Consider the following 44261-nt stretch of genomic DNA (forward strand, 5'->3'; position numbering starts at 1 on the left):
AGGCATTTGAATATCCATTAAGATTACATCTATATTATGGTTTTCTTCTAGTTTTCCTATTAGTTCTGCACCATTTTTTGCAAGAAATTTTACAGAAATATCATCAAAAAAAGAAATTTTTTCTTTGATAGTTTTTACTAAAAAGTAATTGTCTTCTGCTATGCAAATTTTCAAAGTCATTTTGGTTAGTTTTTTCACTAAATTAAGAATTTAGCAGTTTTTATGTTATACGTCATTTGTCGTATTTTTTAATGATATAGAAATTGAAATTTTGGTTCCTTTTTCTAATTGAGAATTAATATTTACGCTTCCATTAATTTCACTCATTCTTTTTTCCATATTACTTAAACCGTTTCCTAAATCTACAGTTTTTATATTAAAACCAGTACCATTATCTTTAACAATAGCATCAAAATTATTGTCTTTTTTAATTAGGTTGATTTCAATTTTAGATGCATTTGCATATTTTATAGCATTGTTAATAGCTTCTTGAATTACTCTAAAAATATTCATACCAACTAAGGATGAAAAATTAGCATTCTTATCTATATTTTCAGTTATTTTAAACGTTGTTTTTTCTGTAGCTATTTTTGCTTTTTCAATAAAAGACAAAATTCTTGCATGCAGATCTTCAACCGAAATTTCGGTTTTATTCATTGCCCAAATTGTATCTCTTAATTCGTCAATAGTTTGTGATGTGAAAGAGCTAATATTAGATAGTTTGTCTTTTAATTTTTGATTAGCATCTTTAGAAATGTATTTTAAATTATCTACAGATGAAATTATAAAAGTTAACTGAGAGCCAATATTATCGTGTAAATCTCTAGAAATTCTTAAGCGTTGTTCTTGTAATCTATTTTGAGTTTTTATTGTTGATAAAGCATCTTTTAAATCGATTTCTTTTTGTAATTGTTTTCTTTTAAATTGATTTTTTCTAAAAACACCAACAGAAATAATTGCTAGTATAATAAAACTTGCCCCAAATAAAAGAGCATATAAACTTTTGTTTTTAATAGATAATTCTTGAGATAACAATTGCTCTTTTTGTATAGAAATTTCTTTTTCTTTTTCTGCAGTTTTATATTTAGTGTCTATATCTGCAATCTGCTCTACAATTTGTTTGTTATATAAAGAATCGTTAATTTGTTCGTACTTTTTAAAATAGAAGTCTAAACTGTCTGGTTCATTTAAGTTTCCTTTTACAGAAATTAGCCCTTTGTAGATGTAAATAAGTTGTTCTGTGGTATTAATTTTTTTTGTTTTAGAGAGTGCATCTAAAAGTTGTTTTTCTGCAATTTTAAATTTCTTTTTTTCAATATTAATTAAAGAAAGATTAATGTAAGAAGATATAATACCATAATTGTCATTTATTTCTTTTCTTAGTTTTAGAGATTTGTTAAAAAGATTTAGAGCACTATTTTGTTTTCCTTGATTTTTATATAAAGTACCTAAATTGTTGTAAATAACAGATAATTCATTTCTTAGATTTAATTTTTTTGCTATGGGTAATGCTTTTTTATAATAGATTTCTGAACTGTCTTTTTTTTCTAAAATACCATATAAATCTGCTATACCATTAAAACTATAAACATAACCTATAGAGTCTTTTAATTGCATTCTTATTTTTAAACATTCTTTATGAGTTTTAAATGCTTTTAAATACTGTTTAGAATCTTTATATAAATTAGCAACATTATTTAAGTTCATTGCAACCAATTTTTGTCTACCAAATTTTTTGTAAATTTTAATAGATTCTAGTGCGCAATATATTGCTGAATCTAAATGAAATAGTTGGTTATGAGCAATACCTAACTTATTGTAAATACTTGCAATACCTAAACTATCTTTTATTCTTTTTCTAATTTTTAAAGATTTTTTATAAAATACTAAAGAAGAATCAAATTGCGAAATTCTGTAGTAAATAATACCAATATCATTAAAACCTTGTGCAATACCATTTAAGTTATTTGTTTTTATAGAGAGGTTTAAACCAAGTTTACTATACTTAAAAGCAGAATCTGCTGCAAAACCAGAATAATACCAGCCTAAATCTCCTAAATATTTTATTCTAATAGAATCATTAATATTTTTGCCTTTTAACTTTTCTTTTAAAGCGTCTATTTGTTTTTGTTGCGAGAATAATGAGATAGTTGTACTTATAATTATGATTGAAAAAAAAAGTTTTTTTAAAACGAAATTAAGCATAAAGTATGTGTAGTTGTTATTAAAAGACTAATTTACAAATTATTATATAATTATTTAATTGTCTATTCGGTATAAAAATTACTAAAAAAATAATTTTTATGGTTAGGTTAAAAGTTCATTTAATGTAAAGTTTATATTTAAAATATCAACTTTAATTTTTTGCAGTTTTTGCTGCATCCCTTTTTTTATAAAATAAATTTCCTTTGGAACCTTTTCTAATTGTTTTGCAATCAGTTTTTCGTATTCAATTTCAGAAAACAGATTATCTAATTTATTTAATTCTAAGACTTTCATCCGTTTATAATCTATTGTAAAATAAATTAAAATTACTGTTATAAATAATAAAATAGATAGTAATAAAATTTTTGTGTTTTCTGGTAAAGAATCCATTAATATAAGTTCTTAGTTTTGTAAATAGAAACTAATTTTGTTTTCATCTTTTCCAATCATTAAAAGACCAATAATATCTACATTTCTTAAGAGCTGAGCTTCTTTAAAAACACACAACGTACCTTTAGAATCATTTGTTTTAGATTTTAAAGTCCAAAAATGTCTTTTAGTTTTTGTGTCATAATAATAAGAGCTTACAGTGTAGTTTAGGTATTTTGTATCTGTCCCATTTATTTCTACTTTAAATTTAACACTTGCACCATTAGATAATTTTGAATTATCAGGAATTGAAAGATTTACTTTACCAGATACATCTGTTACTTTATCTTTCATATTCACAAAAGTATAGTTCCAGTTCTTATAATTAAAAGTAGGCATACCAGAATCGTAACTTGGAGTGTTTTTTTTCTTTAAATCTTTTTTTATTAAGGGCACAACTGCAACATTATCAAAATTTCCATGTCTATTTATAAAGGTTCTGTCAAAATCACTGCTTCCTGTAATGTCGCCATTTTTAAAGTAAATTTCTCTAAAATAAAAGTATTGATACTTGCTAGATTTGTAATGTTTTTTTATCCAGTTATCTTTTTTGTCATACACATAATCATAAGTAGTTGAAGAGTTTGTTTTTCCAGTAGATTCAGATTTTTTTAAGCTTCCTTTTTTATTGTATACATATGTTGTGGTATAGTCGCTATATTTACTATTGGACTTATAAGATACTTTTATACCATCCTTAAAAATTGTAATGTAATTTCCAGAAATACTACCATCTTTACTACTAAAGCTCGTTCTATTTTCTGTTCTTTTATTGCCTTTGTAGGTGTAATTAGTTTCTGCAGTAAGTTTGTTTTCTTTATTATATTCTTTTTTATTTGTAACCCTTGCTTTTCTATCATTTTTATAAATAGTAATATACTTACTACCATCTTTAGAAATTGATTCTCTTTTTATGAGATTTCTTTTTTTATCATATGTAAAAACGTAATGAGAAGCGTATTTATCTATTATATCGCTAATGTTTTTTGTACTAGTTAATAACCCCTTGTTGTTGTAATTGTAAACCTTCTTTGTAGGATTAGATTCAGAAAAAGTACTGTTGTACAAGTAGTAAGTTTCTGCTAAATTACCATTATCATTATATCTTTTAATACTTACAGATTTTTTTACAAAACCGCCACTATTTTTATCATAAGTATAATAATGTTCTATTGTTTTCTGAACGTTTTTGTGTAAGTTTTGTGATGTTAAATTGTAAATTTCTGTCTGACTAAATTCTTGAAAATGAATCGCTAAACATAATGTTAATAAAATTGGTAGTTTTTTCATGTTGTTTGTTTTTAAGGTTTTGAAAATTATTTTTTTAAAGGAGATGATTGGCGTATGTTCTAGAAAACACCAACCATCTGTAACCCTAAAAAACAATCTTAATTTCTTGAGATACTATGTATTATTTTTTTCAAATTTCAGATAATATTAAAGTTTAAAAAATACGTCATTTGCCTTATTTTTACTTCTGCTAATTAAAAAAAAAGTTTTATTTTTTAATCTTTTTGTATAGTAGTATTAAAAGTGAAATGACAATTAGTATTGTAAAAAATGGAATTCCATACACAGATAAATAAAAGAGAAAACCAATCGTTTTGTTAGAGATTACGCCAACTTTATATGCATTTGGAAGTGAAATTTCTTTAAAGTTTACAATCTTAAAATTTTCTTTAGAAAAAGTATCTATTTCATTAAAATAGGCAGAACTATTTTTTGTGATATTTTCAAAATTAAAATTAGAGAGTTTTTTTCCGTATGTAATAACAAAATTTGGATCTGGTTTTTTTCCGTAATTTGATAGTGTAAAATTTAAAGTAGCACTTTTTTTATCAAAATAAAGTACTGTAGGAGTACTGGTTTTTACATTTTTTATTGAAATTTTATCTTTAAATTGAGTATAGAAATTACCTTTTTCAATTGGTGATTTCCAGATAGACCCTGTTTCTATTAAATAAATAAATGCATTTTTTTTGTCAGACTCATACCCTTCAGTAGTTTTTGCATTGTTGGTGTTTACTAAAAAATAAACAGTAAATTCTGTAATTTTATTTGGAGGAAAGGCAACTTGCCATACATACCAATTATCTTTTTTATGGTTAGGTTTTTTGTATAACTTGGCTTCAATTTTGTTTACGAGCCCTTTAATTTTGTATAAACCATCTACTCTAACTTCATTTACTTGGTGATGAAACTCTATGTTTTCGAACACATTATTTATTGGGTAACCAACCTTTATTTTTAAAGTGTCTTTAGAGGTGTTTTTAAAATAATAGTTTCCTTTTACAGTTGCAAACCCTTTATAAAGTTGCATATAAATATTTTCAGATTTCATCTGAATTTTCTTATAGGCAATAGTGTCTTCTGGATATAAAAGAGTAAAGCTGCCACTACCACCAGCATTCCAAACTCCAGGTTGTGCAGAGTTAGAAATTAAGAAACAAGAAATTAATAGGGTTAATAAAACATACAGTTTACTTTTCATATTTATGATTTAAAAAAAGCTATTAAGCTTTTCAAAAATCAATAAATCAAACCTTAAAATCAATACGGCATTTGACGTATTTTAAAAATTTATAAAAGAAAATTGTTCTTCAATTCTTTTTTTCTTTAATTCTAAGTTTTGTAAAAATTTCTGATGACTTTCTGAGGTCTCATTAAAAGGTCTGTGCAACATTCCTTTTTGAATTACATCAATTTCTTTCATTATTGGCATCGATTTTTCTGAAAACCAAGTAGCCACAAAACGTTCCCATATATAGTTTATAGCTGTTTTATTTGGATGTACCATGTCTTCTGCATAAAAGCGATAATCTCGTAATTCATCCATCATAATTTCATAACTATAAAAATAAAAAGTATTTTTCCTTTTATCGATTACATTATGAATACTCGAAATTAAGTGAGATTTACTTTGTGTGTTTTCTAAAACCCCATCTTTTAAATGACGGACAGGTGAAACTGTAAAAAGTATTTTTACATCTTTATTTAAGGTTTTTAAAAGCAATATAATTGCTTCTAAACTTTCTGTAATTTCATCTATAGTGAGTAATTCTTTTAAAAATTTTTTCTGCGGAATTTTATGGCAGTTTGCAACTATAGTGTCTGTTTCAATAAACCTATAAACCCAAGAAGTACCTAGTGTAATTATTATGTGTGATGCTTCTTGTAATTGTTTTTTTGTAGATAAAATAGTTGAGTTTAAATTGTTTAAAATCTTATTTTTATTTGATAAACTTAAGCTAGAATGTGCATCAAAAGCATGCCAACGTTCATTTTGAAAAATTAAATCTTCTTCAGTATAAATTTTCTCATTAATAGCATTCGTAATTAAGGTTTCTATAGCTTTTGGTTGAAAAAGAATTCCAAACGGATTTTGATTTGTTTGAAATTTGTAATAATTAAGTTGATTGCCAATGTTTTCAGAAAAACAAGAACCTAATAGAAATACTTTTGAATTGTAATCTATAAGATTTTTTGTTTCTTTTTTTAAAGGAATTGTAGTTTGAAGCTGCATAGTATAAAGGTAAAATAAAAAAGGTTCAAAATAAAATTTTGAACCTTTCTTGCAGAGTTTATCTTTTGTGTTTTAAACTAAATAATCTTTTGCTTTCTCAAGTACTTTAGGAATTCCACCTGGGTTTTTACCACCTGCAGTAGCATAGAAATTTTGTCCACCACCACCACCGTGAATTAATTTTCCTAATTCTCTAACAACAGTTCCAGCATTATAGCCACGTTCTTTTGCTAATTCTTTAGAAATATAACATGTTAACATTGCTTTTTCTTTTGTTGGAGCAGTAGCAAATAAAAGGAATAAGTTTTTATGCTCTTTTCCAATATCAAAAGCAAGATTTTTAATTCCGTTTGCATCTAAATCAATTTTTGTTGCTAAAAACTGTACACCATTAATTTCTTGTAATTGATTTTTAATTTCACCCGATAAATTTTGAGCTTTATCTTTTAATAACTGTTCAATCTGTTTTTGCAAAGAAGCATTTTCTTCTTGTAATTTTTTAACAGCCTTAACAGGTTCTTTGGTGTTGTTTAGTATATCTTTAATTTCAAACAAAGCTCTATTGTTTTCGAAATAAAAATCTTTTACAGCATCATTAGTAATGGCTTCAATTCTTCTAATACCAGCAGCAACAGCTCCTTCAGATTTTATTTTAAAATGCCATATATCACTGGTGTTTTTTACATGTGTTCCTCCACAAAGTTCTACAGATTTTCCAAATTTTATAGCTCTTACTGTATCGCCATATTTTTCGCCAAACAAGGCCATTGCTCCATCAGCAATTGCTTGTTCCATAGTAATATTTCTACTTTCTTCTAACGGAAGTTTACCTTCAATTCTTCTGTTTACAAAGTTTTCTACTTCACGTAATTCATCAACCGTCAGTTTAGAAAAATGAGAAAAATCGAAACGTAAATACTTAGAATGAACAGCAGAACCTTTTTGCTCAACATGAGTTCCTAAAACTTCTCTTAATGCTTGGTGCAGCAAGTGTGTTGCTGTATGATTGCATTCTGTTCTATAACGCTGTTTTTTGTCTACAACAGCTTTAAAAATTGCATTTAAATCTTTAGGGATATTTTTAGTGAAATGTATAATAACGTTATTTTCTTTTTTTGTATTTACAATATAAACTACGTCTCCACGTGAATCTTCTAAATACCCTTTGTCTCCAACTTGCCCTCCTCCTTCAGGATAAAATGGAGTTAAATTAAAGACTAATTGATACATTTCACCATCTTTCTTAGAAGTAACTTTTCTGTATCTTGTAATTTTTACATTTGCTTCTAGAGCATCATAACCAATAAATTCTTCTTGGTTATCATCAGCTAAAACTGTCCAATCATCTGTAGACATTTCACTAGCAGCTCTAGATCTGTTTTTTTGTTTTTGTAATTCAGTTTCAAATCCTTTTTCATCTAAAGTTAACCCTTTTTCAGAAAGAATTAAAGAGGTTAAATCTATAGGAAATCCATAAGTATCATACAATTCAAAAGCTTTATTTCCAGAAATTTCTTTACCAGAAGTGTTTTCAATAATTTTATCTAGTAATAATAAACCTTGATCTAGAGTTCTTAAAAACGAAGTTTCTTCTTCTTTAATTACATTTTCTATTAATTGTTTTTGTGCATTTAGTTCAGGGAAAGCATCTCCCATTTTTTTGCTTAAAACATCTACTAATCTGTAAATAAAAGGTTCTTTTTTGTTTAAGAAAGTAAACCCATAACGTACTGCTCTTCTTAAAATTCGTCTAATTACATACCCTGCACCAGTATTGCTTGGTAATTGACCATCTGCAATAGAAAATGCTACTGCTCTAACATGATCTGAAATTACACGAATTGCAATATCTTGCTTTTCGTTTTTACCATATTTTACGTGAGTAATAGTTTCAATTTCTCTAATTATTGGTGTAAAAACATCAGTATCATAATTAGATTTTACGTTTTGCATAACCATACACAAACGTTCAAAACCCATTCCTGTATCTATATGTTTGTTTGGTAAGTCTTCTAAAGTTCCGTTTGCTTTTCTATTGAATTGCATAAAAACTAAATTCCAAATTTCTACTACCTGAGGATGGTCTTCGTTTACTAAAGTTTTTCCATCTACTTTTGCTTTTTCTTCATCAGAACGAATATCTACATGAATTTCAGAACATGGTCCACAAGGTCCTTGTTCACCCATTTCCCAGAAATTATCCTTTTTATTTCCTTTTAAAATTCGGTCTTCAGAAATATATTGTTTCCAAATATCGAACGCTTCAGTATCCATTTTTAAATTATCTGCATCATTAGAACCTTCAAAAACGGTTACATATAAAATGTTTTTATCAATTTTATAAACTTCGGTTAATAATTCCCAAGCCCAAGCAATAGCTTCTTTCTTAAAATAATCGCCAAAAGACCAATTGCCTAACATCTCGAATAAGGTATGATGGTAAGTGTCATAACCAACTTCTTCTAAGTCATTATGCTTACCAGAGACACGTAAACATTTTTGTGAGTCTGATATTCTATTTTTTTTTGGCATTCCATTTCCTAAGAAATATTCTTTAAAAGGAGCCATTCCAGAATTTACAAACATTAAAGTAGGATCATCCTTTGTTACCATAGGCGCAGAAGGAACAATTAAATGTTCTTTTTCTTTATAAAAATTTAAAAAAGTAGCACGAATATCTTGTGATTTCATAAGAAAAGAAGTTTCCAACAAGTTGGATTTTTGTTAATTTATTTTTAAAATAATCACTTTAAAAAAGCAATTGTAAAACATTTTGTAAATTTGTGTGTTATTAAAAAGAGTTTTAAATTTAAAACTCTTTTTAATTGTACAAAAATAGTATAAATCATCTTATGGCAAAAGTAAAATATTATTACGATGCAGACACACTTTCTTACAGGAAAATTACTGTAAAGAAAGGAGATGTATATAAGAAAACTGTTTTTGGTGTTTTGGCTGTTTTTTTAACAACCTTCATTGGTTTTATTGTGTTTAGCCAGTTTATAATGTCTCCTAATGAGCGTGCTCAAAAAAGAGAATTAGAAAATTTAAAATTGCATTATGAGTTACTTTCTAAAAGAATGCAAGAAAGTTCTGCTATATTAGCTCAATTGCAAGAAAGAGATAATAATATTTATAGAACTTATTTTGAAGCAAACCCAATACCAGAAGAGCAAAGAACTGCTGGTTTTGGTGGTGTTAACAGGTATAAATATTTAGATGGTTTCGATAATTCTACAATGATTACAAAACTAACTAAAGATATAGATGTGCTTTCTAAACAGTTGGTTGTTCAGTCTAAATCATTAGATGAAATAGTGGTTTTAGCCAAAGAAAAAGAAAAAATGTTGGCATCTATACCAGCAATTTTACCTGTTAAATTAGAACATTTAACAAGAATGGCATCTGGTTATAAATGGAGAATGCATCCAATTTTAAAGATTAGAAAGTTTCATAAAGGAATGGATTTTACAGCGCCTGTAGGAACACCTATTTATGCATCTGGTAACGGAAAAATAATTAGAGCAGAAAGAAGCGCTACTTTTGGTAAAGTTATATACATAGATCATGGTTATGGGTATAAAACTATTTATGCACATATGAGTAAAATGAAAGCTAGAAAAGGACAAAAAGTTAAAAGAGGAGACTTAATTGGTTATGTAGGTAATACAGGGCGTTCTGTTTCTGCTCACTTACATTATGAAGTTCATAAAAATGATAGAGCTTTAAATCCTATTAATTTTTATTACGGAGATTTAACTCCAGATGAATTTGCAGCAATGCAAAAAGCAGCAGAAGAAGAAGGGCAATCTTATGATTAAATTTTAGGTTTTATGTATGTAGATTTACCTGAAAAAAGATATTACAAAATAGGAGAAGTTGCAAAAGCTTTTCATGTAAATACATCTTTAATTCGTTTTTGGGAAAAGGAGTTTGATATTATTAAACCTAAAAAAAATGCCAAAGGAAATCGTTTATTTACGCAAGAAGATATTGTAAACTTTAAGCTCATTTTTAATTTGGTAAAAGAGAGAGGTTTTACTTTAGAAGGAGCAAAACAAAAGTTGAAAAAAAACCCAGAATCTACTTTTGAGAAGCATGAAATTATTAGCAGATTAGAGGCTGTAAAAGCAGAATTGGTAAAAATTAAAAATCAATTGTAACATTTCTTTTATTAAGGTGTCTAATTTACTAGATAGCGTTTGATATTCTTTATAATTACAAGAATATTAGGTAATATTGTATTACAAAAATCAACAAAAATTAAAATTTAGAAATTATGAAAAAATGGTTAATTCCAGTAATAGTTATTGCTGTTATTGTATATGGAATCTATAATTGGGCAGTTGGATTTCAAAACACAGCTGTAGAAACTCAAGAAAATGCAAAAGCTAAATGGTCTAACGTAGAAAGTGCTTATCAAAGAAGGAATGATTTGATAGGAAATTTGGTAAGTACAGTAAAAAATGCAGCAGAATATGAAAAAGGAACTTTAACTGCTGTTATTGAAGCTAGAGCCAAAGCTACATCTACAAAAATTGACGCTAACAATTTATCAGCTGAAAACATGGCTCAATTCCAAAAAGCACAGTCTGGTTTGTCAGGAGCTCTTGGAAAGTTGATGGTTGTTGTTGAAAAATATCCTGAATTACAGGCTAATAAGAATTTTTTGGCTTTACAAAGTCAAATTGAAAGTACAGAAAATAGAATTAAAATGGAGAGAGACCGTTTTAATGAAAGTGTAAATATTTATAATAAGTTGATAAAAAAATTCCCAGGTTCTTTCTTAGCAGGAGTAATGAATTTTGATGAAATGGATCTTTACAAATCTAATCCAGGATCTGAAAATGCTATTGATGTTGGTGAAAAATTTAAAGAGTAAAAAATGTCAAATGTAGAAGCATTTCTTACTCCAGATGACGAACAAGAAATTATTTCTGCTATTAGAATTGCAGAGAAAAATACTTCTGGTGAAATTCGTGTTCATATTGAAGCATCTTCAGATAAAAATCATGATGAACGTTCATTAGAAGTATTCCATCTATTAAAAATGAATAATACCAAAGATGAAAATGCGGTATTAATTTATGTTGCTGTAAATGATAAAAAGTTTGTTGTTTATGGAGATAAAGGAATTAACAATGTTGTTCCTGATGATTTTTGGAACTCAACCAAAAATATTATGCAATCTCATTTTAAACAAGGAAACTTTAAACAAGGTTTGGTTGAAGGTATCTTAAAAGCTGGCGAAGAATTAAAAGAGCATTTTCCTTGGCAAATTGGTGATGAAAATGAACTGTCTAATGAAATTTCTAAAGGATGAAAAAGATAGTTATTAGTTCTCATTTTTTAGTTTTTAGTAAAAAATTGTTAGTAACACTTAGTTTTATATTATCTCTAAGTCTTTTTTCTCAAGGATATGTAATACCAGAAAAATCTAAATTTCAAACAAGTGTATACGATTATATAAATTTGTTAACACCAACTCAAAAAACAAATTTAGAAACTAAGTTAGTTCGTTATTCAGATACAACATCTACTCAAATTGTGATTGTTATAATTGATTCTACAAAAGGAGAAGATGTCAATTATTTAGCTGCTAATTGGGGAGAAAAATGGGGGATAGGAGATGATGAAAAAGATAATGGTGTTTTAGTTTTGTTAGCTAAAAATGACAGAAAAATAGCTATACAAAATGGTAGAGGTATTGAGTATTTGCTTACCGATTTTCAATCTAAAAGAATTATTGAGAGAGTTATAATTCCAGAATTTAAAAAAGGAGATTTTTACAGTGGATTAGATTATGGGTCTGATTATATTTTTATGACTTTAAATGGCCAGTTTACAGGAACTCGTCAAAATGAATCAGAAGGTTTTGATCCAGGTATAATATTTTTTATCATTATAATTATTGTAATTTTTATTTTAATTTCTAGAGGTAACAAAAATAATAGAGGAGGAGGAAGACGTTATAGAAAACGTGATGTAGCAGGAAGTATTTTAGAAACCATTATTTTAAGTAACGCTGGTAGAGGAGGAGGAAGTTTTGGTGGAGGATTTGGTTCTTCTAGTGGAGGAAGCTTTGGTGGTTCTTCTGGTGGGTTTGGTGGTGGATTTGGAGGAGGAAGCTTTGGTGGAGGTGGTGCCTCTGGAGGATGGTAATAAGCACGAAAAATAAATATATAATTCTTAAACATTAAATTTTCTTGAAAAAAATCATGTTTTTATTCAGTTTATTGCTTCTAGTTGCTTGTAATAACTTTGGTGAATTAGAATTGCTTGGTACATTGTCTAAAAACCTCGAAGAAGTTTCTGGAAATGAAGTTGTTACTGGTTCTAGTTTAATTTGGATGTTGAATGATGGAGGAAATAAATCTAAAATTTACGGGGTATCAAAGAAAGGGAAAATAGTTAAAGACATTACAATAAAGTCTAAAAATAACGATTGGGAAGATTTAACTTCTGATGATAAAGGGAATCTTTATGTAGGAGATTTCGGAAACAATTTTAGCAAACGTAAAAATTTAGCAATTTTAAAAATAAAGCATAAAGATTTATTTAGTTCTAAAAAAATTGAGGTAGAAAAAATTAAGTTTTATTACCCAAATCAAACAAAATTTCCTCCAAAGAAAAAGAAATTATATTTTGATTCTGAAGCCTTTTTCTACTATAAAAACTCATTTTATATTTTTACAAAAAGTAGAGTTAAAGATAAATTTGGTAAAACTACTTTGTATAAAATTCCTGCTAAAAAAGGAAACCATAAAGCAGAATATATTTCTGAATTTAATAATGGTAAAGAAATGGTTTCTTGGATTACTTCTGCAGATATTTCTAAAGATGGAAGTAAGGTTGCATTACTATCACCTTCATCAATATTAATTTTTTCTGATTTTAAAAAGGACAATTTTTTATCAGGAAAAGTAAAAAGAATCACTTTTAATAATCAATCTCAAAAAGAAGGTATTTGTTTTAAAGATACAAACACTCTTTTAATTACTGATGAAAAAGCACACGGACTTGGTGGTAATTTATATCAATTAAAAATTGATTAAGCTATAAATTTATAGATTAACAATCCCCAACCTAAAATTAAAAATAAACCACCTAAAGGTGTAATTGGGCCTAGAAACTTTAGTTTCTTATTGTTTGCTGAAGAAATTACCAACCCATAAATAGAAAAAGAAAATAGAATTATACCTATTATAAAAGCATAAATAATATAATTATCTATTGTTATTTTATTGTTTAAATAAAACCCTAAAACCAGTAAAACAATTGCATGATACATTTGGTATTTTACACCTGTTTCAAAACTGTTTAATTGTTCTGTTGTTAGTTTTTTCTTTAATAAATGAGCTCCAAAAGCACCAAAAATTACAGCTGTTAAACCAAAAATCGCTCCAAATACCAATGCTATTTTATCCATTTTTTTTAAAATTTAAAACCAATTCCTGCAGCAATTCTAATTCCATCATCACTACCAAAAGCGGCAATATTTGCACTTAACATTTCTGCAGCATTTATAAATAATCCACCTCCATAAGAAGTGTTCCAGGTTTTTATTTTGCCTGGGTTAATTGTTAAACTTTGTTCTCCCCATACTTTACCATAATCAAAACCACTATAAATACCAATATTTAAGGGCACTAAGCTTGTTTTAACTTTTCTTAAGAGTAAACGTATGTCAGAAGAATGATAAAAAGAGTTTTTACCTGTAAATCGTTGGTTTCTATAGCCTCTTAAACCATTTTGGTTACCACCAATACTCGCTTTCTGATAAAATTCTAAATTATCACCAAAAGTAAAATGAGCTTTTAATTTAGTAGCAAATACTAATTTACCATTAGAGTTTAGCCTTTGGTCAAAAGAAATAGAAGGTATAATATAACTAAAACTATTACTATTATTTAGGTTGTTGGTATAACCAATTTTTAATACTGTTTTCATGCCATTAGTAGTAAAAGCAGTATTGTCTTTGTTTTCAAACTCATAACTTGCTTCTGTATTAAAGAATTTTTGAGCATTAAAAACAGCTGCATTTGGATGTAGTTGTGAGTTGATATATCTACCAGGAGTATTTTCTACTTTATAATTTTGAAAATTAGCACCAATTTTAACTTTTGCACCCAAATTTCCTTTCCAATGAATAAAAGAACCTGCATTTAGTTGTTTTATTTTTACTCTATTGTATTCTTCTTCTTCTACTTCATTTGCAGCCGGATTTAAAGAGTTGTTTCCTAATCCGAAGTAATTGATTGCAAAGTTTGGACTTGTAATTCTTGCTTGAATTCCTAAATTCCACTTAGAAAAAACATTTGCAAATTCACTAGAATATTCAAACTCAAAACCTTTGGTTGCAAAATAAAAAGCTCCGTAAATATTATGTTGTGAAGAAAAAGGATTTCTTTCAAAGCCATAAGTAATATATGTATTAGATACACCAATTTTAACGCCATCATCTGGATTAAAACCTAGAGTTGGTGTAAGCATGTATTGATTTTTTTTAAGTTTTTTATAATCATAAACATTTGTATCATAATTATCTGTTAGTTTTTTACTTCCTTTCTTAGTGATAAAAGTATTTTTCTTTGATTTATAGTCGTAAATTTTTACTTTTTTGCCATTTATAATGTTATAGCTATCGTTATTTTGACCGCCAATAATTCTAACAATAATTTCGCAATTTCCATTACCTTTTACAACAAACGTATCTTTATCATCTAAACCGTAAATCCAAATTTCTTTAGTGTATTTCTTATTGTATTTTTTCTGATGAAAAATGGTGCTTTTTTCGCCTTTTTTTAAACGATATCCAGTAATTTTTGTTTCACCATTTTTTAATCTTTCAATTTCAAACCAATCATCTTTTTGTGTTCCTCTAATTACTTGAAATTTATTGATGTCTTTAAAATATTCGTTAGATATTTCTTGAAGATTACGGACTCTTCCTAAAAGTTTACGTTTAATATCTTCTATAGTTTTGTCTTTAACTTCTTTCGGAAAATTATTAAAAGCATCATCAATTATAGGTTCTGTAATATTGCTCGTTATAATTTTTACTTGTGCATCCCAATCTTCTTTTTTAGCATTAATAATTAATACCATATCTAAAGGATAAGGTTCTAGGTTAAAAGCCTTCGGGTTTTTAAGTTCTTCTTTGTAAGATTGCATTAGTTTTAAGGCAGGAATTGTTTTTGTAACAAAATTTAACAAAAAACCATCTCCCATAATAGAAAAAGCTTGATCTCTATCTCTAGGTATTGGTCTGTAAATAGTTTGTTTCTCTTCTTTAAATACTGCCCATCTCCATTGATCTTCATGTCTATCCCAATCTCCAATTAACATATCAAATAAACGTGCTTTTATATATGCTTTTTCATCTAGAATATGATTTTCGTTTTTGTTTAAAACATGTAATAAATCGTCTGTGCTAATTATTTTATTAGCAAAACCAAAACTAGCTTTATCTCCATGACCGGAAGCTGCACGTTCTTCAATCATATACAACTCATCACCAAATTCATTATTAAAATGCTCTAAACTATTTTGTTTAGGAATGTAATATAAAATAGGATTTGTATGATAAACACCAATAGCATCAGACAATTTACCAATTGTAAATGGTGCATAAGGGTGAGATCCTGTAAAGACGTCGTTTAATAAATTTTCTGTTGCAGTGTCATCAAATTGCCCTTCTATATATTGATCTTTAAAGGCTACAGCTTGTAAATACTGTACAGCATTTTTACGCAAAGCACGCATTACATATTCACGTCCTTTTTTGTCTTTTAATCTTAAAGATTTTGATTGGTGTCCTCCTCCTTTTCTAACAGGTTTTAACCCACCAAAAAGTGTGTCTAAATTAACTGTTAGAGCATTTACTTCTGTTCCAAAATATTTACGATAACGTTCTCCCCATAAAAAACGATAAAATTTACTTTTAGTTATTTCTTTTTTAGTGTAAATAGAAGCTTTTTTTTCTTTGATTTTACTTGCAGGAAATGTGTTAAAAGTATTCTTTGTATTTGCGGATAAAACCTCTGTTTGATATACTATTTTATTGTCTTTTACGGCATAAAAACTAACGGTTGATGAACCATTTTTATAAACCACTAATTTAGCAAAACCTTGCTCTCCATATGTAAATTTTGCTCCCTCAGATAATTTAGTTGGTGTAGTTTTAGAACCAGAACCACTTATTATTTGAGGTAAATTATCTTTAACTAAATACTGTAAATTATGATCATGACCAGAAACAAAAATGGTTTTATCATTTTCTTGAGAAATTGTAACTAAATGTTTTTTTAGTTGATTGTACTTTTTATTCTGAATATCTGTATTTGTAAGTCCAGATGTTTTTCTGATTAAATTTTTTGCAGACCCTAAAATTGGTAAAGGTTTTAAATAACTTTTAAATGAATATTTTCCTCCATGAGAACCGTTTGTAAACATTGGGTGATGCAACGCAATAATTGTTGTTTTACCTCGCGATTTTTTAATTAAACCTTCATATTCGTCTAAGAATTTTGTTCTAGTTTTAATTACGCAATTGTCATTAATAGTAGGGTGCTTGTCCCAATTTGTTAAATACCAATGTGTGTCTACAATAATTAAAACAATATCTTTTGTAATATCTACTTTTTCTAAAGGACAACCATTTTCTGGTAAAAAAGAGCTTTTTCCAAGCGCTTTTTTTACTAATTTTTCTTCTCTTTTTAATCCCTCTAAACCATTATACCAATCATGATTTCCTGGAATAAATATAGAGTTTCCTTTAAAAGTTTTAGCAACATCTGTTTGGGCTTCAATTCTTCTTTTTGCTAAAGGATATTTTTTAGATTTCTTTTTCGGAATTCCTGTTTCATACACATTGTCTCCTAAAAATAATAATGTCGATTTTTTTGAAGCTTTGCTAATATGTTTTTCTAGATATTTTAAAGCAGGAGAGTTTTCTTTAAAAGTTGAGTTTCCTGCGTCACCAATTAAATAAAAAGTATGTTCTATTTTAGAAGAAGTTTCTGTTTTTGTTGGTTTTTCATTAGAAAATTGCGCTTTGTAAGTAGCACAACTTGTAAATAAAATAATAGCAATAAAATATAAAAACGACTTATAGGTATTCATGCAGCAAAAGTATTAATTTATATTTGTTTTATTATAAACTTAGATTCCTCAAAATAATATTATCAAATCACTAGTGTTCGATAAAAAAAGCCTGAATAATAGAGGTTTTTTCGTATAGTTGATTAAATTTATAACCAACTGTGAGTTAAGAAAGTATTTTTTACGATAGTCTATTTTCAGCCAGTTTATAAATTTGCTTTCTAAGCAGAAAGTTAAACAACATGTTGAATCTCATAAATCTGACCATTATTGTAAGCGTTTTAACTCTTTTCAGCACTAGATCACCTTACTTCTATAGAATTCCCTCTGGTTGTAGTTATTTATGTGAATTGTGTTTATAAACAGTGAGTTATGAAAATAAAATAAGTCATTGTAAATTTAACTATACCTCCTAATAAAAGTGCCTTGTCAGACGCTAATAAAAGAAGAGATTGCAAAGTTTTTGGGGCTATCTATTATAATTTGGTTAAAGAATATTACCCAGATTTAGCGGACAGCAAAAATTAATTAACCATAGATAAGAAAGTTCTTAGTATATATTCTACAATCATAAGTCTACTCTAGCTTATTTTTTAATGTGTTGGATGTAACTCTAGTAATGGAAAATGCAAAGGAGGTGCTAAAGAAACTATAAATTCAACTATTTTAGAAACTGCTAACTTTGGTAATTAAGAAAAAGATATTTTAGGTAAGATTGATAATCAAAATTGGTCTACAACTTTGCGTTTAAACTATAGTATCAATCCAAATATAACTATTCAATTTTATGGGAAAGAGGTGTTGCAGGTTATGATAATTCTAAAAATTATTTATTTAGAAGTGTACGTAATCAAATTGTAGATAAATCTTTAGAAGATACTTTTTTGATATAAGAAACCTACAGATTTGTGAGGTAGAAAATAAATCTATTTTTTAGAATTTAAGTTTACCTGATTTTAATCCTTTACCGGTAACAGATAATTCTATGTTTCCTTCTTCTTTTGAAGCTTGAATAATTACTACTAGTTTACCACTAAAAAGTTTCATTGTTGGTAAGTGAAATAACTCTAATGAAGTTACATCTCCATTGCAAGCAGCTCTATAGCTTGCATTCCCTTTTACTTTAAATTGAAGTTGATTCGTTGCTGTTGGACATTCAATTCCGTTTTTGTCAACTACAGAAACAGTAACATAAGATAAATCTTTTCCATCTGCTTTTATGATTTTTCTGTCTGGACTTAGCACTATTTTTGAAGGTTTACCAGCCGTATGTATTTCTTTTTTGGAAACAGGAATTCCTTTTTCATCAAAAGCAACAACTTTTAAAGTTCCTGGTTCATACTTTACATTCATCCACATTAAACGATATCTAGAATTATTTTTCTTCTGGATTCCCATACTTTTTCCATTTACAAAAAGCTCTGCACTATTGTAATTTGTGTACACAAAAACAGGTGTTTTTTTACATTCTCTTCCTTTCCAGTTCCAATGAGGTAAAATGTGTAAGGTTTCTTCTTTGGTATTCCATCTACTTCTGTATAAATAATATCTGTCTTTTGGCAAGCCCGCTAAATCGTTAATTCCAAAATAAGAACTTCTAGAAGGCCAACTTTTATCATAAGGAGTAGGTTCTCCTAAATAATCAAAACCTGTCCATACAAACTCTCCAATAACCCAAGGTTTATCATCCTGTAAAATAAAATCATCTTCAGGTAAGTTAGACCAACTACAATATTCTAAATCATAAGAAGAACTTTGAAAATCATCATATTTTTTCATAGATGCTTTTTCTACAGGAAATTTGTAAATTCCTCTAGAACTAACTGTTGATGCCGTTTCAGAACCTAATAAAAAACCTTGAGGAAATCTTTTAAAGGCTTCATCGTATAAATGGACTCTGTAATTTAAACCAGGAATATCCATAATTGCTCCAAAACCAGAAGCCATAACTGCTTTTACTTGATCCATTCCAACAGTAACAGGTCTTGTTGGGTCTTCTCTATGAAAAATATCTTGCAACCATTTTGCACGTTTTACCCCTTCTTCTCCCCATTGATCTGGTACTTCATTTCCAGAACTCCACATGATAATTGATGGATGATTTCTTGTAGCTCTAACTAAATTCACTATATCTTTTTCTGCATATTCATCAAAAAAACGATTGTAACCATTTTTTACTTTTGGTTTTGCCCATTCATCAAAAGCTTCTGCTAAAAATAGAAAGCCCATTTTATCACATAGTTGAAGCTGCTCAAAAGAAGGCATATTGTGCGAACTTCTAATTGCATTTACGCCCATGTCTTTTAGAATTCTTAATTGTCTGCGTATTGCAGCAACATTTACTACTGCTCCTTTCTTTTTCTCCGTTTTGAGTGATTGCAACAACTTGTTTATCGATTTCTTTATCAAAAGGGCCATAAATTGCCCAATCATGAGGCACCGTTACTGTTTGCCAATTTTTATCATTAAAATTTATTTTTTCTGCGTTTTTACTTTCACCTTTTTTAAAAGTCCAGTTTTCTGAAAGTTCTATTTTTTTTCTAGTTTGACTAAACATGATAGAAGAAAGTAATAATGTAATTATAAAAATAGAGAGGTAGTGTCTAGATTTCATTTTGGTGTTTTATCAGGGTAAACAATAATAAAAACTTATTGCAAGTTATAAAATTTCCTCATTATGATTTAAGTTTTTTAACCTTAATAAGAAAATAAGAAAATTACCTATTGAATAGACTTTACTTCTGAAATATATTTGTAAAGAATAAATTAATACCTAACTTATTAAATATTTTATTATGAAAAAAGCCACTCTATTTTTAACGTTTATCATTATAGCTTTTACAATTAAAGCTCAAGATGTAGCAATGAATACTACAAAAACTTATAATAATTTAAATTATGAGGAGGAACCTCTGTTGAATGAAAGCAATATGGTGGTTGCACCTCTATTAAATGAAACTAATTATACTTATAGGTATAAAGGAGATGATGTTTTAGTTGTTTATAAAAATGACGAGCATATAGAATATTTTAATAACAAAAAATATTTTATTAGATCTAAGATAAAATGGACAGCTAAAGATAAATGTTATATGACTATTCAGGAATCTAATTTACCAAATTTTCCTTTTGCTAAGGGTACTAAATTACATATGAAAATTATTAAAATTAAGCGAGGAAAAGTTTTTTATGAGTCTACCTTGGGAGGTAGAAGTTGGACAGGTAAAATGAAAGTAAAATAAATTAATAATTAAACATCCTGTTTTTTGTGAACAAATTCAAAAAAACAGGATGTTTTGTTTGAATACAAATTCTTTATTTAGTGACTTTTGTAATGTCTTGTTTACAATTTTGAACTATAAAACTAATTTTTCAAGCTAAGTAATTATCAAAATGTAAATTAAGAAATATACTTATTGAATAACTTAGTATCCATTAATATATTTGAAGGATGAAATTAGTATAAAAGAATTCTAATTATGTAATTTTTATAAAAATATGCTATTATGAAAAAAATATTATTTGTTTGTAGTTTATTACTTACCGTTAATTTTTATGGACAAAAAAAAGTTGAAATTTCTCTACAGCAAGATGCGAGACTTTTAATACTTGGAGATGATAAAGGAAACGATCCTTTAACTGTTAACCTTATGTCTAAATTAGAAGTTCCTATTCATAATTTTAAAAAGAGCCATATATCAACTTATCTTTCTGTAGAATATGCTGATTTAGCTGGAAAAAACTATAAGAGATATGCTTTAGGAATAGGGTATGTTTTAGATAGTGTTTATAAAAAAATTGGAGCAGGAGCATATGTGGATTTTGGAAAAATTTACAGGAAAGCAGAAGGATTTAATAGTTATAGTCTTAGCGGAGAGTTAAGTTTTAAACTAAATAATTGTTTAAGGTTTATTTGTACGCAACAATTAACTCATAGAAAAGATTTAAAAATACTTTATAACTCAAAAAAAGAATTTATAATTAGCGGATTTGTTGGAATAAAATACAGTATATAAATTTTATATAAGCATTAACTAAAAAAAGCTCTAAATTATTATTAAAGCTTTTTTAGTTTATTTAATCTATATGTGCTAGTTAAGCATATTTAATATTTTCAATTAAATCATCAAAATCATTTGCTTTATCAAAAAAGGCCAAAGCACCATATTTTAAACACATTTGTTTTAGTTCTGTACTTGTAGAAAAAACAAAAACTTTCTTATCTGTTTTTTTTTCTTTAAGCCATTTTAATACTTCAATGCCATTTCCATCTGGTAAACTTAAATCAAGTGTAATAATTTCGAAATTAGATTTGTTTAAGAAAGAAAATGCTTCTTTTAAAGATTCTGATAAATATATGTTTTTTATGCCATTAATTTTTTTAGCTGCATTTACTATTTTTTGACCTATATAAGGATTGTCTTCTATTACCAATAAATTATTGAGGTTTGTTTTCAAAGTATAAATTTTATAGGACTAATAATACATTTCACACAAAAATAAGTATTTTTTATTTTTATCTAAATAAGCAAATTGCCTATTTAACAATATTTTTTAGACATTGAGCACTAAGTGTCTAAAAAAGTTAATCCTTTTTTTATAGCATATTTAGTTAATTCCGGAATGGTATGAATATCTATTTTTTTCATGATGTTATTTCTATGCACATCTATTGTTTTAGAGCTTAAGAATAATGTTTCACCAATTTCTTTAGATGAATTACCCTCAGCAATTAATTGTAAAACTTCTTTTTCTCTACTGCTTAACTGCCCTTCTTCTAAATTTTCACCTCTTTTAAGCATTAATAGAAACTCTTGATTAATATTTTTAGAAAGGTATTTTTTGTTTTGTATTACTATAGTAATTGCTGTAATTAATTCATCAGAATCTCCATCTTTCAATAAGTAAGCATAAGCCCCAGCTTTAAACATGCCTTGTATAAATTGCTTAGAAGAATGCATAGAAAGACCTATTATTTTCACTTTCGGATTTGCTTTTAAAATTTGTTTTGTAGCTTCCAAGCCATTTAAATCTGGCATTGCAACATCAATAATAACAACATCTGGCAGTAATTTAGAGCATATTTTTACAGCTTCTCGACCATTAAATGCTTCTCCAATAACGCTCATATTTGATTTTTGTTCTATAATATTTCTTAAACCATCTCTGAGTAGTTTATGATCATCAACTAATATAATTTTTATTTCTTTTATTTGTGTCATTCAGATAAAGGTATTAAAATCTTAACTATAGTTCCTGTATTTATTTCTGATGTTACAGAAAATTCTCCTTGAATATTTCGAACACGTTCTTGAGCAGTGAATAAACCAAATCCTGAACCTGAATGATTTTTAAGATTATTTAAAATAGAGGTGTTAAATCCAACTCCATCATCAACAATATCTATTATAACATCTTCTTTACTTTTATAAAGATTTAATATTATTTTAGAAGCTTTAGCATATTTAATAGCGTTGGTTAATACTTCTTGTATACTTCTATAAAGTATAATAGATTTTAACTCGCTAAGTTTTATACTAGTTATTTTTGTGTTAAATTTAAACTTAATTTTATGGGTAGTTTCTAAGTTTTCGAGCAACCAATTTAAAGCTTCAATAATGCCAAGTTGATATAAAATAGGAGGAGAAAGTTCTTGTGTAATTTTACGGCTGTTTTCTAAGGCTTCAGAAATGTGTGATTCAATAAACTCTAAATCATTATTAATTATATTTAATTTTGATTTTTTTTTCAACTGATTAATTTTCATTTTTGAAATCACTAAAGATTGACTTAAATGGTCGTGTATATTTGAAGCGATTTCCTTCTTCTGTTTTTCTTCTATACTCGTAATTTCATTCGTTAATTTTTGAATTCTTTTTTTTGATAATACAGATTCTGTAATATCTCTAGCAGAAGTAACAAAATAATTTTTTTCCTTACTTTTAAATACTGGTGATGATGAAGACTCTAACCAAACGAAATGCCCATTTTTATGGCGAACTCTAAAAGGATAACCTTCTTTAAATTTATCTTTTTGATTTTTGTCTTTCAATACTTTTTTTAAAGAAAAAAGATCATTCTTATGAACAATACTAAATATTTTTTTCCCTATAAATTCTGATTGTTCGTAGCCTAATATGCTTTTTATAGAAGGAGTTATATATTTAAAAGTACTATCTTCTTCTTGCAAACAAATTATATCAGTAGTATTGTTAGCTAACAAAAATTCCATTTCTTGGCTTTTTTCAATTTTTGATCTAATTAATTTTTGTTCTGTTATGTCTTGAATCACTCCTCTTAAGCCTGTTACTTCTCCTTCTTTATTTGATATTGGATATCCTATAGCTTTTATCCAAAGCTTTTCTTTATTTGCGTTTTGAAGTCTTAATTCTAAATCCCATTTTTTATTATCTGCAATACTTTCTTCCATTGCTTTTTTTAGTATTTCAGCAGAACCATCTACATAATAACCAATAGCTTCATCAAGTGAAGGAACTTTACCAATAGGAAGTGCGTGAAGTTTAAAAACCTGATTAGACCAACGCACTTTTTGTGTTGCTAAATCTAATTCCCATGCACCAATTTTAGCTATTCTCCCAGATTCATTCAAAAGAAATTCGCTTTGCTCTACTTCTTTAAGAACTTCTTTAATTTTCTGTTTTCTTCTTTTTAAATCTCTCTCTATTAATTTTTGCTGAGTTATATCATTCATAACAACTAAGGCTCCCAATTTGTTGCCTTTAGAGTCTGAAAATGAAGCACCATTACAAGATACAAATCTTGGTTTTTGATTTTTTGCCTTAATAACTATTTCCTTATTTATAATTTGTTTGTTGTTAAGTGTTTGTATGAGTGGTATTTCATGTGTATCAAGTAAAACATCTGCTTCTATATTATATAAACCATAATTTTCAGCCCATTTTTCTTGAGGAATTTTCATAACATCAATACCATGCCAATCTTTAGCTGCTTTGTTAAAAAGAATTAATTTACCTTCTTCATTACAAGCTACTATAGCTGCTGGTTGATTTTCTGTCACAGCAATTGTAAAATCAATTTGTTTTTTTAGTTCGTCTTGAGATTTTCTTATTTCTGTTATATCCTCTATAATTAATAATATAAGTTCTTCATTATCTTTTAGTATTATTTCTCCAGAAATTAGCCATATTCGTGATTCTCCAGATTTATTAGTAGAATTAGCTTCAAAATCTTTTATTCTCCCTTTTTCTTTTAATACATTAATAAAAAAAATGTAATCTTTTTTAGACTGCCATATACCTATTTCTGCTAATTTAGATTCATTTAGTTCTTTCAAAGAATAACCAGTTAGTTTAGATGTAGCGTCGTTAAAATTTATAATTTTATAATCACTTAACCTTGCAAATAATATTGAATTGGAGCTGTTTTTTAATAGCCTAATAAATTTATTTTTGGTTTCTTTTAATTTTAATTCCTTTTCTTTAAGTGTGGTTATATCATCAAATGTAGTGTAAACTTTATGGGGTTTATCTTCACTTTCATTAAATTGAGGAATTGCATTGATTTTTACCCATTTATAATCTTTTTCATTAGAATTTACAATTCCCATTACTTTATTCAATATTGGCTTACCCGTTTTTAAAGCCAACATACTTGGATGGTTCTCTCTAGGATAGTCTGAACCATCTTCATGTATAGATTTCCAATTTGTTCTGAAAGAATTTTCTCCTTGTTTTTGATCTAAAGTAAGGCCTAAAATTTTTAAAGCTGCAGGATTAGCATCTGTTATATTACCTTTATTGTCTTGGAAAGTAACACCAAGGTTCATTGTTTCAAATAATAGTTGGAATTCCTTTTTTTTCTCTTCAACAGCTTTTTTTGTAATCATACACATTTGTTGATTTTTAAATTAGGGGTAAAAAATAAATTTTTTAAATGATAATATTCAGTAATCAAAGTAAATATTGTTTCACAATTTAACAAATATAAAGCAATTCAAATTCATTTTTTTTAATATTATATCCATTAAATTAATAAAAAAAGAAAAACCCCAACAAAAAGTTGAGGTTTTAATAATGTTATTTTTATAATTTTATTAAAGCATCACTCTCCATCCATAAGGATCTTCGGCTTTGTTTGTTTGAATATCAGTAATTGCTTTTTTAATTGTGCCTGCAAAAGAGTTTTCTAATTCTGGTAAATCAAAATCCGTACCTTGGTATCCAAAACTAGAAATAGGAGAAATAACTGCAGCTGTTCCAGCTCCAAACATTTCTTTTAAACTTCCACTTTGAGCTGCAGAAATTACTTCTGAGACAGTAATTTTTCTTACTTCAACATCAATATTCATGTCTTTAGCAATCTGAATTACACTTTTACGAGTAATTCCGTCTAAAATTCTATCAGAAGTAGGACTCGTAATTAGAGTGTCATTAATTCTAATAAATATATTCATTGCACCAGCTTCTTCTATGTACTCGTGAGAATTATCATCTGTCCAAATAACTTGATTATAGCCTTTTTCTATTGCTAATTGAGTTGGGTAGAATTGAGCTGCATAATTACCACCCGCTTTAGCAAAACCTACACCACCATTTGCAGCACGTGCATATTTTTCTTCAATTAAGACTTTTACTTTACCAGCAAAGTAAGCACCAGAAGGAGCTGTACAAATAATAAGTTTATAAGCATTTGCAGGAGAAGCATGAAAACCTAATCCAGAAGCAAACATAAAAGGTCTTATATATAAAGAACTTCCATCATTTGTAGGTATCCAAGCATTGTCTACTTCTAGTAATTTTTGAAGACCTGCCATAAAAATATCTTCTGGAATCTGAGGAATAACCAATCTTTCTGCAGATTTATTTAAACGTTTACAGTTGTCTAAAGGTCTAAACAGTAATGTGTTTCCTTCTTTATCTTTATAAGCTTTCATTCCTTCAAAAATAGATTGTCCGTAATGAAAAATCTTAGCAGCAGGATCTAGAGATATTGGTGTATAAGGTTTTACCACAGGTGTTTGCCATTCTCCGTTTACAAAATCGCATTCTAACATATGGTCAGAATATACGCTACCAAAAGGTAAATTGTTAAAATCTACAGAGTCTATCCTCGATTTTTCTATACGTTGAATTTCTATATTAGATTCCATTTTATTTAATTGATTTTAAAAGCAAATGTACATAAATTATTCATCTGTTAAAATAACAATTCATTGCTTTTACTTTTTAAAATATGTACTTTTGTAGAATACTAACTAAATATATTAATTATGAAATATTTGATAAAAATTTGCTTGATTACAATCGTTATTTTTACTTCATGTAAAGAAGTAAAAAAAGCAGAAAAAGAAGTAGAGCAAACGAAACAAGAAATTGTTTATGATTCTTTTGGAGAAAAAATTTCATTAGACAAAGCTATTAGTTCAGAAGAGTTATTAACTAAGTTTAAAGGTATGAAAGCAGGTGATACTTTAAATGTAAAGTTTGCTTCTAGTATAAAAGAAGTTTGTTCTAAAAAAGGATGTTGGATGAAACTTCCATTAAATAAAGATACAGAAACAATGGTTCGTTTTAAAGATTATGGTTTCTTTATGCCATTAGACTCTAAAGGAAGAGAAGTTGTTTTAAATGGTAAAGCTTTTATTAAAGAAACTTCTGTTAAAGAATTGCAACATTATGCTGAAGATGCAGGAAAATCGAAAGATGAAATTGTAAAAATTACAGAGCCAAAAGTAGAATATACTTTTGAAGCAGATGGAGTTTTACTAAAGAAATAATGAAAAAAATAGCAATTTTATTTTTATTGATGTCGGTTTTTTCTTGTAAAAAAGAAACGCCTAAAGAAATAATTATTGTTGAAAGTAAAAAAGTAAAGCAGTCAGAAATGGCTGCTTTAATGAATAAAATGTATGATAAAAATCTAGAAAACAAAATGCTTGTTTTAGAAGGTAAGTCTCCAAAAGATTTTCCAGAAGAATTTTTAAATATTCATACAGCGCAATTAACAAACTCTTCAGACAAGAAACCGACCTTTAATACTTTTTCAGATTTTTATCTTAAGAGTTTTCAAAAAGTTTATAACACCCCTAAAGATTCACTTGTATACAGACATAATAAAGCCATTAATAGTTGTATTATGTGTCATGAAACTACATGTGTAGGTCCAATTCCAAGAATTAAAAAGTTATTAATAAAATAAGAAATGAAAAGAGAAATTTTAATAACTTCAGATGGTTCTACAACTATTAATTTACCAGATTTAAATGAGCAATATCATTCTAAAAACGGATCAATTAATGAGTCTTATCACGTTTTTATTGAAAGCGGATTAAGACAAATTACATCAGATAAAGTTTCAATTCTTGAAATTGGTTTTGGTACAGGTTTAAATTGTTTTATAACGTATTTAGAAGCTAAAAGAGAAATTGATTATGTTGGTGTAGAGGCATATCCTGTTACAGAAGAAGAAGTAGAAAAAATGAATTTTATTTCTGTTTTAAAGGCTGAAAAAGAAGCAGCTATTTTTAAAGAAATTCACAAAGTCTCTTGGGAAGAAAAAAATCAGATTTCTGACATATTTTCTCTAACAAAAAGAAAACAATTTTTTGAAGATATAGAAGATAAAGATGCATTTAACTTAATATATTTTGATGCCTTTGGCGCACGTGTTCAACCTCAATTATGGACTGTAGAAATCTTTCAAAAGATGTTTAATTCATTAAAAGAAAACGGAATTTTAGTAACCTATTCTGCAAAAGGAAGTGTTCGAAGAGCAATGATAGAAGTAGGTTTTACTGTAGAGCGTTTACCTGGACCTCCAGGAAAAAGAGAAATGCTTCGTGCTATAAAAACTGTATCTTAATTTAATTTTAGTAAACATTAAACTGGGTAAGTTTTATGTGCTTTAATGTTTTGTTAAAGTTGTTAACTTTTTTGTAACGCTAGTTTAACACAAAGGTTTTTCTTAGTTAACAAACCCTTTCTTTTATAATTATAGTTTTGAAACCATAATCAATACTATTAATTATAATCATGAAAAAAACAATTACAAAATTATTTTTAGCACTTACTTTAATAGGTGCTAGTTTTACATTATTAACAAGTTGTGCCGAAGATGGAATCGATGGTGTAAATGGGATAGATGGAGAAGACGGTAAAAACGGTCAAGACTACACTCCAAGTCCAAGTTTATTTTCTAACAAATCTTCTTTAAACCCCTTAGTAAATATAAATGCTAGTTTTAGTAATGTAAAAGCATATTCTCTAATTAGCTCTACAGATTTATTATCAAATGGTTTTCGTTTGGTAGGAGCACAAGATGGAGCAGGTTTTTTAAAAGATGGAGATGAATATATTTATGTTGTAAATGCCGAAGATGATTATGGTGTTTCTAGAATTCGTTTTGATGAATTTATGAATCCTATAAAAGGAGATTGGTTGTTAAATGCAGGTGTTGCAGATTTTGCAAGACAATGTTCTGCAACAATGTGGGAAAAAGATATTCATGGAGGAGATAAAGATATTTTCTTGTCGGCTTCAGAAAGTATTGCATATGATGTTAAAGGAATTGATCCTTGGGTAGAAACACCAACACCAACTGCAGATTTTGGTTTAGATGCGTTAGGTGAATTTTCTTGGGAAAATGCAGTTCCATTACCAAAAGATGCTTATTCGGGAAAAACGGTTATTGTTGGAGGTGATGATGATTCTAGTGGTTCTGAGGGGCAGGTTGTTATGTATGTCTCTGAAAATGGAGATGCAGATTTAGAAAACGGAAAAATTTATGTTTTAAGATTTAAACAAATTTCTGATGGGGCTAATGGTGTTCAAGATGTTGCAACTAGTACAATTTATAACGAAGGAAGTTTAGATTTTGGAGCAAGTTATGATGTAGAATTTGTTGAAATTGAAAATGGAGCAAGTATGACAAAAAGTGAAATGGAAACAGCTTGTACAGATGTTTTTGCTTCTCAATTTATGCGTGTAGAAGATGTAGATTATCAAAAAGGATCTGATGCAAATGGTAGAAATGTCTTTTTTGCAGTTACAGGAAGAGGCCCAGGAAGAGGAACTTATAATGATTGGGGAACAGTTTATAAATTAGAATTGGATAGTACAAACCCATTATTAGGAAAATTAACTCAAGTAGTAAGTGGTAATACAGATACTAATAACGCAGACGGAAATTTAGCAGAACTTCAAAGTCCTGATAATATTTGTGTAACAGAAAATTATATTTACATTCAAGAAGACCCTAATTCATTTGATAGAGGGCATGCAGCACAAATTTATCAAACAGATTTAAATGGTAATAATGCAAGTGTTGTTTTAGAGTTACAAATAGAGAGTAATTTATCACCAACAGGAAGTACTAGCTTTTCAGGAGAATTTGGTTCTTTAATAGATGTTTCTGATAAAATTGGTGAGCCAGATACATTTATTTTAGCATTACAACCTCATTATTGGAAAAGTGATGACTTTGAATCTGAAAATTTACCACACAATCAAGGTGGACAAATTGTTTTACTACAAGGTTTACCTAGATAAAATTTTACAAATTATTTAATAAAATGAATCTCCATAAACTATGGAGATTCATTTGTTTATCAACTCTAATTTATCAAAATAAAAATGAATAAAAAGTTATTTTTTATAATAGTAGTATCAATTTTAATTACTTCTTGTAAAAAGACAAAAGAAGAAAATTATGTAGAAACTATAGATTGGTCTGCTGCTAAAAATTACTATATAAATCATATTACAGAAGCAATAATTTATTTAGATAGTTTACAACAAGAAGGAATTAAAGGAGAAAAGACTAAAACTTATTTTAAAAAAGTAAGAGAAAACTTTAAAAAAGCAGAACCATACGCTTCTTATTTAAATCCTGAAGTTGGTCATAGAGCTAATGGACCAGCACTTCCTTTTTATAAAGAAGATAATGGTAAAATTTTAGAGCCAGTAGGTTTGCAAAAAATTGAAGAAAGTATTTATGAATTAGAAACTAGCGAAGAAGATTTTAATAAAGAAATTTATGTAACCAAAGGTTTATTTGCAGTATTAAAGAAAAATATTTTAAAAAGAGATTTAAATTCTCATCGTTTTTTTATTGCCACACATCAGCAATTATTTAGAATTGCAAGTTTGGCAATTTCTGGTTTTGATACTCCTGTTAGTCATTTAGGAATTTTAGAAACGATCATCTCTTTAGAAAGTTTAGAGTTTGTTTATGAAAAAACAATTCAATCAAAAATTAAAAGTAAAAACAAAGATTTAGATGAGCAGTTTAAAAAGAGTATTGCAAAAGCAGTTAAATTTATTAAGAGCAATACAGATTTTAATACTTTTGATAGGTATACATTTACAAGAGATTATTTAAATCCTATTACAAGAAACTGGGTTAAAATTCGAAAAACAAGTAATCTTTGGGTACCTGTAAAATCTGAACCTTTTAATTTTGATGCTCCAACTTTTTTTGAAAGTAATTCATTTAATCTTACTTACTTTACTCCACCAGCAAATAGAAACCCAACAAGAAAACAAATTAAACTAGGAGAAAAATTATTTTCAGAACCATTACTTTCATCAAATAAAAAGATGGCTTGTATTAGTTGTCATTTACCAGAAAAAGGATATGCAGATGGTGTTGCACTTAATAAAGATAATAAAGGAAATTTATTAACAAGAAATTCACCAACACTTATTAATTCTGCATTTCAAAAAAGCTTTTTCTTAGATGGAAGGTCAAGAAATTTATTGGATCAAATTTCTATGGTTTTTAATAATGAAAATGAGTTTAATGTAAATGTTCATACTTTTTCAGATGATATTTTAAAAGATTCTACTTATTTAAAACTATTTAAAGAAGCTTATAATACGGTTCCAAAAAGTAATAGAGAGGTAATTAGAGCAATATCATCGTATGTTTCAACTCTAAATGGATTCAATTCTAAATTTGACAAAAATATAAGAGGAGAAGAAAATACATATACAAAAAGTGAGAAGAATGGATATAATTTATTTATGGGGAAAGCCTTGTGTGCTACGTGTCATTTTATGCCATTAACAAACGGAACAGTACCTCCTTTTTTTACAGAAACAGAAAAAGAAGTAATAGGTGTGCCAGAAACAAAACAGAATAAAAAATTGGATGATGATTTAGGTTTTTATTGGAGATATAAAGAAAGTTTACATAAAGGGATGTTTAAAACGCCTACTATTAGAAATACAGAAATAACAGGACCTTATATGCATAATGGAGTATTCTCAACGTTAGAGGAAGTGCTTAATTTTTACAATCTTGGTGGAGGTGGAGGTCTAGGTTTTGACTTAGAACACCAAACATTACCATTTGATAATTTAGAGCTTACTCAGAAAGAACAACAAGATATTATAGCTTTTATAAAAACACTCACAGATGATTCTGTAAAAGATAAAGAGTATTAAAAATAATTTATTAAGTATAGAAATTTTTAATATCCATTCATTTTTTTACCTTCGTTTAAAATATTTTTAAATGGAGTTTAAAAGAAAATTTGGAAGAAAAAAACAAACAAAACCTACAAAAGGACTTTTTTTAGTCATTGTTTTAGCATTTGTTTTAATCCTTTGGTTTAAAGCAGAAGATATTATGAATGCCTTGTTTTAGAAGCTATTTCCTGCTTTCACTACTCGCTTTTTTCGTTCCTCAAAAGAGCTCAAACAAACCGTTCAATCAGGGCTAAACTTCTTGCAGACCTTTTTAAGTAGCTAAAGAATAAGTTATTTTTTAAAACGTCTACCTTTCCAATTATATCTAAAAAAAAACGATTTAAAAACAACATAAAGACTAAAAAAAGGATATAATAAACTAGCCAAAACATACCATTTAAAGAATGATGATTTTTGATTAAAAAATTTAATAGTTGGTAAAAATAAAAACAAATCAATACTCATTTTTACTACAAAAGGAACAAATAATAATTCTATAGACTCAATCCACAAGTAATAAACAACTAAGAAGTTTGTGAATAAAACTAACAAACCAATCAATTTTACTTTTAAAGAACTAAAATTACCGGTTTTTGCAGCCCATCTTGTTCTTTGGTTTATCAAGTCTGTCCAATTTTTTACAGGAAAAGTAGTAACAATTGCTTCTTTAGATTTTAAATAACCAACACAGTTTTTATCAGATTTAATAAATTTTTCAAATAGAAAAATATCATCTCCACTAGCAATATTATTGTTTCCTTTAAAACCATTTAGTTTTAAAAACTCTTCCTTTTTGTAAGCTAAATTTGCGCCATTACATAAAAAAGGAAAATGAATACCAAAACCACCAATTGTGGTTCCTTGCATGCTCATAAAATCTAATAATTGAAACTGTTCTAAAAAGTTGTTTTTAACTTTGTAGTTTACAGGAGCAACTACCATTTTAGGGTTTGTTTTTTGAATAAAATTATCGAAAATTTTCAACCAATTTTCAGGCAGAATACAATCTGCATCAGTAGTTATAATCCAATTATTTTTAGCAATTGAAATTGCAGTTGTTATGGCATCTTTTTTTGGTGAATTAGATATTCTACTATTCTTTATAATTTGAATGTTATTCTGAAAACCACTTATTATATCAACAGAATTATCAGTAGAATCATCATCAATTAAAATGAATTCTACCAATTCTTTTGGGTAATTTAATTCAGAAATTGATTTTAATAAAGCTGGTAAATTTTTAGCTTCATTTCTAAACGGAATTACTACAGAAAAAGAAGTAGAATTTGTTTCTATAGTTTCTGTAAATTCATCAACTTTATAAAAGCCAATTGCTAAAGAGACAATTAGAAATGCATATAAACTAAAAATCAAAACTAGAAACCAAATCATTTTGCAAAATTAGGTTTAAAAGTTAACACAAAATAGCTTCCAATAATTGCAGGTAACACAAAGTTAAGAATCCACATAATAGATGTAATTGATAAAATTGTAAGTGGTTCTAAATTATAAAATGAAAATACCCAAATAGCAACGGTTCCTTTTAAAACAACATCAAACAAAGATAACATAGGTATTATCGAAGCAATTAAATACACAGAAGTAATTGCAGAAATGGCATCAAAATAAGAAAGATCAACTTTAAAAACCAATAATAAAAAATAAAACTGATGAGAGAAAATAACGAATCGTAAAAAAGAAAAAAAACTTACTTTGATATTAATGTTCTGTGGAATTTCCTTTAAAAAAGTTTGTATCTTTTTTAAATAAGACTTGCTTACATTAAAATATTTTACTGCAAAAAAGAAGAGTGTAATTACAAGGATTCCTATTATCAAAAGAGCGATAATTTGTTGAAAATCAATTTCAATTTTATGCTGAAAAACAAAATAACTGAAACCAAAAACACCAAAAATTAAAGTCATCAACATTTGATAAAAATTACCAACCAAATTCAATCCTAAAATTTTATTTCTTTTCTCTTTTTCAAAATACAATACTTTTGCACCGTATTCTCCAATTCTGTTTGGAGTAATAAAAGAAGCGGTTAAAGAAGATAAACTTTGAATTGCTGCAGATTTTAAATCAGTTTTTTTAGTAAAAGAAGCTAATTTTTTCCATTTTAAAATTTCTGAAATCCAGTTTAAAATGGTGAAAATTAATAGAAAAGTGATGTTTTTAAGAGAAAAAATGTTGTTTTTAATCAAATTTTGATAAAAATCAGAAAAACTTAATTGCTCGTTTTCAATTAGTTTTGTGTAAATAAAATATCCACAACCAATAACGATCGATAGTTTTATCATCAACCAAAAGAATTGTTTAGTTTTGTAAGAAAGCGAATTATACATTATTTGCAAAGTAATAAATAATCATCAGTAAGTTATCTGATAAATACAAAAACAATCTGAGATTGTGGCGATAGAAAAAATCATTTTAGGAATTGACCCAGGAACAACCATTATGGGTTTTGGAATCATAAAAGTTGTTGGTAAAAAAATGGAGTTTGTTCAAATGAATGAATTGATGTTAAAAAAATACGATGATCATTATCTAAAATTAAAACTCATTTTTGAAAGAACTGTGGAGTTGATAGATACATATCATCCTGATGAAATTGCTATTGAAGCGCCTTTTTTTGGTAAAAATGTACAATCGATGTTAAAGTTGGGTAGAGCACAAGGAGTTGCAATGGCAGCAGGTTTGTCTCGCGAAATTCCGATTACAGAATATTTGCCCAAAAAAATAAAAATGGCAATTACAGGAAATGGAAATGCAAGTAAAGAGCAAGTTGCTTTGATGTTAAAATCTCTTTTAGACTTAAAAACATTGCCTAAAAACTTGGATGCTACAGATGGTTTAGCTGCTGCAGTTTGTCATTTTTACAATTCGGGAAAAGTTGTTGGAGGAAAAAATTATACAGGTTGGGCGAGTTTTGTAAAGCAGAATGAAAAACGAGTTAAAAAATAGTGTTCTTTAAAAATTACATTTAGTTTTCAGTAGCAGTATCAGTATCAGTAGCAGTAGCAGTAAAAAATAAAAGATATGAGTTTTACAGATTTATTAGCTTTTAAAAAGTCATTTTCTTTAGCAATGAAGATTTTTGAGGTTTCAAAACATTTTCCGAAAGAAGAAAAATATTCGTTAACAGATCAAATAAGAAGATCGTCTAGAAGTGTTTCTGCTAATATTTCTGAAGCTTATAGAAAAAGGCAATATCCAAAACATTTTGCAAGTAAATTAAGTGATTCTGATGCAGAGAATTCAGAAACCTTAACTTGGTTATTATTTGCTTTAAAATGTGAGTATTTAGATAAAAAAACTTTTGACAACCTAGTTTCTGAAAGTAGAGAAGTTGGTAAGCTCATCAATTATATGATTAATAACCCAAGTAAATTTGGAGCCAATTAGCTGCAAACTGAAACTGTAAACTGATAACTGTTTTGTCTGGAATCTATATTCACATACCATTTTGTAAACAAGCTTGTTTTTATTGCGATTTTCATTTTTCTACATCATTAAAGAAAAAAGAACCAATGATTTCTGCTTTGATAAAAGAAATGGAAATCAGAAAAGATGAACTTAATAATTCTATTGTAGAAACCATTTATTTTGGAGGAGGAACACCAAGTGTTTTAAATGTTGATGAAATTCAAACTATAATTGATGCTGTTTATAAAAATTACACCGTAATTGAAAAGCCAGAAATTACGCTAGAAGCAAATCCTGATGATTTATCAGAAGAAAAAATTATAGAACTTTCAAAATCGCCAATTAATAGATTAAGTATTGGCGTTCAATCTTTTTATCAAAAGGATTTAAAATTGATGAATCGTACTCATAATTCAGTAGAAGCAAAAAAATGTTTGGAGATTGCAACACAATATTTTAAGAATATTACTTTAGATTTAATTTACGGAATTCCAGATTGTACTAACGAAGAATGGAGAGAAAACATACAAACAGCTTTAAGTTTTGGTATTCCTCATATTTCTAGTTATGCATTAACAGTAGAAGAAAAAACAGCTTTAGATACACTTATAAAAAAAGGGAAAATAAAGAATGTAGATGATAAGAAATCTCAAGAACAATTCAATATTTTAACAGAAGAATTAGATAAAGTTGGTTTTGTACATTACGAATTGTCTAACTTTGGTAAAGAAGGTTTTTTTAGTAAAAATAATACTGCATATTGGCAGGGAAAATCCTATTTAGGTATAGGGCCTTCTGCACATTCTTTTAATGGTGTTCAACGAAGTTGGAATATCAACAACAATTCTAAATATATTAAATCTATTCAAGAAAATAAGTTGCCAATAGAAAGAGAAACCTTAACAAAAACAGATGGCTATAATGAGTATGTTATGACGGGTTTAAGAACCGTTTGGGGAGTTTCTTTAAATAAGATTACAAAAGATTTTGGCGAAAAATATAGAATTTATTTAGAAAAACAATCAGACAAATTTATGAAACAAGATTTATTGTACCTTGAAAACGGAATACTAAAAACAACGCAAAAAGGGAAGTTTTTATCAGATGGAATTTCATCAGATTTGTTTATGCTAAACTAGTTTTTATAACTCTTATAATTTTTTAAATTAATAATTAACTTAAAAGAAAGACTAGAAGAACATATTAATAGCAAGCCAACTATTTTTACTAATTATAAAAACTTATATTTGAAGTTTTAGTAGTAAATAAAAAGGTTCTTAAAAGCATTTTAGAATAAAATTAAAAAGATACTAAAGTAAGTTTAGCGTAAATGAAAGCAGTTGTAGAATATAATTCAAGAAGAATAACAGTAAATATTTCTAATCCTATAGATATTTCTATTCCAGTAGATATTTCAAAAAAAAATGTAAATGCTTGGTATACAGATGAGCCAAAAATTTCTGCTGAAACTCAAGAAGGATATGAAATAAGTGTTGCAAATGGCGCTGTTGTTAATTTTAACAATATTACTTTTAATCCACATTCGCATATTACACATACAGAATGTGTTGGTCATATAACAAAAGAAGTACATTCTGTAAATAAGAATTTAAAATATTTTATTTTTTTAGCAGAAGTGGTAACTATTGCTCCTTTATTTCATAATGGAGACTTTTTAATTGGAGTAAAACAACTACAAACAGCTATAGGAAACAAAAAACGAGATGCAGTGGTAATTAGAACTTTACCAAATTTAGAAGAAAAAAAGAGTATGGATTATTCAAACACAAATCCAACTTATCTTTCTGAAAAAGCCGCTATTTATTTAAGAGAAAAAGGCATTAAACACTTATTGATAGATTTACCTTCTGTAGATAAAGAAAAAGATGGAGGAAGACTCTTATCTCATAATGCATTTTGGAATACTGCAGGAGAATTAAGAATGGATGCAACTATTACAGAGTTTATTTACGTGCCAAATGATGTAGAAGATGGTGAGTATTTATTAAACCTTATGATTGCACCTTTTGAAAATGATGCAACACCTAGTAAACCTGTTTTGTATAAAATTATAAAATAATTTTTTGAGATTAAAACCACTTCTTTCTTTTAAAATACCAAACAGAAATAATAGTTACTAAAATCATAATCCCTAATAAAATAAAGTACCCATATTTAAATTTTAGCTCTGGTATGTTTTCGAAATTCATACCGTAAATTCCTGCTAAAAAAGTCAACGGAATAAAAACAACAGATAGAATTGTTAAGGTTTTCATTATTAATATAAATTGTAAATTTGATAGATAAAGATACTTTTAAATTTATGATTAAAGAGGTGTTTTAAAAATCAGTTTATGCACATAGAACAATTAAGAGATTTTTGTATTGCAAAAAAAGGAGTAACAGAACATTTTCCGTTTGATGAAAATACGTTGGTTTTTAAAGTGATGAACAAAATATTTTTACTTACAGGATTAAATAATTGGGAACAAGGCGAAAGTAAAGTCAACCTAAAATGCAATCCAGAACGAGCAATTGAACTAAGAGAAGAATACGAAGGAATTTCGGCAGGTTTTCACATGAATAAAAAACATTGGAATACTGTGTTATTAAATGCTAGTGATGTTTCTGATGATTTAGCTACAGAACTCATCAATCACTCTTACGATTTGGTGGTAAAAGGATTGAAAAAAAACTACAAACAGAATTAGAAAACTTGTAGATTTTTTAAATAATGAATATTGATAAAATAGAAATTTTAGAAAAACATTGTTATACAGAATTAGTATATCAAAGAATTAACAAGAAGTTAAAAATTGATTTTTCTAAGGATGAAATTCAAAAATTAATTAAGCAGATTTTACAAGAAACAGTTATAGAAAGCTACATAAAAAAAGGAAAGAATTTTTATATTTCTAACGAAGAAAAAAATATTAGAATTACAGTAAATTCAAATACTTTTAGAATTATTACAGTAGATAAAATTAGAAAATAAAAGGTATTTTGATGATAATGAAAAAACAAGAACTTAGAAAAATTTACAAGCAAAAACGTGCAGATCTAACAGAAGCTCAAATTGAAGATTTTCAGAAAAATATCTATCAACAAATTTATGATTTAGATTTAGGCGGAATTAAAATTGTGCATTTATTTTTATCGCTTACAAAGTTTAAAGAAATTGACACACAACCAATTATTGATTTTTTTAGAAGTAGAAATATTAAAATAGTTGTTAGTAAATCGGACTTAAAAAACAACACACTTTCTCATTTTTATTTAGAAAAAGATACTGTTTTAGAACTTAATAAATACGGAGTTCCAGAACCTGTAAATGGAGAAGAAGTAAACGAAAAAGAACTCGATTTAATTTTTGTTCCGTTATTAATTTCAGACGAATTAAATTACCGAGTTGGTTACGGAAAAGGATTTTACGATCGTTTTTTATCAAATTGTAAAGAAGAAGCACAATTTATAGGTGTAAACTTTTTTAAACCCATTTATCAAATAGAAGATTCTAACGATTTTGATGTCCCTTTGCATCAAGTAATCTATCCCAAATAAACTTTAAATCACCTTTAATTCTTTGTAAATTTGTTTTAGAAATAGAAAGCAAATGATTGTACAAGGAAACATAGTTGATATTAAAAATAAACGAATTTTTAAAGGAGAAGTTGTAGTAGAAAACAACAAGATTTTAGAAGTTAGAGAAGCCAATCACAACCAAGAAAATTACATTTTACCTGGTTTTATAGATGCACATATTCATATAGAAAGCTCTATGTTGGTTCCTTCAGAATTTGCAAAAATTGCTGTAAAACACGGAACTGTTGCTACTGTTTCTGACCCACATGAAATTGCGAATGTTTTAGGCGTAAAAGGTGTAGATTTTATGATTGAAAACGGAAAGAAAGTTCCGTTAAAATTCAATTTTGGTGCGCCAAGTTGTGTGCCAGCAACCTCTTTTGAAAGTGCTGGAGCAATTATAGACTCGGATGATATTAAGGTAATGATGGAAAATCCGGATATTAAATATCTGGCAGAAATGATGAATTATCCTGGTGTTTTATTGGATGATGCTGAGGTTTTAAAAAAGATTCAACATGCAAAAAATAACAACAAACCTATTGATGGTCATGCGCCAGGAGTAAGAGGAGAAGATGCTACTAAATATATTGCTGCCGGAATTTCTACTGATCACGAGTGTTTTACGTTTGAGGAAGCTTTAGAAAAGCTACAAAAAGGTATGAAAATTATTATTCGTGAAGGTTCTGCCGCAAAAAACTTTGAAGCTTTAATTGATTTGTTGCCAGAATATTTTGAAAACATGATGTTTTGTTCAGATGATAAACATCCAGATGATTTGTTATTAGGGCATATTAATCAATTGTGTGAAAGAGCTGTTACCAAAGGAGTTGATGTTTTTAAAGTGTTACAAGCAGCTTGTGTAAATCCTGTAAAGCATTATAATTTAGATGTTGGTTTATTACAAAAAGGAGATTTTGCAGATTTTGTTGTGGTGGATAGTTTAACAAAATTCAACGTTTTAGAAACGTATATCAATGGAGAATTGGTTGCTAAAAACGGAGAAAGTTTTGTGAAATCTGTAGATTTTGAAGTGTTGAATAATTTTAACACCAATAAAAAAGAAGTTTCAGATTTTAGATTCGAATCATCATCAGAAAAAATTAGAGTTATAGAAGCTTTAGATGGCGAATTAGTTACCAATCAAATAGAAGTAGATGCTTTAATTAAATATGGTAATTTAGTTTCTAATACCCAAAATGATGTGTTAAAAATGACGGTTGTAAATCGTTATCAAAATGACGAACCCGCAATTGCATTCATTAAAAATTTCGGAATTAAAGAAGGTGCTATTGCAAGTTCTGTTGGTCACGATTCTCATAATATTATTGCCATCGGAGTTTCTGACGAAGCAATTTGTAAAGCGGTAAATTTAATCATCGAAAATAGAGGTGGAGTTTGTGCAGTAAATGCATCCGAAGAAAAAATTGTTTCATTACCAGTTGCAGGAATCATGTCTGATAAACCTGCAGAAGAAATTGGTAAATCGTATGCAGAGTTAGATAAAATGGCAAAGCAAATGGGTAGTAAATTGCGCGCGCCTTATATGAGTTTATCTTTTATGGCATTGTTGGTAATTCCGTCTTTAAAATTGTCAGACAAAGGCTTGTTTGACGGAAATACTTTTCAATTTACATCACTAGAAATTTAAAAAATGGAAACTAAAATCACTATAAAATACTGTCCAAAATGTAGATGGTTGTTACGTTCTTCTTGGATGGCGCAAGAATTATTAACTACTTTTGAAACAGAAATTAACGAGTTAACGTTAAAACCATCTGATGTTGGTGTTTTTAAAATTTATGTAAATAAAACATTAATTTGGTGTAGAAAAGAAAATGGTGGATTTCCGGAAATAAAAGAATTAAAACAATTAGTAAGAGATAAAATTGCACCCAAGAAAAGTTTAGGTCATTCTGATAAAAAGGATGCTCTTAAATAAGTCTTATTTACAAAACAAAATATTACTTTTGCCGTCATAAAAAAAATATTATGAGTTTACAACAAGATTTAGAAACCAGAAGTGGAAATCAGTGCGAATTATGTGCATCAACAACTAATTTATCAATTTACGAAGTAAAACCAACAATTACTGGTGGCGGTGGAGTAGATGGTAGTTTATTGGCTTGTGAAACTTGTGTAACTCAAATAGAAAATCCAGAAGAAACAGATGCTAACCATTGGCGCTGTTTAAACGATTCTATGTGGTCAGAGCACAGAGGTGTAAAAGTGGTTGCTTGGCGCATGTTGTCTCGTTTAAGAGCAGAAGGTTGGCCGCAAGATTTGTTAGACATGATGTATTTAGAAGATGACGATTTACGTTTTGCTAAAGAATCTGGAGATCATTTAGATGAAAGCGAAAAAATAATTCATAGAGACGCAAATGGCGCTATTTTACAAGCTGGAGATTCTGTGGTTTTAATTAAAGATTTAAAAGTTAAAGGTTCTAGCATGGTTGCAAAACAAGGAACTGCAGTTCGTAGAATTTCTTTAGATCATGAAAATGCTAAATATATTGAAGGTAAAGTTGGGCCTACTCAAATTGTAATTATTACAGATTATGTTAAAAAGATGGCAGAAAAAGAATAGTTTTTAGTCCTTGCGAAGGAAGAATGACTGAGAAGCAATCTGTTTATTCATAAAGAGATTACTTAGTTCCTCGTAATGACGGGGTAAATTTAAAATTTTCTACAACATCTTTTGTTGTTTTTTATAAAAAGAATCGGCTTGCAATTTCATTAAATCGCGAGCCATTTTTTGTTTATAAGCATATATTTCTTCTTCAGTAGAAATTTCTTCATATACTTTTTTATTGATATTGATATCTGCTTTTAGCATTTCTTCTCTTTGAGTTACTTGTTGTTGTACCCAAGTTTTAATTGCAGATTCTTGTTCTTCTAACTTAAAATCATATTCCCCTTTTGGTGAAATTAATTTGGCAAAATGGGTGATGTTTCAATTGCTAAAAACAATAAGAAGATAAAGAAAGAAGGCAACCAAGGTAATTTACCAAGTGCATTTATTCTTGCCATCAATCCATCAAAATTTGCAATAATGGTTTGTGTTTCAGTTTCGTTTAATTTTTGTTCTTTCTTTAAATCAGCAATTGTTAATTCTTTATTTCTAATCTTTTCTAAATTCTCTTTTTTTAATAGATTTAATTCAGATAAAGCTGCATCATGTTTTTCTCTTTTTTCTTTGTAAACAGGTCCTTTTCCTAGTAGTTTAGTTCCTTTTCTACCTTCTGCCTCTGCAATATAAGTTTCATATAAAACATTAGTAACATTTTCTTTTTCTAGAATTTCTGTTTTTAAAGCATCAATTTCTGAATTTATTTTCGCAATTTCAGGTGTAAATTGTGCTGCAATCTGAGTTTTGTTATCCAAAGTCATTTGGTTCTTTTCCGTTAATAAAACCTGATTGATTTCTTTTTCAAATAATTTTAATTCTAAAGGCTTAGAAATAACAATGGCAATAATAATTGCTAATAAAATTCTTGGTGAAGCTTGTAAAAATTCTTTCCATTTAGAATCAGATTTTTTAATGGTAGAAACTATAAACCTGTCAAGATTAAAGATTAACAATCCCCAAATAATTCCGAAGAAAATAGATGTGTATATATTATCAAAGACAGTAAACAAGGCATAACTACCCGCAATTGTAGCCATAATTGCTGTAAAAAATACAGTGGCACCAATACCACCATATTTGTTTTGTTCTCCGTTAGAACAGTTTTCTAAAATGTTTTTATCAGCTCCAGAGCAAGTAATAAAGAATTTTTTAAGCAAAGTTTTGTGTTTAAATGTATAAATACAACGTTTTAAAAGTGAATTTGTTACATAAAAAAACCTCGAAATTTCGAGGTTTTTTCAGTTGAGGTTGGTTAAATTACTCCTTTTTACTTGTTATATAAACTGATCCAGAACCATCTTTATTTTTTTTAACATTTATACTTTTAGTATTATCAGGCTTTAATTTTTGTAATTCTTTTTCTGATATAATTTTGCCATCTAAATAATAAGTTGGTTTTCCATTTTTATCTCCATCAATACTTTTAAAAGTAATTGCTTTTTTAGAAATTCTAACAACCGGATTTGTTAAATGAATACTTCCTGCATCAATATTTAAATGTTTGTTTTTCTTAATTAATTCTATTGCTTTATCAGAAATAATTTCTTCATCTTCATAATAAAAAGTAGCGTCTTTTTTAGCCATTTTTATTACGTAATCTAAAGTTGAAACTGGAGGTGGAGGAGGTGGAATTAAATGATAAACATTCTCTACAGAATTTTTCTGTTTTTTGGACATTACATTATACAGATACTGCATTTTTAGGACATCTTTCTTCTTAAATATTTTAGCCTTTTTTCCTTTAGCTAATAACTTTTTGTATTCTCTTATTTCAGATTTTGTAGCTGATAGTTTTTCGTTTTTTATTACTACATTAGAAGGAATTGTATCTTTATTAATTTTTATCGCATTCACACTTTTTAACTTTAGACGAATGTCTTCAATTGTTCCAATACTATTTTCTTTTTTCTGCCAATTATCATAAACTTTTTTTGCTCTTAGACGATTCTCTTCTATGAGTTTTGTTTTATTTTTGGTATTGCTAATAGGCATGTTGTCTTTAAAACGGCTTACAATTCCACCTTCAAGGGAATAAATTTTTGTAATATATTGTCCAGGTAGAATATCAGTAGCGTTTGCTTGTTTCTGTGATAATATTTTTCCATTAGAATCTATTATTTGACCTTCTAAGTTGTAAAATGTTTTTTTATTGTTTTTTAAAACATAAAAACGTTGTATTCCTTTTATTTTTTGAAAACCTGTAGTTGGAAAATTTTTAGGTACTTCAATACTGTGTTTTCGTATTTGAAATTTTTCTTCAATTTTTGTTTTTTTACTTATTTCTTGGGCTTCTACTCTTTCTGCAAAGAGGAAAATAAAAGCTGCTAATAACGGAATAACCGTTAGTTTTTTTATCCAAACTTTTGTTTGTGAACTTTGTGTTGTCATCATTAATAATCTTTTTTTAGTAAGTGAATAATTCAAATTACTGGCCAAGTAATATTCGTTGTTCCAAGCAGCTTTATTTAATAATAAATGCTGATATTGAAATGTGTTTTTATGTTGATTAATAACAGTTTCATCTGCTAAAAACTCGTGATTTAATTGTACTGCTTTCTTCAGAAAAATAAACAGAGGATTTATCCAGAAAACAATTTGTAATACTTCAATTAGTAAAACATCAAGTGAGTGTTTTTGTGTAACATGTGTTAACTCATGTGTAAAAAGTTCTTCTTCAATTTTCCCCTGTTTATATTGTTTTTTATTGATGAAAATATGTTTCCAAAAAGTATGAGGTAGTATTTTATTATCTACTAAAACTAGAATTGCTTTTTTATGTTTAATGGTTTCATTCGATCTTATTTTTTGAATAATTTTAAATAAGTTTTTTCCAAATCGAATTAAGAAAACGAATGAAATTAGTAAGTAAATTCCGATAAATAGTAACGTGTAATCAAAACTTTCTTCAG

General features: G+C 27.7%; 39 protein-coding genes and 4 pseudogenes. 24 read left to right on the plus strand and 19 right to left on the minus strand.

The genetic code is table 11. The features are described from left to right. From ABJG40_RS02585 to alaS, 7 genes and pseudogenes are all read right to left on the minus strand, one after another. Window positions 1-180 (minus strand): annotated as a pseudogene (locus ABJG40_RS02585) (DNA-binding response regulator); the annotation flags it as partial. A 45-nt stretch (window positions 181-225) separates the two neighbouring features. Further along, window positions 226-2205 (minus strand): sensor histidine kinase, encoded by a 1980-nt coding sequence (locus tag ABJG40_RS02590; protein WP_348023023.1) that lies wholly within the window; start codon window positions 2203-2205, stop codon window positions 226-228. Window positions 2206-2307: 102 nt separating this feature from the next. Next, window positions 2308-2595 carry a hypothetical protein gene (locus tag ABJG40_RS02595; protein WP_348023024.1) on the minus strand — a complete coding sequence of 96 codons (288 nt, stop codon included), beginning with the start codon at window positions 2593-2595 and terminating at the stop codon, window positions 2308-2310. 12 nt (window positions 2596-2607) lie between these two features. After that, window positions 2608-3924, minus strand: coding sequence for a hypothetical protein (locus ABJG40_RS02600; protein WP_348023025.1), 1317 nt, complete (start codon window positions 3922-3924; stop codon window positions 2608-2610). A gap of 208 nt (window positions 3925-4132) precedes the next feature. Next, window positions 4133-5125: a hypothetical protein gene (locus ABJG40_RS02605; RefSeq protein ID WP_348023026.1), complete on the minus strand. Its 993-nt coding sequence runs from the start codon at window positions 5123-5125 to the stop codon at window positions 4133-4135. A gap of 81 nt (window positions 5126-5206) precedes the next feature. After that, on the minus strand, window positions 5207-6157 hold the full coding sequence (locus tag ABJG40_RS02610) for a GSCFA domain-containing protein (protein WP_348023027.1): 951 nt from the start codon (window positions 6155-6157) through the stop codon (window positions 5207-5209). A gap of 72 nt (window positions 6158-6229) precedes the next feature. Beyond that, complete coding sequence (gene alaS, locus ABJG40_RS02615) at window positions 6230-8848, minus strand: alanine--tRNA ligase (protein WP_348023028.1); 2619 nt, start codon at window positions 8846-8848, stop codon at window positions 6230-6232. 161 nt (window positions 8849-9009) lie between these two features. On the opposite strand from alaS, the gene ABJG40_RS02620 reads away from it, so the two are divergent. The 6 genes from ABJG40_RS02620 to ABJG40_RS02645 all read left to right on the plus strand — a co-directional run bounded on the left by ABJG40_RS02620 (window position 9010) and on the right by ABJG40_RS02645 (window position 13212). Beyond that, window positions 9010-9978, plus strand: a complete 969-nt coding sequence (locus ABJG40_RS02620) for a M23 family metallopeptidase (RefSeq protein WP_348023029.1) — start codon at window positions 9010-9012, stop codon at window positions 9976-9978. A 12-nt stretch (window positions 9979-9990) separates the two neighbouring features. Then, window positions 9991-10320 carry a MerR family transcriptional regulator gene (locus ABJG40_RS02625; RefSeq protein ID WP_348023030.1) on the plus strand — a complete coding sequence of 110 codons (330 nt, stop codon included), beginning with the start codon at window positions 9991-9993 and terminating at the stop codon, window positions 10318-10320. Window positions 10321-10436: 116 nt separating this feature from the next. Next, window positions 10437-11039, plus strand: a complete 603-nt coding sequence (locus ABJG40_RS02630) for a LemA family protein (RefSeq protein WP_348023031.1) — start codon at window positions 10437-10439, stop codon at window positions 11037-11039. 3 nt (window positions 11040-11042) lie between these two features. Further along, the gene (locus ABJG40_RS02635; RefSeq protein ID WP_348023032.1) at window positions 11043-11480 is read left to right on the plus strand and encodes a TPM domain-containing protein; all 438 of its coding nucleotides are present in this window, start codon (window positions 11043-11045) and stop codon (window positions 11478-11480) included. After that, window positions 11477-12319, plus strand: coding sequence for a TPM domain-containing protein (locus tag ABJG40_RS02640; protein WP_348023033.1), 843 nt, complete (start codon window positions 11477-11479; stop codon window positions 12317-12319). The genes ABJG40_RS02635 and ABJG40_RS02640 overlap by 4 nt, the downstream gene beginning before the upstream one ends. 56 nt (window positions 12320-12375) lie before the next feature. Continuing rightward, window positions 12376-13212 carry a hypothetical protein gene (locus tag ABJG40_RS02645; RefSeq protein ID WP_348023034.1) on the plus strand — a complete coding sequence of 279 codons (837 nt, stop codon included), beginning with the start codon at window positions 12376-12378 and terminating at the stop codon, window positions 13210-13212. Here ABJG40_RS02645 and ABJG40_RS02650 read toward each other — a convergent pair. The 3 genes and pseudogenes from ABJG40_RS02650 to ABJG40_RS02660 all read right to left on the minus strand — a co-directional run bounded on the left by ABJG40_RS02650 (window position 13209) and on the right by ABJG40_RS02660 (window position 19874). After that, window positions 13209-13586, minus strand: a complete 378-nt coding sequence (locus tag ABJG40_RS02650) for a DUF423 domain-containing protein (RefSeq protein ID WP_348023035.1) — start codon at window positions 13584-13586, stop codon at window positions 13209-13211. The genes ABJG40_RS02645 and ABJG40_RS02650 overlap by 4 nt on opposite strands. Window positions 13587-13591: 5 nt before the next feature. Then, complete coding sequence (locus ABJG40_RS02655) at window positions 13592-17281, minus strand: metallophosphoesterase (protein WP_348023036.1); 3690 nt, start codon at window positions 17279-17281, stop codon at window positions 13592-13594. Window positions 17282-18193: 912 nt separating this feature from the next. Further along, window positions 18194-19874, minus strand: a pseudogene (locus ABJG40_RS02660) (DUF4982 domain-containing protein). Window positions 19875-20055: 181 nt separating this feature from the next. Between ABJG40_RS02660 and ABJG40_RS02665 the strand changes: the two are divergent. Together ABJG40_RS02665 and ABJG40_RS02670 are read left to right on the plus strand one after the other, a co-directional pair. Further along, complete coding sequence (locus ABJG40_RS02665; protein ID WP_348023037.1) at window positions 20056-20502, plus strand: hypothetical protein; 447 nt, start codon at window positions 20056-20058, stop codon at window positions 20500-20502. Between the two features lie 264 nt (window positions 20503-20766). Next, entirely contained in the window at window positions 20767-21276 is a 510-nt protein-coding gene (locus tag ABJG40_RS02670; RefSeq protein ID WP_348023038.1) for a hypothetical protein, read from the plus strand. A gap of 79 nt (window positions 21277-21355) precedes the next feature. Here the strand turns inward: ABJG40_RS02670 and ABJG40_RS02675 are convergent, their stop codons facing one another. The 4 genes from ABJG40_RS02675 to ABJG40_RS02690 form a co-directional block, all read right to left on the minus strand. Then, complete coding sequence (locus tag ABJG40_RS02675) at window positions 21356-21718, minus strand: response regulator (protein ID WP_348023039.1); 363 nt, start codon at window positions 21716-21718, stop codon at window positions 21356-21358. A gap of 110 nt (window positions 21719-21828) precedes the next feature. Then, entirely contained in the window at window positions 21829-22482 is a 654-nt protein-coding gene (locus ABJG40_RS02680) for a response regulator transcription factor (RefSeq protein WP_348023040.1), read from the minus strand. After that, on the minus strand, window positions 22479-25127 hold the full coding sequence (locus ABJG40_RS02685) for a PAS domain S-box protein (protein ID WP_348023041.1): 2649 nt from the start codon (window positions 25125-25127) through the stop codon (window positions 22479-22481). Before ABJG40_RS02685 ends, ABJG40_RS02680 begins: the two co-directional genes overlap by 4 nt. Window positions 25128-25334: 207 nt before the next feature. After that, entirely contained in the window at window positions 25335-26390 is a 1056-nt protein-coding gene (locus tag ABJG40_RS02690) for a branched-chain amino acid aminotransferase (RefSeq protein ID WP_348023042.1), read from the minus strand. Between the two features lie 144 nt (window positions 26391-26534). Here ABJG40_RS02690 and ABJG40_RS02695 point away from each other — a divergent pair, with 144 nt between their 5' ends. From ABJG40_RS02695 to ABJG40_RS02720, 6 genes are all read left to right on the plus strand, one after another. After that, window positions 26535-27017, plus strand: coding sequence for a DUF4920 domain-containing protein (locus tag ABJG40_RS02695; protein ID WP_348023043.1), 483 nt, complete (start codon window positions 26535-26537; stop codon window positions 27015-27017). After that, on the plus strand, window positions 27017-27439 hold the full coding sequence (locus ABJG40_RS02700; protein WP_348023044.1) for a hypothetical protein: 423 nt from the start codon (window positions 27017-27019) through the stop codon (window positions 27437-27439). The genes ABJG40_RS02695 and ABJG40_RS02700 overlap by 1 nt, the downstream gene beginning before the upstream one ends. A 3-nt stretch (window positions 27440-27442) precedes the next feature. After that, a complete protein-coding gene (gene mnmD, locus ABJG40_RS02705) occupies window positions 27443-28102 on the plus strand; it encodes a tRNA (5-methylaminomethyl-2-thiouridine)(34)-methyltransferase MnmD (protein WP_348023045.1) in 660 nt (219 codons plus the stop codon). Window positions 28103-28272: 170 nt separating this feature from the next. Next, window positions 28273-29787 carry a hypothetical protein gene (locus tag ABJG40_RS02710; RefSeq protein ID WP_348023046.1) on the plus strand — a complete coding sequence of 505 codons (1515 nt, stop codon included), beginning with the start codon at window positions 28273-28275 and terminating at the stop codon, window positions 29785-29787. 84 nt (window positions 29788-29871) lie between these two features. Continuing rightward, entirely contained in the window at window positions 29872-31686 is a 1815-nt protein-coding gene (locus ABJG40_RS02715; RefSeq protein ID WP_348023047.1) for a cytochrome c peroxidase, read from the plus strand. A gap of 70 nt (window positions 31687-31756) precedes the next feature. Next, window positions 31757-31888, plus strand: a complete 132-nt coding sequence (locus ABJG40_RS02720) for a hypothetical protein (RefSeq protein WP_348023048.1) — start codon at window positions 31757-31759, stop codon at window positions 31886-31888. Window positions 31889-32001: 113 nt separating this feature from the next. Here ABJG40_RS02720 and ABJG40_RS02725 read toward each other — a convergent pair whose 3' ends face one another. Next, window positions 32002-33102, minus strand: coding sequence for a glycosyltransferase (locus ABJG40_RS02725; RefSeq protein ID WP_348023049.1), 1101 nt, complete (start codon window positions 33100-33102; stop codon window positions 32002-32004). After that, the gene (locus ABJG40_RS02730; RefSeq protein ID WP_348023050.1) at window positions 33099-34013 is read right to left on the minus strand and encodes a hypothetical protein; all 915 of its coding nucleotides are present in this window, start codon (window positions 34011-34013) and stop codon (window positions 33099-33101) included. The genes ABJG40_RS02725 and ABJG40_RS02730 overlap by 4 nt, the downstream gene beginning before the upstream one ends. Before the next feature lie 109 nt (window positions 34014-34122). Between ABJG40_RS02730 and ruvC the strand changes: the two genes are divergently transcribed. The 4 genes from ruvC (at window position 34123) to ABJG40_RS02750 (ending at window position 37219) form a co-directional block, all read left to right on the plus strand. After that, window positions 34123-34677 (plus strand): crossover junction endodeoxyribonuclease RuvC, encoded by a 555-nt coding sequence (gene ruvC, locus ABJG40_RS02735; RefSeq protein ID WP_348023051.1) that lies wholly within the window; start codon window positions 34123-34125, stop codon window positions 34675-34677. 75 nt (window positions 34678-34752) lie between these two features. Beyond that, a complete protein-coding gene (locus ABJG40_RS02740; protein ID WP_348023052.1) occupies window positions 34753-35118 on the plus strand; it encodes a four helix bundle protein in 366 nt (121 codons plus the stop codon). Window positions 35119-35150: 32 nt separating this feature from the next. After that, window positions 35151-36278, plus strand: a complete 1128-nt coding sequence (gene hemW / locus ABJG40_RS02745) for a radical SAM family heme chaperone HemW (RefSeq protein WP_348023053.1) — start codon at window positions 35151-35153, stop codon at window positions 36276-36278. A gap of 191 nt (window positions 36279-36469) precedes the next feature. Then, entirely contained in the window at window positions 36470-37219 is a 750-nt protein-coding gene (locus ABJG40_RS02750; protein WP_348023054.1) for a cyclase family protein, read from the plus strand. Between the two features lie 10 nt (window positions 37220-37229). Here ABJG40_RS02750 and ABJG40_RS02755 read toward each other — a convergent pair. After that, window positions 37230-37418: pseudogene (locus tag ABJG40_RS02755) on the minus strand (CorA family divalent cation transporter); the annotation flags it as partial. 75 nt (window positions 37419-37493) lie between these two features. On the opposite strand from ABJG40_RS02755, the gene ABJG40_RS02760 reads away from it, so the two are divergent. The 6 genes from ABJG40_RS02760 to ABJG40_RS02785 are packed head-to-tail and all read left to right on the plus strand — an operon-like array spanning window position 37494 to window position 41310. Further along, entirely contained in the window at window positions 37494-37850 is a 357-nt protein-coding gene (locus ABJG40_RS02760) for an MmcQ/YjbR family DNA-binding protein (protein WP_348023055.1), read from the plus strand. A 23-nt stretch (window positions 37851-37873) separates the two neighbouring features. Continuing rightward, window positions 37874-38134, plus strand: coding sequence for a DUF3781 domain-containing protein (locus ABJG40_RS02765; RefSeq protein ID WP_348023056.1), 261 nt, complete (start codon window positions 37874-37876; stop codon window positions 38132-38134). An 11-nt stretch (window positions 38135-38145) separates the two neighbouring features. Further along, entirely contained in the window at window positions 38146-38700 is a 555-nt protein-coding gene (locus ABJG40_RS02770) for a 5-formyltetrahydrofolate cyclo-ligase (RefSeq protein ID WP_348023057.1), read from the plus strand. A gap of 52 nt (window positions 38701-38752) precedes the next feature. Beyond that, window positions 38753-40372 (plus strand): adenine deaminase, encoded by a 1620-nt coding sequence (gene ade / locus ABJG40_RS02775; protein ID WP_348023058.1) that lies wholly within the window; start codon window positions 38753-38755, stop codon window positions 40370-40372. Between the two features lie 3 nt (window positions 40373-40375). Continuing rightward, window positions 40376-40663 (plus strand): SelT/SelW/SelH family protein, encoded by a 288-nt coding sequence (locus ABJG40_RS02780; protein WP_348023059.1) that lies wholly within the window; start codon window positions 40376-40378, stop codon window positions 40661-40663. A gap of 50 nt (window positions 40664-40713) precedes the next feature. Further along, window positions 40714-41310, plus strand: a complete 597-nt coding sequence (locus tag ABJG40_RS02785; protein ID WP_348023060.1) for a PhnA domain-containing protein — start codon at window positions 40714-40716, stop codon at window positions 41308-41310. 99 nt (window positions 41311-41409) lie between these two features. Here the strand turns inward: ABJG40_RS02785 and ABJG40_RS02790 are convergent. Together ABJG40_RS02790 and ABJG40_RS02795 are read right to left on the minus strand one after the other, a co-directional pair. Then, a pseudogene (locus tag ABJG40_RS02790) lies at window positions 41410-42509 on the minus strand (DUF4407 domain-containing protein). Between the two features lie 100 nt (window positions 42510-42609). Continuing rightward, window positions 42610-44261, minus strand: a 1652-nt coding sequence (locus ABJG40_RS02795; RefSeq protein ID WP_348023061.1) for a M56 family metallopeptidase, incomplete at its 5' end; no start/stop codon positions are given.

It is taken from the genome of Polaribacter sp. (assembly GCF_039939415.1).
In the GTDB taxonomy this organism is placed as follows: Bacteria; Bacteroidota; Bacteroidia; order Flavobacteriales; family Flavobacteriaceae; genus Polaribacter.

What these genes read in the sequence shown, in the direction of transcription:
- ABJG40_RS02645 (WP_348023034.1), top strand. Translation starts at nt 12,376, where the DNA reads ATGTTTTTATTCAGTTTATTGCTTCTAGTTGCTTGTAATAACTTTGGT.
- ABJG40_RS02760 (WP_348023055.1), top strand. Translation starts at nt 37,494, where the DNA reads ATGCACATAGAACAATTAAGAGATTTTTGTATTGCAAAAAAAGGAGTA.
- ABJG40_RS02680 (WP_348023040.1), bottom strand. Translation starts at nt 22,482, where the DNA reads ATGACACAAATAAAAGAAATAAAAATTATATTAGTTGATGATCATAAA.
- ABJG40_RS02655 (WP_348023036.1), bottom strand. Translation starts at nt 17,281, where the DNA reads ATGAATACCTATAAGTCGTTTTTATATTTTATTGCTATTATTTTATTT.
- ABJG40_RS02690 (WP_348023042.1), bottom strand. Translation starts at nt 26,390, where the DNA reads ATGGAATCTAATATAGAAATTCAACGTATAGAAAAATCGAGGATAGAC.
- ABJG40_RS02770 (WP_348023057.1), top strand. Translation starts at nt 38,146, where the DNA reads ATGATAATGAAAAAACAAGAACTTAGAAAAATTTACAAGCAAAAACGT.
- ABJG40_RS02610 (WP_348023027.1), bottom strand. Translation starts at nt 6,157, where the DNA reads ATGCAGCTTCAAACTACAATTCCTTTAAAAAAAGAAACAAAAAATCTT.
- ABJG40_RS02785 (WP_348023060.1), top strand. Translation starts at nt 40,714, where the DNA reads ATGAGTTTACAACAAGATTTAGAAACCAGAAGTGGAAATCAGTGCGAA.
- ABJG40_RS02595 (WP_348023024.1), bottom strand. Translation starts at nt 2,595, where the DNA reads ATGGATTCTTTACCAGAAAACACAAAAATTTTATTACTATCTATTTTA.
- mnmD (WP_348023045.1), top strand. Translation starts at nt 27,443, where the DNA reads ATGAAAAGAGAAATTTTAATAACTTCAGATGGTTCTACAACTATTAAT.
- ABJG40_RS02640 (WP_348023033.1), top strand. Translation starts at nt 11,477, where the DNA reads ATGAAAAAGATAGTTATTAGTTCTCATTTTTTAGTTTTTAGTAAAAAA.
- ABJG40_RS02650 (WP_348023035.1), bottom strand. Translation starts at nt 13,586, where the DNA reads ATGGATAAAATAGCATTGGTATTTGGAGCGATTTTTGGTTTAACAGCT.
- ABJG40_RS02620 (WP_348023029.1), top strand. Translation starts at nt 9,010, where the DNA reads ATGGCAAAAGTAAAATATTATTACGATGCAGACACACTTTCTTACAGG.
- ABJG40_RS02720 (WP_348023048.1), top strand. Translation starts at nt 31,757, where the DNA reads ATGGAGTTTAAAAGAAAATTTGGAAGAAAAAAACAAACAAAACCTACA.
- ABJG40_RS02590 (WP_348023023.1), bottom strand. Translation starts at nt 2,205, where the DNA reads ATGCTTAATTTCGTTTTAAAAAAACTTTTTTTTTCAATCATAATTATA.
- ABJG40_RS02765 (WP_348023056.1), top strand. Translation starts at nt 37,874, where the DNA reads ATGAATATTGATAAAATAGAAATTTTAGAAAAACATTGTTATACAGAA.
- alaS (WP_348023028.1), bottom strand. Translation starts at nt 8,848, where the DNA reads ATGAAATCACAAGATATTCGTGCTACTTTTTTAAATTTTTATAAAGAA.
- ade (WP_348023058.1), top strand. Translation starts at nt 38,753, where the DNA reads ATGATTGTACAAGGAAACATAGTTGATATTAAAAATAAACGAATTTTT.
- ABJG40_RS02700 (WP_348023044.1), top strand. Translation starts at nt 27,017, where the DNA reads ATGAAAAAAATAGCAATTTTATTTTTATTGATGTCGGTTTTTTCTTGT.
- ABJG40_RS02600 (WP_348023025.1), bottom strand. Translation starts at nt 3,924, where the DNA reads ATGAAAAAACTACCAATTTTATTAACATTATGTTTAGCGATTCATTTT.
- ABJG40_RS02725 (WP_348023049.1), bottom strand. Translation starts at nt 33,102, where the DNA reads ATGATTTGGTTTCTAGTTTTGATTTTTAGTTTATATGCATTTCTAATT.
- ABJG40_RS02685 (WP_348023041.1), bottom strand. Translation starts at nt 25,127, where the DNA reads ATGATTACAAAAAAAGCTGTTGAAGAGAAAAAAAAGGAATTCCAACTA.
- ABJG40_RS02750 (WP_348023054.1), top strand. Translation starts at nt 36,470, where the DNA reads ATGAAAGCAGTTGTAGAATATAATTCAAGAAGAATAACAGTAAATATT.
- ABJG40_RS02710 (WP_348023046.1), top strand. Translation starts at nt 28,273, where the DNA reads ATGAAAAAAACAATTACAAAATTATTTTTAGCACTTACTTTAATAGGT.
- ABJG40_RS02630 (WP_348023031.1), top strand. Translation starts at nt 10,437, where the DNA reads ATGAAAAAATGGTTAATTCCAGTAATAGTTATTGCTGTTATTGTATAT.
- ABJG40_RS02780 (WP_348023059.1), top strand. Translation starts at nt 40,376, where the DNA reads ATGGAAACTAAAATCACTATAAAATACTGTCCAAAATGTAGATGGTTG.
- ABJG40_RS02730 (WP_348023050.1), bottom strand. Translation starts at nt 34,013, where the DNA reads ATGATAAAACTATCGATCGTTATTGGTTGTGGATATTTTATTTACACA.
- ABJG40_RS02715 (WP_348023047.1), top strand. Translation starts at nt 29,872, where the DNA reads ATGAATAAAAAGTTATTTTTTATAATAGTAGTATCAATTTTAATTACT.
- ABJG40_RS02605 (WP_348023026.1), bottom strand. Translation starts at nt 5,125, where the DNA reads ATGAAAAGTAAACTGTATGTTTTATTAACCCTATTAATTTCTTGTTTC.
- ABJG40_RS02670 (WP_348023038.1), top strand. Translation starts at nt 20,767, where the DNA reads ATGAAAAAAATATTATTTGTTTGTAGTTTATTACTTACCGTTAATTTT.
- ABJG40_RS02625 (WP_348023030.1), top strand. Translation starts at nt 9,991, where the DNA reads ATGTATGTAGATTTACCTGAAAAAAGATATTACAAAATAGGAGAAGTT.
- ABJG40_RS02635 (WP_348023032.1), top strand. Translation starts at nt 11,043, where the DNA reads ATGTCAAATGTAGAAGCATTTCTTACTCCAGATGACGAACAAGAAATT.
- ABJG40_RS02665 (WP_348023037.1), top strand. Translation starts at nt 20,056, where the DNA reads ATGAAAAAAGCCACTCTATTTTTAACGTTTATCATTATAGCTTTTACA.
- ABJG40_RS02740 (WP_348023052.1), top strand. Translation starts at nt 34,753, where the DNA reads ATGAGTTTTACAGATTTATTAGCTTTTAAAAAGTCATTTTCTTTAGCA.